General features: G+C 71.7%; 38 protein-coding genes and 1 tRNA gene (1 of these 39 running past the window's edge). 19 read left to right on the forward strand and 20 right to left on the reverse strand.

All coding sequences use genetic code 11. The features are described 5' to 3' along the window. The 4 genes from ACFW6B_RS30525 to ACFW6B_RS30540 all read right to left on the reverse strand — a co-directional run. On the reverse strand, positions 1-1,908 hold the 5' portion of the coding sequence (locus ACFW6B_RS30525) for a cation-translocating P-type ATPase (RefSeq protein ID WP_386601069.1). It extends 810 nt beyond the left edge of the window; 1,908 of the gene's 2,718 nt are visible here — the first part of the coding sequence; it begins with the start codon at positions 1,906-1,908; the stop codon falls past the left edge of the window. A 63-nt stretch (positions 1,909-1,971) separates the two neighbouring features. After that, a complete protein-coding gene (locus ACFW6B_RS30530) occupies positions 1,972-3,009 on the reverse strand; it encodes a polyphosphate kinase 2 family protein (protein WP_386600998.1) in 1,038 nt (345 codons plus the stop codon). Between the two features lie 41 nt (positions 3,010-3,050). Then, positions 3,051-3,560, reverse strand: a complete 510-nt coding sequence (locus tag ACFW6B_RS30535; RefSeq protein ID WP_386601000.1) for a three-helix bundle dimerization domain-containing protein — start codon at positions 3,558-3,560, stop codon at positions 3,051-3,053. A 544-nt stretch (positions 3,561-4,104) separates the two neighbouring features. Next, positions 4,105-4,557: a phospholipase gene (locus tag ACFW6B_RS30540; protein WP_386601002.1), complete on the reverse strand. Its 453-nt coding sequence runs from the start codon at positions 4,555-4,557 to the stop codon at positions 4,105-4,107. Positions 4,558-5,106: 549 nt separating this feature from the next. Here ACFW6B_RS30540 and ACFW6B_RS30545 point away from each other — a divergent pair. From ACFW6B_RS30545 to ACFW6B_RS30560, 4 genes are all read left to right on the forward strand, one after another. Continuing rightward, positions 5,107-5,706 (forward strand): cysteine hydrolase family protein, encoded by a 600-nt coding sequence (locus tag ACFW6B_RS30545; protein ID WP_386601004.1) that lies wholly within the window; start codon positions 5,107-5,109, stop codon positions 5,704-5,706. 10 nt (positions 5,707-5,716) lie between these two features. Then, positions 5,717-6,628: a GlxA family transcriptional regulator gene (locus ACFW6B_RS30550; protein WP_386601006.1), complete on the forward strand. Its 912-nt coding sequence runs from the start codon at positions 5,717-5,719 to the stop codon at positions 6,626-6,628. A gap of 229 nt (positions 6,629-6,857) precedes the next feature. Beyond that, positions 6,858-9,245 carry an ATP-binding cassette domain-containing protein gene (locus ACFW6B_RS30555; protein WP_386601008.1) on the forward strand — a complete coding sequence of 796 codons (2,388 nt, stop codon included), beginning with the start codon at positions 6,858-6,860 and terminating at the stop codon, positions 9,243-9,245. A gap of 358 nt (positions 9,246-9,603) precedes the next feature. Further along, complete coding sequence (locus ACFW6B_RS30560) at positions 9,604-9,930, forward strand: carboxymuconolactone decarboxylase (protein WP_386601010.1); 327 nt, start codon at positions 9,604-9,606, stop codon at positions 9,928-9,930. A gap of 30 nt (positions 9,931-9,960) precedes the next feature. On the opposite strand, the gene ACFW6B_RS30565 is transcribed toward ACFW6B_RS30560, so the two are convergent. The 9 genes from ACFW6B_RS30565 to ACFW6B_RS30605 form a co-directional block, all read right to left on the reverse strand. Then, the gene (locus tag ACFW6B_RS30565) at positions 9,961-10,440 is read right to left on the reverse strand and encodes a potassium channel family protein (protein ID WP_386601011.1); all 480 of its coding nucleotides are present in this window, start codon (positions 10,438-10,440) and stop codon (positions 9,961-9,963) included. A 280-nt stretch (positions 10,441-10,720) separates the two neighbouring features. Continuing rightward, positions 10,721-12,121 (reverse strand): zinc ribbon domain-containing protein, encoded by a 1,401-nt coding sequence (locus ACFW6B_RS30570; protein ID WP_386601013.1) that lies wholly within the window; start codon positions 12,119-12,121, stop codon positions 10,721-10,723. Between the two features lie 567 nt (positions 12,122-12,688). Continuing rightward, positions 12,689-13,114, reverse strand: a complete 426-nt coding sequence (locus ACFW6B_RS30575) for an organic hydroperoxide resistance protein (RefSeq protein ID WP_386601015.1) — start codon at positions 13,112-13,114, stop codon at positions 12,689-12,691. A gap of 93 nt (positions 13,115-13,207) precedes the next feature. Then, positions 13,208-14,668, reverse strand: coding sequence for a DHA2 family efflux MFS transporter permease subunit (locus tag ACFW6B_RS30580; protein ID WP_386601017.1), 1,461 nt, complete (start codon positions 14,666-14,668; stop codon positions 13,208-13,210). Positions 14,669-14,765: 97 nt separating this feature from the next. Next, a complete protein-coding gene (locus ACFW6B_RS30585) occupies positions 14,766-15,929 on the reverse strand; it encodes a ferritin-like domain-containing protein (RefSeq protein WP_386601019.1) in 1,164 nt (387 codons plus the stop codon). Between the two features lie 42 nt (positions 15,930-15,971). Then, positions 15,972-16,925, reverse strand: a complete 954-nt coding sequence (locus ACFW6B_RS30590; protein ID WP_386601021.1) for a diacylglycerol/lipid kinase family protein — start codon at positions 16,923-16,925, stop codon at positions 15,972-15,974. A 48-nt stretch (positions 16,926-16,973) separates the two neighbouring features. Continuing rightward, positions 16,974-17,068, reverse strand: a tRNA-OTHER gene (locus tag ACFW6B_RS30595). Positions 17,069-17,182: 114 nt separating this feature from the next. Further along, positions 17,183-17,878, reverse strand: coding sequence for an SGNH/GDSL hydrolase family protein (locus tag ACFW6B_RS30600; protein WP_386601023.1), 696 nt, complete (start codon positions 17,876-17,878; stop codon positions 17,183-17,185). Beyond that, a complete protein-coding gene (locus tag ACFW6B_RS30605; protein WP_386601025.1) occupies positions 17,875-18,789 on the reverse strand; it encodes a class I SAM-dependent methyltransferase in 915 nt (304 codons plus the stop codon). The genes ACFW6B_RS30600 and ACFW6B_RS30605 overlap by 4 nt, the downstream gene beginning before the upstream one ends. Positions 18,790-19,046: 257 nt before the next feature. Between ACFW6B_RS30605 and ACFW6B_RS30610 the strand changes: the two genes are divergently transcribed. Next, positions 19,047-20,531 carry an MmgE/PrpD family protein gene (locus tag ACFW6B_RS30610; RefSeq protein WP_386601027.1) on the forward strand — a complete coding sequence of 495 codons (1,485 nt, stop codon included), beginning with the start codon at positions 19,047-19,049 and terminating at the stop codon, positions 20,529-20,531. Positions 20,532-20,971: 440 nt separating this feature from the next. On the opposite strand, the gene ACFW6B_RS30615 is transcribed toward ACFW6B_RS30610, so the two are convergent. Next, a complete protein-coding gene (locus tag ACFW6B_RS30615) occupies positions 20,972-21,487 on the reverse strand; it encodes an RNA polymerase sigma factor (RefSeq protein WP_386601029.1) in 516 nt (171 codons plus the stop codon). Positions 21,488-21,695: 208 nt separating this feature from the next. Between ACFW6B_RS30615 and ACFW6B_RS30620 the strand changes: the two genes are divergently transcribed. Further along, positions 21,696-22,301 (forward strand): TetR/AcrR family transcriptional regulator, encoded by a 606-nt coding sequence (locus ACFW6B_RS30620; RefSeq protein WP_386601031.1) that lies wholly within the window; start codon positions 21,696-21,698, stop codon positions 22,299-22,301. A gap of 68 nt (positions 22,302-22,369) precedes the next feature. Here the strand turns inward: ACFW6B_RS30620 and ACFW6B_RS30625 are convergent, their stop codons facing one another. Next, complete coding sequence (locus ACFW6B_RS30625) at positions 22,370-23,080, reverse strand: SGNH/GDSL hydrolase family protein (RefSeq protein WP_386601033.1); 711 nt, start codon at positions 23,078-23,080, stop codon at positions 22,370-22,372. Between the two features lie 125 nt (positions 23,081-23,205). Beyond that, positions 23,206-24,237 (reverse strand): bifunctional lysylphosphatidylglycerol flippase/synthetase MprF, encoded by a 1,032-nt coding sequence (locus tag ACFW6B_RS30630; protein ID WP_386601035.1) that lies wholly within the window; start codon positions 24,235-24,237, stop codon positions 23,206-23,208. 247 nt (positions 24,238-24,484) lie between these two features. On the opposite strand from ACFW6B_RS30630, the gene ACFW6B_RS30635 reads away from it, so the two are divergent. From ACFW6B_RS30635 to ACFW6B_RS30680, 10 genes are read left to right on the forward strand one after another with little or no spacing between them, the layout of a single operon-like run. Then, positions 24,485-26,077 carry an aldehyde dehydrogenase family protein gene (locus ACFW6B_RS30635; RefSeq protein ID WP_386601037.1) on the forward strand — a complete coding sequence of 531 codons (1,593 nt, stop codon included), beginning with the start codon at positions 24,485-24,487 and terminating at the stop codon, positions 26,075-26,077. A gap of 32 nt (positions 26,078-26,109) precedes the next feature. Continuing rightward, the gene (locus tag ACFW6B_RS30640) at positions 26,110-27,237 is read left to right on the forward strand and encodes an acyl-CoA dehydrogenase (protein ID WP_386601039.1); all 1,128 of its coding nucleotides are present in this window, start codon (positions 26,110-26,112) and stop codon (positions 27,235-27,237) included. Positions 27,238-27,245: 8 nt separating this feature from the next. Continuing rightward, positions 27,246-28,574 carry an aspartate aminotransferase family protein gene (locus ACFW6B_RS30645; RefSeq protein ID WP_386601041.1) on the forward strand — a complete coding sequence of 443 codons (1,329 nt, stop codon included), beginning with the start codon at positions 27,246-27,248 and terminating at the stop codon, positions 28,572-28,574. Further along, positions 28,567-29,076, forward strand: coding sequence for a type II toxin-antitoxin system RatA family toxin (locus tag ACFW6B_RS30650; RefSeq protein WP_386601042.1), 510 nt, complete (start codon positions 28,567-28,569; stop codon positions 29,074-29,076). Before ACFW6B_RS30645 ends, ACFW6B_RS30650 begins: the two co-directional genes overlap by 8 nt. Continuing rightward, positions 29,076-29,567 carry a hypothetical protein gene (locus ACFW6B_RS30655; RefSeq protein WP_386601044.1) on the forward strand — a complete coding sequence of 164 codons (492 nt, stop codon included), beginning with the start codon at positions 29,076-29,078 and terminating at the stop codon, positions 29,565-29,567. Before ACFW6B_RS30650 ends, ACFW6B_RS30655 begins: the two co-directional genes overlap by 1 nt. Continuing rightward, on the forward strand, positions 29,564-30,121 hold the full coding sequence (locus tag ACFW6B_RS30660; protein ID WP_386601047.1) for a flavin reductase family protein: 558 nt from the start codon (positions 29,564-29,566) through the stop codon (positions 30,119-30,121). The genes ACFW6B_RS30655 and ACFW6B_RS30660 overlap by 4 nt, the downstream gene beginning before the upstream one ends. Further along, the gene (locus ACFW6B_RS30665) at positions 30,118-31,077 is read left to right on the forward strand and encodes a VlmB-like protein (RefSeq protein WP_386601049.1); all 960 of its coding nucleotides are present in this window, start codon (positions 30,118-30,120) and stop codon (positions 31,075-31,077) included. Before ACFW6B_RS30660 ends, ACFW6B_RS30665 begins: the two co-directional genes overlap by 4 nt. Beyond that, positions 31,074-32,078, forward strand: a complete 1,005-nt coding sequence (locus ACFW6B_RS30670; RefSeq protein ID WP_386601051.1) for a beta-ketoacyl-ACP synthase III — start codon at positions 31,074-31,076, stop codon at positions 32,076-32,078. The genes ACFW6B_RS30665 and ACFW6B_RS30670 overlap by 4 nt, the downstream gene beginning before the upstream one ends. Before the next feature lie 38 nt (positions 32,079-32,116). Beyond that, complete coding sequence (locus ACFW6B_RS30675; protein ID WP_386601052.1) at positions 32,117-32,371, forward strand: acyl carrier protein; 255 nt, start codon at positions 32,117-32,119, stop codon at positions 32,369-32,371. After that, positions 32,371-33,609 (forward strand): beta-ketoacyl-[acyl-carrier-protein] synthase family protein, encoded by a 1,239-nt coding sequence (locus ACFW6B_RS30680; RefSeq protein ID WP_386601054.1) that lies wholly within the window; start codon positions 32,371-32,373, stop codon positions 33,607-33,609. Before ACFW6B_RS30675 ends, ACFW6B_RS30680 begins: the two co-directional genes overlap by 1 nt. Before the next feature lie 42 nt (positions 33,610-33,651). On the opposite strand, the gene ACFW6B_RS30685 is transcribed toward ACFW6B_RS30680, so the two are convergent. From ACFW6B_RS30685 to ACFW6B_RS30700, 4 genes are all read right to left on the reverse strand, one after another. Continuing rightward, entirely contained in the window at positions 33,652-34,404 is a 753-nt protein-coding gene (locus ACFW6B_RS30685; protein ID WP_382780383.1) for a BTAD domain-containing putative transcriptional regulator, read from the reverse strand. 96 nt (positions 34,405-34,500) lie between these two features. After that, the gene (locus ACFW6B_RS30690) at positions 34,501-36,192 is read right to left on the reverse strand and encodes a nitrite/sulfite reductase (RefSeq protein ID WP_386601056.1); all 1,692 of its coding nucleotides are present in this window, start codon (positions 36,190-36,192) and stop codon (positions 34,501-34,503) included. A 73-nt stretch (positions 36,193-36,265) separates the two neighbouring features. Then, entirely contained in the window at positions 36,266-37,510 is a 1,245-nt protein-coding gene (locus ACFW6B_RS30695) for a hypothetical protein (RefSeq protein WP_386601059.1), read from the reverse strand. Next, the gene (locus ACFW6B_RS30700) at positions 37,507-39,186 is read right to left on the reverse strand and encodes a hypothetical protein (RefSeq protein ID WP_386601061.1); all 1,680 of its coding nucleotides are present in this window, start codon (positions 39,184-39,186) and stop codon (positions 37,507-37,509) included. Before ACFW6B_RS30700 ends, ACFW6B_RS30695 begins: the two co-directional genes overlap by 4 nt. 426 nt (positions 39,187-39,612) lie before the next feature. Between ACFW6B_RS30700 and ACFW6B_RS30705 the strand changes: the two genes are divergently transcribed. The 3 genes from ACFW6B_RS30705 to ACFW6B_RS30715 form a co-directional block, all read left to right on the forward strand. Next, positions 39,613-39,798 carry a hypothetical protein gene (locus ACFW6B_RS30705; RefSeq protein ID WP_386601062.1) on the forward strand — a complete coding sequence of 62 codons (186 nt, stop codon included), beginning with the start codon at positions 39,613-39,615 and terminating at the stop codon, positions 39,796-39,798. Continuing rightward, entirely contained in the window at positions 39,785-40,492 is a 708-nt protein-coding gene (locus tag ACFW6B_RS30710) for a phosphoadenylyl-sulfate reductase (protein WP_386601064.1), read from the forward strand. The genes ACFW6B_RS30705 and ACFW6B_RS30710 overlap by 14 nt, the downstream gene beginning before the upstream one ends. Before the next feature lie 124 nt (positions 40,493-40,616). Then, on the forward strand, positions 40,617-40,828 hold a 212-nt coding region (locus ACFW6B_RS30715; RefSeq protein WP_386601067.1), incomplete at its 3' end, for a phosphoadenosine phosphosulfate reductase family protein.

Genomic DNA, 40,828 nt, shown 5'->3' on the forward strand with positions numbered 1-40,828 from the left:
GACGGCGCCCTTCTTCTTGAGCGTGTCCGCGAGCATCACCTTGTGCTCGGGGGCGACCCGGCCGACCACGCCGATGCCGTCGATGCGGGCGAGCCGCTCGCTCTCCGGCAGCGCGGCGAAGTCGGCGCCGAGGACGGCCTCGCCCGGGATCCCGAGCTGCCGGGCGATGGCGGCGCCCGTGGTGACGTCGTCGCCGGTCACCATGCGGACCCTGATGTGCGCCGCCTGGGCGCTGGCCACGGCCTGCCTGGACTCCTCGCGCGGCGGGTCGACCATCCCGACCAGGCTCGTCATCCGCAGCCCGTTGACGTAACCGAGCAGGTCGCCGGCCGGGTCGAAGTCGGCCGGGTCCAGGTCCCGGGTGGCCGCCGCCATCACCCGGCGTCCCTCCCCGCCCATGCGCTCGCCCTGCTCGTCGGCGCGCCGCCGGAGCTCCTCGTCCCACGGGATCGTCGCGTCGCCCGACAGCGCGGTCGTCGCGCGGGCCTGCACCGCCGGGGCCGCGCCCTTGACGAAGCAGCGCACCACGGGACGGCCGGTGTCGTCGACCGTGGAGTTGAAGGTGGCCATCAGCTTGTAACCGGGGTCGAAGGGCAGGGTGGCGAGCCGGGGCAGCCGCTCCCGGGTGGCCTCGATGTCCAGCCCCGCCTTGTGGGCCAGCACCAGGAACGCGCCCTCGGTGGGATCGCCCACGACCTCGCCGTCCACCAGCTTGCCGTCGTTCGCCACGAGGTACGGGAGGATCGCCTCCTCGATGCTCGCCGAGGAGCCCGCCGCGTGGTGGATCCTCCCCTCGAGGCCGTAGCCCGTGCCGGAGACGGTGTAGCGGTCGGCGGGCGTCACCACCTCCACCGCCGTCATCTGGTTCATGGTCAGGGTGCCGGTCTTGTCCGAGTTGATCGCCGACGTGAACGCCAGGGTCTCGACGGACGGCAGCTCCTTCACGATCGCGTTGCGCTTCGCCAGATTGAGGCTGCCCACGGACAGGATCGCCTGGGTCACGGTGGGCAGGGCCTCGGGAATGGCGGCGATGGCCAGCGAGACCGCGCTGACGAACAGGGCGTCCCACGCCTGGTCGCGGCTGCGGCCCAGCGCGAACATCACGATCATGGTCAGGCCCGCGGCGGCGGTGATCCACAGCGTCAGCGTGTCGAGTTCCTTGGTGAGGGGCGCCTCCTCCTTCTCGGTCGCCGACAGCATCTCCGAGATCTTCCCCAGCTCGGTGCCCTCGCCCGTGCCGGTGACGACCACGAGACCGCTGCCGTGGGTGACCGGGGTGTGCATGAACGCCATGTTCGACTGGTCGCCCGGTCCCAGCACGACCTTCGGCAGGGTCACGGCGTCCTTCGAGGCGGGGACGCTCTCCCCGGTGAGCGCCGACTCGTCGATCTGCAGCGCGTGGGCCTCGATGATCCGGCCGTCCGCCGGAACCTGGTCCCCGGCTGAGATGTGCAGGACATCGCCGACGACCACCTGCTCCGCCGGGATCTCCGACTCGTTCCCGTCACGCCTGACCCGGGCCGTCGCCGTGAGCATGGACTGGAGCGCGTTCATCGCGCTCTCGGCCTTTCCCTCCTGCCGCAGTCCCACGACGGCGTTCAGCAGGGTCAGCAGGACGAGCAGGATCGCGGTGCTCCACTCGGCGATCGCCAGCGAGACGACGGCCGCCACCACGAGGACGATCTGCATGTAGCTGCGGTACTGCTCGGCGAACCGCCGCCACGCCGGCTTCGGCTTCTCCTCCGGCAGCGCGTTGGGCCCGTTCGCGGCCAGCAGTTCGGCGACCCGGGCCGAGGTGAGTCCGGAGGCGGGGTCGACACCGAAGGCCGACGCCACGTCCTCGGGATCACGCGCGTACCAGAGCTCCGGAGCGGCGCGCTCCGGAGCCTTCGGCCCGCTCGACTGCATCGCCATCTCAGCTCTCCGATCTGGATCCGGTCTGCCGTCCGTGTCCCGGGGGACCTCAGTGGGCTACTTCCGCTTGCGCTTCCCGGCGCGCGAGGCCGAGCCGGGTGCCTGACGCCCCTTCGCCTTCCGGCCGTCGTGCCGCCGTCCCCCGCCCGCTTCGGGAATCGGATGACGGGCCGCGTACGGATCGGCCGGCGCCCCCTCGGGAGCGTCGGCCTCCAGTTCCCGCCTCGCGGCCCGGAGATCCTTGCGCGCCTCCTTGCCGACCACGGGGTAGGCCGGATCGATGTCCATGAGCGTGTGGACCAGGACCGCCGCCGTGGCGATGCGGGCGAACCACTTCCGGTCCGCCGGGACGACGTACCAGGGCGCCCACGGCGTACTGGTGTGGGTGAGCATCTCGGAGAACGCGTGCTGGTACTCGTCCCACCGGCGGCGCTCCCGGACGTCGGCGGCGGAGAACTTCCAGTTCCGCTCCGGCAGGTCGAGCCGCTTCATGAACCGGGTGCGCTGCTCCTCCTTGGACAGGTTCAGGAAGACCTTCACGACCTTGAACCCGTTGTCCGTCAGATAGCGCTCCCAGTCGTTGACCGCCCGGTAGCGGCGGTCCCAGATGTCCGGGCCGCGCACGTCCGCGGGCAGCCGCTGCCGGTCGAGGACCTCAGGGTGCACCCGGACGACGAGCACCTCCTCGTAGTGCGAGCGGTTGAAGATCGCGATGTCGCCGCGTGCGGGCAGCCGGGCGGCGTAGCGCCACAGGTAGTCGTGGTCGAGTTCCTCGGCGGAGGGCTGCTTGAAGCTGCTGACCTTCACGCCCTGCGGGTTCACCCCGCTCATGACGTGCCGGATCGTGCCGTCCTTGCCCCCGGCGTCGAGCGCCTGGAGACACAGCAGTACGCCGTACGTGTCCTGGGCCGCCAGCCGTTCCTGGTACTCGGCCAGCAGCGACACGCCCGTGCGCAGCACCTCGACCGCCTGCTTCTTCTTCAGCCCGGCCTTGTACCGGGGGTCGAAGTCCTCGCCCAGGTCCACCCGTGACCCCGGTTCGACCCGCAGCGGCTCGATGAACCTCGCGACGCGTTCGGCCCTGTCATCCGTCATGACGGCCCGCCTCTTCTCCTGTCACGGTGAGCACCGCGCGGTCACGGACCCTCACCGGCACCGCCCAGATCGGCCACGGGCGTGGGCGCGGGCCGCAGCCTGGCGGACGCCCACCGGCCCGGCAGGGGAGAGCGCCGGGGGCTCTCGGCGGACCGCTCCGCGGGCCCCGCCGTCTTCGGGCCCCCGCCACCCGCGTCACCGAAGGCCGTGAGTTCGGGGGCGGTCGCCTCGGTCAGACCGGCGAGCAGCGCGCGGACCCGGCGCTCGACCAGGATGGGGACGTACGTCCTGACCTTCGCCTGCCGGAAGGGGCCGCGGGCTCTCGCGACCACCTGGTCCACGACGGACGGGTCGACCGAGGGGTACGCGGCCTTCAGTCGCGCGGTCATGTGGCGCAGGGCGGTTTCCTCGTCGTGGCGGACACCCCCGGGAGCAGCCGGGTCCGCCGCCGCGGCGGCGCCGGTGGGCGGAGTGATACCGGCGGGCGCACGACCGGCCCCCCGTGACGCGCTGCCCTCGTCGGCCGTCGCCTCCGGCTCGTCCCTCTTCATCGTTCGACCACCCGTGCGCTCGCAGTCCCCGAGCCCAAGGGCAGACCGCAAGGCCAACGGTCGCGATCCGGCTGCCCCGAGACGGCTCGACGGCCGGTTACGAGGCCGTCCCACTCATTCTGGGTCCGCCCGGTCGAAACCGCCTCACGGGAGATCCGTCCTCACCGGGCGCCGGCGGTGGGTGGTCGTCGCTCGCATGCGCGACGGCCCCCGCCACCCGGCCCGCGCCGCGCCGTCATGAGGCTTCCTCCCTCCCCGAGGGGCCGGTGGGCACCACGGGAACGAGGGGTCCGGTGGGCACCATGAGGACGAGGAGTCCGGTGGACGCCACGGGAGGAGGGCATGACGGATGACGGCGGGGCGGGTGGCGGGGGTACTTCGGGAACCGGGCGGGCGCCGACCACCCTGACGGTCCGGAGAACCGGCGGTCCGTCAGCAAGGCTCAGGTGGAAGGCAATCGGCTCGGTCCGCATCCGGGTGCGGGCGGACACATGTCATCGACTGCTCGCACGCGCGCGGTGTTTTCCCGTATGTCGGCCGGGCGTCAGCCGAGGGCCTTGACCGCCTGGTAGTAGGTCCAGGCCGTGCTGTTGCAACTGGTCTTCGTGGCGCCGCTGTACGCGGCGCAGACCCGCTTGAGGTCTTCGTAGAAGGCGCTGTCGAGACGGGACTTGTTGGCATCGAAGGCGCCGGCGGCCTTGTAGTTGCGATAGCCGAAGTCGTGGCGGGCACATGAGGTGGCGAAGGGGAAGCCGAACGGGTTGTCCGGCGACGTGGAACAGTAATCGGTGGACCAGTCGAAGGCGTACGCCGACCAGGCCGACTGGTTGGCGCGTGCGGCTACCCAGGCGTTGTAGCTCGACGCGCTGGTCTGGGTCCAGCTGGACAAGACTTGAGGCTTGTCCGCCGGGGCGGCGCTAGCGGCTGTAGCGGTCGCCGTGACGGCCACGAGGGCCATGGCCGAGGCAGCGAGGCCGGTGGCGAGTTTTCGGTGCATCCCAACACCTCCATGAGGCTGCGACCCGCCCATCGGGCTGCAGGTTCATGACACGAATGATCTGCATCGAGGCCCTTCTTGACTAGTGCTTGGACCCCAACAATCAATTAACTTGAGGGAGTTGGGGGTACATGTTTCATGCCTGCGACCGCCATGGCCGACTATGGCTGGATGTGTTACTTCGGGTCATGGCTGTCCCGGTCGGATCCCATTGGCCCCGCCCCCCGTCCGCTCCGGTCTCGACGGTGCGCCCTCGGCCCATGTCCTCGGCCCATGCCCTCGTGTGTTCATGTCTGTCCCCGCGTGCATGCCTGTCTCCATGTGCATGGGTGCGGCATGTATATGGGTGCGGTGTGCATGTGTGGCACATGCACGTGTGGCGCATGCATGTGTGGCATACGCATGTGTGTGGTGTGCACGTGTGTGGCATGTGCGTGGGTGCGGCGCCCCGTGTACATGTGTCCGGCACTCCGGGCGTGACCGGATCGGTCCGCACCCGGACCCGATGAGGTCTGTCCCCGTCTCCCGTGCGCCGGTCAGAGTGGGGACATGACCCGAGCACTGATCGTCATCGACGTCCAGGAATCCTTCCGCGCCCACCCCCTGTGGGAGACCATCTCCAACCCGAAGATCACCCACCAGGTGGACCGGCTCGTCCGGCTCGCCCGCAGGGCCGGCGACACGGTGGTGTGGGTGCTGCACTCCGATCCCGGCAGCGGCGGGGTCTTCGACCCCGCCCTCGGCCACGTCCGGCTGATGGACGAGCTCCGGCGCGAGGACGGCGAGCCGCTGGTCCACAAGACCTCGCACAACGCCTTCACCACCACCAACCTGCAGCAACTCCTCACGGAACGCGGTGTCCGCGAGCTCACGGTCTGCGGCATCCGGACCGAGCAGTGCGTGGAGACCACCACCCGCCTCGCCAGTGACCTCGGCTACCGGGTCACCTTCGTCACCGACGCCACCGCCACCAACCCCGTCCCGCACCGGGACGCCCCCGCCGGGCAGAGCACGGCGGAACTGCTGGCGGACCCCCGCACCCTCGGCGCCGACGAGATCATCAGGCGCACCGAGTACGCCCTGGCCGGACGCTTCGCCACCATCGCCACGGTCGACGAGCTGGAGGCGGCCGCCGCGTCTCGGGCATGATGACCGGATCGTGAGCCACATCGTCTTCTTCCTGGTGCCCGGAGTCCATCTGCTGGATCTGGCCGGCCCCGCGCAGGTCTTCTCCACCGCCGCCGGCTTCGGGCACCCGTACACCCTCGGCTACGTCGCAGAGCAGCCGGAGACCGTCACCGCCCAGGGGCTGCCGATGGTGACCGGGCTCGACTGGCCCGAGCTCGGCCCCGAGGACCTGATCGTCGTGCCGGGCTGGCGCGCGTCCACCCTCGGCGACGGCCCCGTCATCGGCGAGGCGACCCTGCGGGTCCTCCGGGAGCACCACGCGCGGGGCGGCACCGTCGCCAGTGTCTGCGCGGGCGCCGACGCGCTCGGCCGGGCCGGACTGCTCGACGGGCGCCGGTGCACCACCCACCACGACGTCCAGGACGAACTCGCCCGCCGCCACCCCCGGGCGTCCGTGGTCCGCGACGTCCTGTACACGGAGGACGACCGGGTCGTCACGTCGGCGGGCATCGCCAGCGGGATCGACCTCGCCCTGCACCTGGTCGCCACCCGGCACGGCCCGGCGGTGGGCGCGCAGGTGGCCCGGGACATGGTGGTCTACGCCCGGCGCAACGGCCACGAGCCCCAGGCCAGCGCGATGCTGCGGCACCGGTCCCACCTGGACGACACCGTGCACCGCGCCCAGGACCTGCTGGACGCCCGCTTCGACCGGCCCGTGCCCCTGCCGGAACTGGCCGCGGCCGTGGGCGTCAGCGAACGCACCCTCACCCGGCTCTTCAGCCGCGCGACCCAGGGCCTCACACCGCTGCGTTATCAGCAGGCCCTGCGGCTGGAGCGCGCCGAGCACCTCATCAGCCACGGCGTCACCGTGGACGCTGCGGCCCGCGCCGTGGGCTTCGAGGACGCCCGCATGCTGCGCCGCCTGCGGGCCCGCGCGACCTGAACCGCGCCGGCCCAGGATCTTTGGACCGCCGCGCCGGACCGCCGATGCCTGGACGGCCGATGACCCGACGGCCGGTGATCCGGACCGGTCAGGATTCGAGAAGCCCCGGTGGCGGTGCCTCCTCTAGCGTGGCGAAAGGACGCCGTCGTCCCGCGCGAAGCTGGTTGGATCGAGGCAGGCGATGCCGGCGGGGCCGCGGAGGCGGCCCCGCCCGACAGATGGAGACACGATGAGCAAGGACACGAGGACGGACCCGGGGCCGTTCGCGCCGCACAGCGCCGACAGCCACGATCTGATCCGCGTGCTCGGCGCGCGCGAGAACAACCTCAAGGACGTCAGCATCGAGATCCCGAAGCGCCGGCTGACGGTGTTCACCGGTGTGTCCGGCTCAGGCAAGAGCTCCCTGGTGTTCGACACGATCGCCGCCGAGTCGCAGCGGCTGATCAACGAGACCTACAGCAGCTTCGTGCAGGGTTTCATGCCCACGCTCGCGCGGCCCGAGGTCGACGTCCTCGAAGGTCTCACCACGGCGATCATCGTCGACCAGCAGCGGATGGGCGCCGACCCGCGGTCCACGGTCGGTACCGCCACCGACACCAACGCGATGCTGCGCATCCTGTTCAGCAGGCTCGGCGAGCCGCACATCGGCCCGCCCAGCGCGTACGCGTTCAACGTCCCCTCGGTCAGCGCGAGCGGCGCCATCACCGTGGAGCGCGGGGACAAGAAGACGGTGAAGGCGACCTTCAACCGCACCGGCGGCATGTGCCCGCGCTGCGAGGGCCGGGGCACGGTGTCCGACATCGACCTCACCCAGCTCTACGACGACTCCAAGTCGCTCGACGACGGCGCGATCACCATCCCCGGCTACGGCGCGGACGGATGGAACATGCGGCTCTACAAGGAGTCGGGCTTCGTCGACCCGGCCAAGCCGATCAGTAAGTACACGAAGAAGGAGCTCCACGACTTCCTCCACCACGAGCCGACCCGCATGAAGATCGCGGGCATCAACATGACGTACGAAGGGCTCGTCCCGCGGATCCAGAAGTCGATGCTCTCCAAGGACAAGGAGGCGATGCAGCCGCACATCCGGGCGTTCGTGGACCGGGCCGTGGCCTTCACCGCCTGTCCCGAGTGCGAGGGCACCCGGCTCAGCGAGGGGGCCCGTGCGTCGAAGATCGGGCGGATCAGCATCGCCGACGCCTGCTCGATGCAGATCAGCGACCTCGCCGAATGGGTCCGCGGCCTCGACGAGCCCTCGGTCGCCCCCCTGCTCTCCGCGCTCCGGCAGACCCTCGACTCGTTCGTCGAGATCGGCCTCGGCTACCTCGCCCTGGACCGCCCCGCGGGCACGCTGTCCGGCGGCGAGGCACAGCGCGTCAAGATGATCCGCCACCTCGGCTCCTCGCTCACCGACGTCACCTACGTCTTCGACGAGCCCACGGCCGGTCTGCACCCCCATGACATCCGGCGGATGAACGACCTCCTGCTGAGGCTGCGGGACAAGGGGAACACCGTGCTCGTCGTGGAGCACAAGCCGGAGACGATCGTGATCGCCGACCACGTCGTCGACCTCGGCCCCGGCGCCGGCACGGGCGGCGGCACCGTCTGCTTCGAGGGCACGGTCGAGGAACTGCGGAAGGGCGGCACCGTCACCGGCCGCCACTTCGACGACCGGGCCAAGGTCAAGGAGACACCGCGCGAGCCCACCGGGGCGCTGGAGATCCGCGGCGCGTCGGCGAACAACCTGCGTGACGTGGACGTCGACATCCCGCTCGGGGTGCTCGTCGTCGTCACCGGTGTCGCGGGCTCCGGCAAGAGCTCGCTGGTGCACGGGTCGATCCCGGCCGAGGAGGGCGTGGTCTCGGTCGACCAGGCCCCGATCCGCGGCTCGCGGCGCAGCAACCCGGCGACGTACACCGGTCTGCTGGACCCGATCCGCAAGGCCTTCGCGAAGGCCAACGACGTGAAGCCGGCGCTGTTCAGCGCCAACTCCGAGGGCGCCTGCCCCGCCTGCAACGGCGCCGGGGTCATCTACACCGACCTGGCCATGATGGCCGGTGTGGCCACCACCTGCGAGGACTGCGAGGGCAAGCGGTTCGACGCCTCGGTCCTGGAGTACCACCTCGGCGGCCGCGACATCAGCGAGGTCCTCGCGATGTCGGTGGACGAGGCCGTGGAGTTCTTCGGCGCCGGCGAGGCGCACACGCCCGCCGCGCAGCGCATCCTCGCGCGGCTCGCCGACGTCGGCCTCGGCTACCTCACCCTCGGACAGCCGCTCACCACGCTCTCCGGCGGCGAGCGGCAGCGGCTCAAGCTCGCCACGCACATGGCCGACAAGGGCGGCGTGTACGTCCTCGACGAGCCGACCACCGGTCTGCACCTGGCCGACGTGGAGCAGCTGCTCGGACTGCTCGACCGGCTCGTCGACTCCGGCAAGTCGGTCATCGTCGTCGAGCACCACCAGGCGGTCATGGCACACGCCGACTGGATCATCGACCTCGGCCCCGGGGCCGGCCACGACGGCGGCCGGCTCGTGTTCGAGGGCACCCCGGCCGACCTCGTCGCCGCCCGCTCCACCCTCACCGGCGAACACCTGGCGGAGTACGTGGGCGCCTGACCGGGACCCTGCCGACGCGAGGGGCGGGCACCGGCCGCGGCCGGTGCCCCCCCCCCGCCCCGGGCGGCCGGTGCGGACGGAGGCCGGGACCCGCCTCTGTGTCTCCCGCCGCGGTCGCCACGCAGGGGCTGTGCCGAGGCGTGCCGGATCCGAACAGCATCTGGCCGACGCGGCGTGGCGCTTCGTCCGGCCGGGGTTCGGTGGCGGGGACGGGCGCCGGCCCGGTGCCGCGGGCGCCGACGGTCCGGGCGGCTCCGCGCGCGTCCCGCCCGATTCGCACCTACGGTTGACGCACAGCGTGGCGCCCGCGGAGACGACGTCCCCGGCGCGCCGTCACCGCATCAGGAGGCCGGCCACCATGACCACAGCATCCGACACCCCTGTCCTCGACACCATCGCCGCCATGACCGTCGACTCGGTCGAGCGGTGCGAACTGCCCACGGACCAGCTTCTCCTCACGCGTATCGCGGCGCTCGCGGCCTCGGACGCACCTCCCATCTCCTACCTCGCGCACATCGACCCCGCCATCAAGGCCGATCTGACCATGGCTCAGGTGCAGGACGTCCTCGTGGCCATCGCGCCCATCGTGGGTACGGCCCGTGTCATGACGGCGGCCGGCAACATCGCCAGGGCGTTCGGCATGGCGATCGCGGTGGCCGAGGCGGAGATCGAAGCCGAAGGATAGGCGCGCGGGCGCCCGGGACGCGGCCCCGCGTCACCCCTCGGGCCGGGGGCGTTCGTCCGCCCCCGGATCCGGCGGGTTCTGCTGGAGTCTGCCCCGCTGCACCGCCGACACGAGGAGCCGGGCGGCCACACCGATCAGCAGGACGTTCACCGCCATCTGCCCCGTGACCAGCACGCGGGCCGTCTCGGAGCGTGGAGCGATGTCCCCGAAGCCGACGGTGCTGAAGACCGTCACCGTGAAGTACAGGGCGTCGGTCCGCGACAGCGTCTCGCTGAAGCTGCCCGCCGCGCTGCGCTCCATCACGTAGTACGTCGTCGCGAACAGGAGCATGTACAGCGGGGCGCTGGTCGCCAGTGCCTCCATGGCGCGCAGTTCGGGCCGCCGGTCCCGGGTGATCTCGCGGATCTGCCAGGCCAGGAGCAGCGCCACCGCCGCGATGCCGCCGACGAGGGTGAGCACTGTGGCCGGGGTGAAGGCCCTGTCGAGCGGGAGCAGGTAGTAGAGGGTCACGAGGACGGCCGAGGTCAGAAGTGACCGCAGGCTGGCGCGGACCGCCGGCCGACGACTCGTTCTCCTCGAATTCCTGTCCACCGCTCCGCCCCGATACCCGCTGCCGTGACCGTGCGGCCCCGTCGGCCCGCGGATCCAACCTTCCCGGTGCCACGGGTGCCCGGCGGCAGGCGCACCACGTGGTCACCGGGATGGCGGTGTCCTCTCCGACCGGGACGCACCGCGCCGCTCCGCCCGCGCGGTGCGGGCGGAGCGGCGCGGCCCGAGCGGGGCTCGATCGCTAGATGTGTTTTTCGTCGACCGGTGCCAGGCCGTACCGCGAGGCGATGGGGTTCCACAGCTCGGCGAACCGATGCTTCGCCTTGTCCGCCGCCTTGTTGTGGGGACCGGCCTCGTCGCTCTCGCCCTGCGTGCTGCCGGGCGTGCATCCGTAGACCGGGTTGTTGGTCATGAAGTCGACGATGCCCGACGCCCAGAGGGAGTAGGCCCGGTCGGCCTCCGCGGATTCCGTCCAGGCGAGGGCCAGGGCGTCCAGTGCCTCGGCCAGGTCGCCGGTCGCCTGCGACTTGAGCGGGTCGATCTTCCGTACGAAGCTCTCGCGCGCATCCGCCACAGCCTCCAGGTCGTCACGCGCGTCCCGGACGGGATCCACGTCCTGCGCGCAGTTCCTGGCATCCGTGACGGCCTTCTGCACCCGCGTGCGCAGCGAGTCGTTGTCGTCGAGCAGGTCCTGCACCTGTCTGACGATGTCCGCCGGCGAGCTGACCGGCGCGGAGGAGGAGACTCCGGTGTCGGAGGGGGTGGAGGGGGTGGAGGGGGTGGAGGGGACGGAGGAGGCGCCGGGTGCGACCGGGGCCGGTGCCGCGGGCGGGGCGGGCGTGCCGGTGCCCGGGACGACGGCGTCCTCGGTGGCCCGGGTCGTGTGCGGCTGGGAAGCCGGGCGCTGGGAGGTCAGCCACACTCCGGCCGCCGTGACGCCCCCGGCGAGGACCGCGGTCGCCACGAGGGTCACCGTGATGACACCCCAGCCGATCCGGCGACGCTCCGGCTGGGGCGCGGAGTAGTGGACGACCTGGTGCGCGTAGCCGGGGTACGCCATGTTGCCGGTCGGCAGCGCGGCGAAGGCGGCGGCGTGGTTCCCGGCGCCCGCCGGTGCGGCCTGGGGCTGCCCGCCGGGGTGCGCCGCGGTGGGTGTCTTGAGGAGACCGGCGGCGGGGGTGCGCGCCGGGGGTGCCGGGGGCGGGGTGGGAGCGGCGTCCTCGACGACCTCTTCGGGGGCTTCTTCCGCGGCCTCTTCCGTGGTTTCTTCAGAGGTGGCTTCTTCGGGGGCTTCCTCCGCGGCGTCCTCCACAGCCTGTTCCGAGGGTTCTTCCGCGGCTTGTTCCGGGACTGCTTCCGATGTCTCTTCCACGGGCTGCTGCTGTGCGTCGTGTTGAGTGGCCGGCGGCACGTCGACCGGCAGGTCGACCGCAGTGGGTGTCGGCTCGGCAGCCGGCTCGGCGGAGGCCCGCGTGCCGACTTCGGCGAGCGCGACGTCCGACGTCTGTGGCGACACCGGCGGGGCGACGACAGGAACGGGGTCGGGGGCGGATGCCGGAGCGGCCAGGGGCCGGCCGCACGACGTGCAGAAGCGGTTCTTGTCGGTCACGGCGCCGCCGCAGTGCGGGCAGAAGGCAGGCATGGATTCCCTCGACGAAGCGGATGAACAGATGTGAAGGTGATGAAAAGCCGGATGCGGCCTCCTGGTGGGGAGGCGAAGGGAAAAGAAAGCCCGTCAGGGACCTGGAACCGGTGCGGCCGGGACACGATCGGCGGCGGCGAACGGCCGGCGTTCCGAGGGCAGAGGTCAGCGCACTGTCGGAGCGGGCCGCCGGACAGGCGGGGGCGTCACGAGCGGCGCGGCCGGCGCTAAACGTGTCGCGCCGGAAAGACAGGTCGTCAAAAGTTCTCTCAAGCCGTCCGCATGTGAAGATCACGTGATGAAGATGTGATCATGAATATCAGGGCGTGACGTCGTGATCAAGGGATTCCCGGCGGCTGGTTGCAGACGGCACGAGTCGCCTGAGGCGTCCATGTCGGATCGGTGTGCTGGGGGAGCGGTGGCGGCGCTCACAACTCGGCTTTCTCGCAAGTGACTTCACGTGAAGCTCCGTCGTGCGCGCTGCGTACGGAGGTGTCGAGGACCGGGACGGACGAAGGCCCCGCCGCCGGCTGTCGTGCCGGTGGCGGGGCCTTCGTCTCGCGGAGGTCAGGCCGTCGTGATCGTGACCTCGATGTCGCCTCGGGTCACCTTGGAGTAGGGGCAGATCTCGTGCGCCTTCTCCACCAGGGTCCTGGCGGTGGCCTCGTCGACCGAGGGGATGTGCGCGGTGAGTTCGGCGACGATGCCGAACCCGGCGTCGTTGCGGCCGATGCCGACGCGTGCCGTCACGCTGGAACCCGTGATGTCGATCTTCTGCATCTGGGCGATGATCCCGATCGAGGCGTGGAAGCACGCGCTGTAACACGCGGCGAAGAGCTGCTCGGGGTTGGTGCCGGCGCCCGTGCCGCCCAGTTCCTTGGGCTGGCTGACGACGATGTCGAGCTTGCCGTCCTCGGTGGAGACGCGGCCCTCCCGGCCGCCCTCGGCGGTGGCGGCTGCGGTGTAGAGAGCTTCACTGGGCTTGATGGGCATTTCTTGCGTACCTTCCGTCGGTTTTGTATGTGCCTGAATCGGATGGACGGCGACCCGGGCGGCGGCGCGAGGTGCCCGCCGCCCGCCCGGGGGTCAGTGGGTGCCCGGCTTCGTCCCGGCCGGCGGCGTGGCACCGGACGCGGCGCCCTGGGCGGCCTGCGCCTGGGCCGCAGCGGGCGGCGCCTTGATGACGAGCCCGAGGCCCGCCAGCCCGGACAGGACCGTGACGATGGAACAGAAGAGCAGGACGTGCCCGTAGTCGGCCGCGTCGGTGCTTGCCCGGCCGAGGAGCGTGGCCAGCGTCGCGATGCCGAAGGCGCCGCCGACCTGACGGGCCGTCTGGTTGAGCCCGGTCGCCGCCGCGAAGCGCAGCGGGGAGACCGAGAGCGCGGCGGCGGTCGACGTTCCCGTGGTGATCGCGCCCATGCCCGCGCCCGCCAGGATGCCGGTGGGCAGCCAGTAGCCGAGGAAGTCGGGCTCGTCGGGCAGGGTGAAGGCGAGGAAGAAACCGGTGCCCGCGAGGACGACCGCGCCGGCCACCACGACGGCCCGCGGGCCGTACTTGGCCTGGATCCTGCCCGAGTACAGGGCCACCAGCGTCGCGGCGAAGGCGCCGGGGGTCACCGCCAGACCCGCCTTCAGTTCCGACCAGTGCCAGACCGAGGTGACGTACAGGACGCCGACCAGGAGCCAGGCGAACAGGCAGGCGCCGTAGAAGAACACGGACAGGTTCGCCAGGGCGAAGGTCCGGCTGCGCCAGAGGTCGGTCTCCACGGCGGGGGCCTCGTGGGTCCGCGAGCGCAGCAGGGTGACCGCCATGGCGATGACGCCTCCGGCCAGGCAGCCCACCGTCGCCGTGTCTCCCCAGCCCCAGTCCCCGCCCTTGGAGATGCCGAGGCTGAGCAGACCGATGCCGAGCCCGAGCAGGACGGTCCCGATCAGGTCGGGCACCTTGCTGCCCTCCGGGCGGGCGGTCCGGGGAATGATGCGCGCGCGGAGCAGGAGCAGCAGGCCGAACGGCACGTTGATCAGGAACAGTGACCGCCAGCCGAGCCAGTCCACCAGGACTCCGCCGATCGAGGGGCCCACCGCGGCGGCGAACGCGGAGGCCGCGCTCCACTTGCCGATCGCCGCCCGGCGCTCCTCGGGCGGCGTGTCCATCAGGACGACGGCGAGCGACGCCGGGATCATCGCGGCCGCTCCGGCGCCCTGGAACGCCCGGGCGGTCAGCAGGACGGGGAGATTCGGGGCCAGCGCGCACATGAGGGACATCGCGGTGAAGACGGCGATCCCCGCGGTGAACAGGGAACGCCGGCCGATCACGTCCGCGAGCCGGCCCGCGGGCGCCAGCAGGGCGGCGAACACCGTGGCGTAGACGGTGATCACCCAGGACAGGTCCGCGAGGGCGGAACCCTCGAAGTCCTCGTGCAGGTCCGGGATGGCCAGATTGACGATCGTCACGTCGAGGACGGCCAGGAAGGTCGCACTCGACGCGAGGAGCAGCAGGGGTAAGTACCCCCGCTTGGCCGCCGCTTCAGCGGGCCCAGCGCTCATCGCTTAACACCTCCAACATACCGATGGTTGGAATGTATCTGCGCGATGCTCAGCCGTCAATCGGGTTGTCACCGAGCGCAGCCGACCCGTCGCACCCCTACGCGGGCCCCGGGTCGCCGCCGGACCGCCGCGCACCGCCGGTGGTCGACGAGTCGTCGGCTCCCGCCGCGACGGCCGCGTCCACCTCGGCGACACGGTCCGCCAGCTCGCGGTCCTCGCGTTCGCGCTGTTCACGGCGCTCCCGGTCGAGGAGGTCGGCCTGCGCCTCGTCCGAGGCCATCAGGGCGAGCAGGTCGCTCTTGGCCATGTCGAGGACGCCCATGTCCGCGTAGGCCTTCTTGACGGCCGGCCCCCACAGCCCGATGTCCTTCACACAGGGGACGATCCGGGTGAACAGACGGGAGCGGAACGCCCGCATGCGGGGGCCCTTGTCCATGTACTCCATGCACTCGGCCATGTCGAAGCCGAGGTTCTCCCAGACCTCCTGCATCCGGAAGCGGTCCCGCATGAGGTAGCAGCCCTCGACGACGAACTCCTCGCGCTCCGCCCGCTCCTTGGAGGTCAGCTCCGCGTAGTAGTCCCGCAGGGCGAGCCGCCCGAAGGCGACGTGCCGGGCCTCGTCCTGCATGACGTAAGCGAGGATCTGCTTCGGCAGCGGCTTGTTCGTCTTGTCCCGGAGAATTCCGAAGGCGGCGAGCGCCAGGCCCTCGATCAGCACCTGCATTCCGAGGTACGGCATGTCCCAGCGCGAATCCGAGAGCGCGTCACCGAGCAGGCTCTTCAAATGCGAGTTGATCGGGTATTCCATGCCGATCTTCTCCTTCAGGAAACGGGAGAAGATCTCGGCGTGCCGCGCCTCGTCCATCACCTGGGTCGAGGCGTAGAACTTCGCATCGAGATCGGGGACCGATTCGACGATCCGCGCCGAGCAGATCATCGCCCCCTGTTCGCCGTGCAGGAACTGGCTGAATTCCCAGGACGCCATGTGCCGGCGCATTTCGCGCCGTTCGCGTTCGTCGAGTTTCGCGTACTGCCGGGAGCCGTACAGGGCGAGCGTGTTCTCCGGGGTGCCGAGCGCGTCGTACGGGTCGACCTCGGTCTCCCACGCGATGCGCGCCGTGCTGTCCCACTGCTTGTCCTTGCCCTTCTGGTACAGGCTCAGCAGCCTGTCGCGGCCCTCGTCGTACTTCCAGGTGAAGTGGGTGTCGCCTGCCGTGGGCAGCACCCACCGGTCGTCGGCGGTGCGCTCGGCGCCGTGCATGGGGGTCTCCTCCGTATCCGGGGACCGCCGCGTCCTCCGGGTTCACGCCCGGTGCGGCGGTGCGAGAAACGGCAGGACGCCGGCCAGGAGGCCCACTGTGCAGCGGGACCGCTCCCCGGCGGCCGTCTCGCCGTCGTACTCCAGGGACAGGGGCGCGCCGTCGGTGCGCTCCACGACGAAGTGCCGGCCCCGGGTGTAGATCACCCCGGGGCGTTCGACGTGCCGTCCCTCACGGGTCAGGTTCAGCAGTTCGACCAGGTCGCAGGTGCCGTCGAAGACGCACAGGTCGAGCAGTCCGTCGTCGAGGACGGAGTGCGGCATCAGCCTGAACTGCCCGGCGCGGTACCGGCCGCCGCCGATGTTGGTGAGCTGGACGGTGCCCTCGTGCACCACCTCGCCGTCCACCGTGATCCGCGTGGGGTACGGCCTGTGGCCCGCCACGACATCGGCCACGGCCTGCCGGTAGCGGTCGCGGCCGGCCAGGCCGGTGAGGCGGTTCGCGGTCGCGAGGACCTCGGCGACGACGCCGGTGCCCGTGCCGAGCAGGGCGTAGGTGTCGCTCTCCCGTATGTGCGCCACGTCGACGTGCCGCACCCGGCGGACCGGCCCCGACAGCGCCTCGGGCAGCGTCCGCTGCCAGGGCCGGTCGGACCAGAGCTCGCGGTAGAAGGAGTTGGCGGTGCCGGCCGGCACGCAGAACAGCGCGGGCAGGGCCGTCCCGGGGCGTTCCAGGGAGGCGCGGACGAGCCCGGAGGCCACCTCGCGGGTGGTGCCGTCGCCGCCGGCCACGATCACCAGGTCGGCTCCGTCGGCGACGGCCTTCACGGCGGTCTCCTCGGCGTGACCGCGGTAGCGGGTGCCGACCGCCGTGAGGTTCCCGACCAGCTCCGCGCACCGCCGGGTCAGGGCGGCGGCGTCGACGAGGTCGGCGCGTCCCGCCCCGGCGACCGGGTTGGTGACCAGTACACCGGAGTCCGCCCACCGGCCTGGCTGCATTCCTGCTCTCCTCGGATCTCGACGGGCAGACGACCGACCTGACACGCGTGGCGGAGAGAGCAGGATTCGAACCTGCGAGGGCGGTGAAGCCCCGATCCGGGATGCTTCCCGGACCCCCGTTGGGCCGCTACGGGAATCTCTCCTCGTACACCGAAGCGCTTGCCCGAAGGCTCGCGGTCCGGTGCACGTCTCCAAGGTGGCAGGGCGTTCTGAGATCTCTCTGACACGGCCCTCTCAGTGGCCGTGCCGCGCCGTCCTCAGTGGCGGTGCCGCGCCGCCAGATGCGCGCCGAGCTGCTCGAACACCGCTGACGCCAGCACCGCGTGACCGCGCATCGAGGCGTGCAGCATGTCCGCGCTGAAGACACTGCGGGAGCCACTGGTGGGGTGGGCCCACATATCGATGACCAGTGCGCCGTGCCGGTCCGCCACCTTGCGCACCTGGTCGTTGAAGATCTCGATGCGGCCGCCCAGCCCTCCGCCGCCGAGCTGCTCGGGGAAGACCTTGGTGATGTCCTGGATGGTGAAGACGAAGACGTCGGCGCCGGCCTCGCGCAACGGCCGGACCATCGCGTCGAGTTCGGCCTCCACCGCGGCCGCCGAGAAGTCGCGGGCGAGCATGTCGTTGCCGCCGCACACCACGGAGGCGAGGTCGGGACGGAAGCCCAGTGCCTCCTCGAGCTGCCCCGCGCGCACCTCGGCCGCCTTGAGATGGCGTACGCCCAGGTTCAGGTACTCCACGCCGGGGTCGCCCCGCCGCAGCGCCTCCAGGACCCGCTCGGCCCAGGGCAGGTCCGTGTAGCCGGGCGAGGACTCGCCGAACCCTTCGGCGAGGCTGTCCCCGATGACCGCGAAGCGGGTCCAGGGGGCGTCCTTCAGCAGCCGGTCGGCGTCCTCGGGGGGCAGGACGTGCGGGTCGGTCGCCTCGGTGACGGGTCCTTCGGTCGTGGTCATGCCGGGTCTCCGTTCTCCTGCGCGGCGCGTTCGGCCGCGATCAGGCCCATGAAGTCGTCGTCCTTGCAGTAGGGGTCGGCGCCGCCGTAGCGCCGTACGAGCTCGGGGACCCGTACCTCCTCGGTGGGCCAGAAGCCCGCCTCGCGCACGGCACCGGACGCCGTCTCCGGGGTCAGGCCGGTGACGTACGGCTCGCCCTGCGCGCCCACCTTGCGGGCCATCGACAGGGCGCCCTCGTGACGGGTGGTGCCGTCGACGACGCTCTCGTCCATGTAGTCGAGGACGAGGAGGCTCCCCGGCGCGCACAGGTCCGTGAGGTGGCGCAGGGTGCGCTCGAAGGCGTCGCGGCGCAGGAAGAACGTCACGCCCAGCCAGCCCACCACGCAGGGGCTGTCCGACTGGAAACCGGCGTCGGCGAGGGCCTTCGCGAGCGAGTCGCCCGCCTCGAAGTCGACGGGCACGTACGTGGCCGACGGGGCCTCGACCGCGGCCTCCACCAGCGTCTCCAGCTTGGCGCGCTGGGTGGCCGGGTGGTCGACCTCGAAGTAGCGCAGCCGGTCGTAGCCGGGCATGCGCAGCGCGGTGGTGTCGTAGCCCGCGCCGAGCAGCACCACCTGGCGGACGCCGGTGGCGACCGCGCGTACGAGCTGGTCCTCGAAGAACCGCTGGCGCAGCAGGATCTCGGCGATGAAGCCGCCGTGCGCGGAGTCCAGGGCGGTCAGCCGGGCGAGCGCCTCCTCGGACGTCCGGGGCAGCGGGGGCTCGGTGACGAACAGCGACGCGAAGCGGTCGTCGAGCAGCCGGCGCGCGGGTTCGACGACCGCGTCGGCGGCGCGGGCGCGCGCCGTGAGGTAGGCGGTGTCGCTGGGCAGACCCGATTGCATCCGGGTGGGCTGATGCGGTGTCAGCACGATGGTTCCTTTCCGGGAATTCGGCCCGTGGAGGGCGCGGCGAGAAGCCGGGGAGCGAGGACGGTTCGTGCTCCGACTGTCTTACGCGCCCCCTTCGGAAAGCCCCTGAGAAAGGGCCCGTTCCGTTTTCCGGGGCCGGGGATTCCCGTCGTTTGCGAGGGTTCTCGGCCCTCGCGGCGTAACCAGGAAGAAGCAGGGCGGCGTACGAGGACCGCCACAGGTGCCGATTCATGGAACGGCCGCCGTGAAGGAGACCGATGACGCTCACCGAGGAACTCGCGGAATGGGCCCACGCCCTGCGGTTCGAGGACATACCGCCGGATGTCGTGGACATAGCGAAGTTGCAGATACTGTCCCAGTGCGCGGCCATGCGCATCGGCGCGACGCATCCGCTCGGCCGGAAACTGACCGAGGCGTTCGGCCCGCCGTTGCAGCCCGATCCCCGGCGGGCGGCCTTCGTGCTCGCCGGGCTCGGATCGTGGCTGCACTTCGACGACACCGCGTTCGCCGGCCACCTGTCCAACTCGACCGTGGCCGTGCCCATGGCGTACGCGCAGAGTCAGGGGCTGGACGGGCGCGCGCTGCTGACGTCGGTGATCGTGGCCAACGAGTGCGCCGCGCGCGTCACCGCCTCGGCCACGCTGGGGCCCTTCCGCGGCCAGAGCGCCACCTTCACCCATGTCGTCGGAGCCGTCGCGGGGCGGCTGCGCGGTGAGAACGCGTCCGCGGGGCACTGGGCCGACGCGCTCGGCCTCGGCCTCGGGCTGCCGCCGCGCACCGTGCCGATCGGGTTCCTCGGCGGCGACGCCAAGGTCTTCAGCGCCTCGACACCCGTGTCCGTCGGACTGGACGCGTGCGACGCCGCCGCGGCGGGCTTCGAGGGCAGCAGGGAGATCCTGGAGCACCCGGAGGGGTTCCTGTCCCGCTTCGCGTCCGTACCGCTGCCCGGGGCGGTGACCGCCGGGCTCGGGCGCCGCTGGCACACCCACACCACGTCGTTCAAGGTGCACCCCGGCGGTCCCGGCATGGACGCGGCGGTCGACTGCGGACTCGAACTCCACCGGGAACTCGGGCCGGTACGGGCGCGGGACGTCACCGGGATCACCGTGGACACCTCGCTGTACACGGTGCTGGTGGACGCCCAGGCGGGGGCGCACCTGCGGGGCGCCGGCTCGCCGGTGAGCGCGCTCGTGTTCGCCCTGCCGTACCTGCTGGCGACCGTCCTGCTCACCGGTGGTCTGACCACGGAGGACTTCGCCGAGCCCGGCGTCGCGGACGAGGAGCGGTGGGATCTCGCCGGACTGGTGAGCACGCGCCTCGACGACGCGATGACCCACGACCTGTTCCACAGCGAGGTCCCCTTCGGGGAGGCGCTCCGGCAGGCCGGTCCCCGGGCCGCCGAGTGGCTGCGGCCCTTCGGCGCGCGGCTGAAGGGCGACGGGCAGTGGCTCGTGGACCTGGTGGGCGAACTGGAGCCGCCGAGCGAGGACTTCCGCTCCGCGCGGAAGGTGACCGGGGCCAGGGTGACCGTCGACCTCCGTGACGGCCGCTCGGTGAGCCGGCGGGTGGACGTCCCCGTGGGAGCGGTGGGCGGCCCGCCGGCGGCGTCCCTGGTGCGCGAGAAGTTCCTCGGCGCCGGAGGGGGCGCGGACACGGCGGACGCGCTGGCCGCCCTGGAGTCGGCCTCGGCCGGGGAGGTCACGAAGCTGCTGAACGCGGCGCTGGAGCGGACTACCGCATGAGCGGGACGACCGGCCGGGGCCGTCCGGGCGTCGGCCCCGGGCGGAGTGCGGGCGCCGTCGGCCGGGGCGGGTCGGAGTCGGGTTTCCCGGTTCACGGCCGGGTGTCAGGGTGTCGGCCCGGTCGGGGGAGGCCGGAGCGCGGCTTTCCGGTTCATGGCCGGGTGTCAGGGTGTCGGCCCGGTCGGGGGTGGCCGGAGCGCGGCTTTCCGGTTCACGGCCGGGTGCCAGGGCGCCTGCGGCCGAGGGGCCGCGCACGGCTGCCGTCGAGGTGCCGGCCGGCCCGTGGCGGGTCGTCCTCGTCCCTGTCTCCCGGTCTGTGCCCACTGTTCCGCCGTCCCGCCTGTCGTGGTCCGGTCCGCCGTCGCGCGCCCGCGCGCCGACGGCGGCGCCCCGGTCGTGGCCGGGCGGCAGGCCCGCTCCGGCTCGTCACCGCCGTCTCCTCAGCCCGTCAGCGCCTCCTCGTACCAGCGGCGCAGCCGGGCCCGGGCCTTGGTGAAGGCGCTCTCGGCGGCCTTGAGGGAGATGCCGCGCCGGCTGGCGAACTCCCGGGTGCTGATCCCGTTGAGACGGGCCACGATCACCTGGTGCTCCCGCCCGGCGAGCCGGTCGACCTGCTCCAGCGCCCAGGCCTCCTCCTGGGCGGCGCAGATCAGTTCCTCCGGGCTCGCCATGACCTCAGCCCAGGGGCCGCGCAGCAGCCGGCGGGCACGTTCGTCGCGACGGTGGATGTCCGTGCAGAGCCGCAGGGTCACCGTGGTGAGGAAGGGGCCGACCCGGCTCTCGTCCAGGTCGCGGAAGGTCGCCGCGCGGATCAGGGCCTCCTGCGCGCAGTCCTCGGCCTCCTGGTCCCCGGACAGGCGGGACCTCGCGAGCCGGTGGATGCGCTCCCGGTGCGGGATCAGCAGTTCCCACCGGTCCGCGGAGACCTGTGCGCAGGGAAGTGCGGGGCTGTGCATGGCTGATGACCTCCTTGCCGGACACGGCTGAAGGGGCGGGGACATGCGGCGGGCCTGGACTCGGGGTTGGCGCCCTGCGGCCGTGATGTTACATTCCAACCGATGGTATGTCTATGAGATCCAGGTTCGGTGAACCATTGGTACGAGAGGGAAGCGCTAAGATCGAACGAGGGATGTCTTCGGGGGGTCAGGAGGGCGGGTCGGATCCATGGGCAGTCAGCAGCGAGTGCGCCGATCGCAGGAAGAGCGTTCGCGGACGACGACCAACGAACTCCTCGCGGCCGCCCGCAAGCTCTTCGCCAGAGACGGGTACACGGCCACCTCGCTCGACGCGATCTGCGAGGAGATCGGGGCGAGCAAGGGCGCGCTCTACCACCACTTCAAGAACAAGCGGGACCTGTTCCGCGCCGTCTACGAAGCGGAGGAGAACCGGCTGTCGAGCGCCATCGCGCAGACGTTCACCCTCCACGAGGACCCCTGGGACGGCCTGTACGAGGGCATGCGCGAGTTCCTGGTCATGTCGATGGAGCCGAGCACGCAGCGGATCACCCTCGTCGACGCGCCGGGAGCGCTCGGCTGGGCGGAGATGCGCGCGATCCGCTCGGACTGCCGGCGCATGATCGCCTACGGTCTCGGCCAGCTCCTCGGCAGGGACCGTTCCCGCGCCGACGTGACCGCCGTCGCCTCGATGGTGCACGGCGCCGCCTGCGAGAGCGCGATCGCACTGGCCCACGCCTACGGCGACGCCGACGAACTGCTCGAGGCCACGCTGCGCCAGTTCCGCCTGCTCTTCTCCTCCTTCGCCACGGCCTGAAGGCCCCGTCGCCCGCCGGACCGGGCGACGGGTGGTCCCCCGCCGGTGCCGGGCTGCCCGCCGAGGACTCACCGGCCCCCGTCCCCGTCCCCGGCGCCGGTGAGGTGGGCGCCGAGCCCGCGGATCACCGAGGCCGCGGCGATGGCGTGGCCCCGCGTGGTGGGGACGCTGCCGTCGACTCCGTACACGTCCCGGTCCGCGGCCGCCGGGTGCTCCGCGAGGTTCACGTAGATCGCGCCGTGCCTGAGGGCCACCGCCTGCTTGCGCTCGGCCAGTTCGCGCAGCCGGAGCCTTCGGCGTTCGCTCTCCTCGCCCGGCCGGGCGCCGAAGCGGGTGATGTCGAACCAGTTCACCAGCAGCACGTCACCCCCGCTGTCGCGCAGCGGTGCGACGACCCGGTCGAACTCCGCCTCCACGCCGTCGGCGTCGAACGGCTCGCGCACCAGCTCGCCGCCGCAGCACGTCAACGCCGTCAGATCGGGCTTGAACTCCAGGACGCGGCCGAGCTGCCGCGACCGTATCTCCGCCGCGAGTCGGCCCTTCCTCCCGAGGTTGAGATACGCGAGACCGGGCCGGCCCCGGCGCAGGGAGGCCGCCACCCGGTCCGCCCAGCCGTCGCGGCCGTAGCCCTCGGCGGGCTCGCCCCGACCGTCGGCCACCTCGTCGCCGATCACCAGGAAGCGCCGCCAGGGCGCCCCCGTCAAGAACGCGTCCGCCTGCGCGGCGCTCAGACAGTACCGGTCGTTCTCCTCGCGCCGCAGCGCCGTCTCCGCGCACATCTCTTCCCCCGTGTGTCGCACTCCGTGGTTCGGCGAGTGCACACCGTACTCCCGGAATTCCGGCGTCCGTCCGGCGTTTTCGCGCCGTACGTACCGCCGTACGGCCTTCGTGACGCTGCTTTGCCTCACACCGATCTGGTGACCCGCAGGACCTGCCAGACGGCCCCGAGGCTGGCGCCGCGCTCGAAGGCCAGATATTCGGGAAGCACCACCTGAGGGCCCCACTTCTCCTTGTACGCGAGCTGGGTGGAGGCCGGGTAGACCGCGTGGCCCCGCTCGGCGAGCAGCCGCATGAACCGTCCCGTCAGCCTGCTCGCCCCGGCCGGCTCGTGCCGCGGGTCGAGGCCGGTGAACGGGGTGAAGCCGAAGTGCAGCCAGTCGGCACCCTCCTCGACGAAGGTCTCCGCGGCGTGCAGGTTGACGGCCTCCATCACCCCCGGCGGGGCGTCCGGCAGCCGTCTGCTGAGATCGTGCAGCCAGCCCGGCCTGCTGCCGTGGACGGGACTGTACGAGATGTACGAGACCGGCCCGGAGTCCAGCGCGCCGACGAAGAGCCGGCGGTGCTTCTGCGCGGGGCCGCCGAGCTGGCCCACCAGGAACTCGATCTCCTTGACGTGCCGCCCCTTGGAACGCAGCCACGCCTTGTCGATCCGCTCGATGTCCCGCACGCACGTCTCCCAGTCCGTCTCGGCGACGGTCAGACCGCTGCGCCGTGCGCGCGAGATCTTGTTGCGCAGCTTCACGAACCTCGATCCGCGCAGACCGAACGCGGAGAGGTCGAGGGCGTACGACGAGCCGACCTGGTTGACGGTGAAACCCTCCTCCCGGAACAGCTCGACGTCCTCGCGCTGCAACTGGATCCCCACGATCGTGCAGCGTTGCTCACGCGCGAAGGCACGGAAGGCGCGCAGGAGGGAGCCCCGTCGTTCCGGGGCGGCGAACACCCCGCCGAACTGGACGAGATGGCGTCCGGAACGCCGGTAGACGACGAAACCGTCGCCGCCGTCGTCACGGAAGTACCGGTTTCCCCCGTTGAGCGCGAGGAACGCGCTCGGATTGTCGGCGTGCTTCTCCACGGCCGACAGCACCTGGGAGAGAACCTCGCCGCTCGCGTCCGCCGTGGACGTCTCCGTCCGCCGTGTCCGTGATCGATTCACCGCACCGCCCTCCAGAGATCTACAGGAACGCCCGGAACTCTTCCAGCGGGGGCGTGAAGCCGGCTGAAACAACCGTCTCAGGACCGTCTCAGCGCTTTCTCAGGGGTCTTGGCGAAGGTTGCCGACGAATCGAAGTCGCTCTACAGAATGCGGGGGACCTGGGGTGACCAGCGTTCAGTTGTCCGCTCCGGCCGGCCGGCGGCGCGGCGGGATTTCCGCGCGCCGGTTGCGTACGTACCGGTCCTATGTGAACGGGGAATGCCTGGACGGCGGCGAGTGGGTCTACGTCGTCGGCGCCGACGCGCTGCTCGACGACGCGTTCGCGAGCCTGAGCCTCAAACGGAAGCTGGAACGCGGACTTGCGGAGCCCGCCGAACTGCCGGGCAGCATCGTCGCCAAGGTGGCCAAGGCGGACCGCGACACCGTCGAGGCGGCCGTGGACGCCGCCGCGAAGGCCGCGCCCCGGTGGGCGGCGTTCCCGCTCGACGTGCGGCTCACCCGGCTCGGCCGCCAGATCCACCGGCGCATCGTGGAGCACGCCCAGGAGATCGTCGACGTACTGGTGGAGGAGGGGCACCCGCTGCCGCTGGCCCGCTGGCAGGTGTCGGGCATGCTCGACTGCTTCGGGCCGCAGTCCCTGGGCTTCTACCGGTCGCAGATGCTCCAGGAGTTCCGGCAGGGCGACCGTCAACTGGCCGTGCGCAGGCTCCCGGACGGCGTGGTGTGCCTCAACCCGCCGCAGAACGCGCCGCTTTCCAGCGTGCTGCTGGGCGCCACCGCGATCATGGCGGGCAACTCCCTCGTGGTGCGCGCGCCGCGCAGCGCCCCCCTCGGCGCGATGTACGTCCTGCACGAGATCGTGGTCCCGGCACTGGAGGAGGTCGGCGCCCCGCCCGGCACGCTGAACGTGGTGTGCGGCGACCCGGCGCCCATGCTCGCGGCCTGGCTGCGCAGCCCGAAGGTCGACGACATCATGTACTTCGGGAGCAGCGAGAACGGCATCACCTTCGAGGAGAAGTGCGTCGCCGCCGGCAAGAAGCCCATCCTGGAACTGGCCGGGAACGACGCCGTGGTGGTGTGGAAGGACGCCGATCTCGAACTGGCGGCGGAGGCGATCACGGAGAGCTTCTTCGGTTCGGGACAGCTCTGCATGATCCCGAACCAGGTGCTGGTGCACCCCGATGTCGCCGACCGGCTCATCGCGGACATCGTCCGTCTGGCCGGCCACATCCGCCCCGGACACGCCTGGGAGGAGGACGTCCTCCTCACCCCCGTCCTGCGGAACGAGAAGTTCTTCTCCTGCCTGCGGGACGCGGTCGACAACGGGGCGGAGATCGCCTGCGGCGGGCACGCCATGCAGATCGACGAGACCCGCGACACCGCCGGCATCTTCCTGGAGCCCACGGTGGTGGTGGTCCGCGGTCTGAAGGACGCACGCGAGATCGACGCCGTACGCGACGAGACGTTCTTCCCGCTGATCCCGGTCGTGGTCGCCGACCCCGCCCCGGACGCCGAACTCATGGACGGCTTCATCGACTTCGTCAACACCAACGCCTACGGCCTGCGGAACTCCGTATGGGCCACGGACCGGGCGGTCATCGACGAGTTCGTCACCCGCATCACCGTCGGCGGAATCCTGAAGGTGAACGACTCGCACGTCGGATTCCTCCCCTATCTGCCGACGCACGGCGGTACGGGTCTGACCGGAGGCGTCTTCGGCGAGGCCAACTACCCGATCCTGCGCACCTCGCACGTCCAGGGGCTCAGCGTCAGCAGCGGATCGCGTCCCCGTGACGCGGTCTTCGGCGCCTGGCGCGCCATGGACCGGCGAGAGCCCTGACACCCCCGTCCGCGCACTACGAGAGAGCTGCCATGCGCCCATTGGATGCCGCGCGCGAGACGTGCGAGAAATTCATGCCCGGACTGCTCGCCGAACTGGGCGGGTTCCCGCTGACCGAACTGGAGTCCCCGGACTCTCCCGCCATCGCCCTGTTCCGTGGCCGCGGAGGGCCCCGGCTGGTCATCCCCAAGACCTACGCCGGCTCCGGCGCGGGTCCCCGTGAAGCGCTGCGGGTCACCCGCGCCCTGGGCGCGGCCGCGCCGTCGCTGGCGGTCGCCACGACCATGCACCACTTCTCCGTGGCCACCCTGTTCACCCTGGCCGAGAGCCTGCAGGCCAGTGGCGCGGAGTGGGCCCTGCTGGAAGGCATCGCGGAACAGAACCTGCTGGTCGCCTCCGGCTTCGCGGAGGGCCGCACCGGACAGGGCATCCTGACCCCCTCGATGCGGGCCACGGCCGTCGAGGGCGGCTACCGGATCAACGGCGCGAAGAAGCCGTGCAGCCTGTCGCACTCGATGGACCTGCTCACCGCGAGCGTGGCCGTGCCCGGTGACGAGAACTCGGCCGTCCTGCTGGTGCCCAAGGGCGTCGAGGGCCTGAGCGTCCACCCCTTCTGGGGGAACCCGGTCCTCGCGGGCGCGGAGAGCGACGAACTGCGGCTGAAGGACGTGTTCATCAGCGAGCAGCAGCTCATGCGGACCGAGGACGCCGAGCCGGGGGCCATGGACAGCCTCCAGACGGTCGGGTTCATCTGGTTCGAACTGCTCATCTCCGCCTCGTACCTCGGGATGGCGAGCGCCCTCGTCGAACGCGCCGTGGAGCGCGGCCGGGGCACCGACTCCGAACGGGCGCGGCTGCTGTGCCGGCTGGAGAGCGCGGCCCTGCTGCTGGAGGGCATGGCGCGGATGATCGAGCAGGACGAGACCGGCGACGAGGCGCTCGCGAAGTCCCTCATGGCGCGGTACGCGGCGCAGGACGCCCTGGCGGAGACGGTTCACCAGGCCGTCGAACTGCTCGGCGGGATGGCGTTCGTCGGTTCGCCGGACGTCGCCTATCTCGCGGCGGCCTCGCACGGGCTGTCCTTCCACCCGCCGTCCAGGTCGAGCATCGCCGGGCCGCTCCTGGAGCACCTGGCCGGCAAGCCGCTGCGGATCGCGTGAGGCCCGCGATGACCCTCACCCCGGCCTCCGCCGACACCACCGGTACGGCCCCCGCCACCGCCCGCCCGCCGCTGACCCGGGAAGAGCTCGGCCGGCTCTACCGGCGCCGCCTCAACAAGGGCCGTGCCGTCCTCGGAGAGATGTTCGGCGGCCACGTCGAGACCGAGTCGCTCGGCGCCTGGGTGTTCACCGCCGAGGGCCGCGGGTTCCTCAACTGCGGCGGCTACGGCGTGCTGTTGACGGGCGCCAGGCACCCCACGGTGGTCCGGCACGTCACCGAGCAGCTGAACCGGCACCCCGTCGCGACCCGGGTGTTCCTCGAACCGCAGGCCGCGCTGGCCGCCGAGGCACTGGTGGCGGTCGCCCCGCCCGGCCTCGAGCGGGTGCACTTCGCGGGCTCGGGCGCCGAGGCCGTCGAGTGCGCGATCAAGATGGCCCGCACCCAGGGGAAGCGGCACCTCGTCTCCACCGTGGGCGGCTACCACGGCAAGACCATGGGCGCCCTCAGCCTCACCGGCCGCGACGTCTTCCGCGACCCCTTCCGCCCGCTGCTGCCGGACGTCGAGCACGTCCCGTACGGCGACGCCACGGCCCTGGAACAGACGCTGCTCCGCCGGCCGGGCGAGTGCTGCGTGGTGGTCGAACCCGTCCAGGGCGAGGCCGGCGTGATCCTCCCGCCGGACGGCTACCTCACCCGGGTACAGGAACTGTGCCGCCGCCACGGGGCGTTCTTCGTGCTCGACGAGGTGCAGACCGGTCTCGGCAGGCTCGGCTCCTGGTGGGGCGCCGACCGGGAGGGGATCACCCCCGACGCGCTGCTCGTCGGCAAGGGACTCAGCGGCGGGATCGTCCCGGTCTCGGCGGTGGTCGCCACCCCGGCGGCCTTCGCGGTCTTCGACCGGGACCCCTATCTGCACACCTCCACCTTCTCGGGGGCACCGCTGGCGATGGCGGCGGCCCGGGGCGCGCTCGCCGCGCTCCACGAGGACGGCCTCGTCGAACGGGCCCGCGTCCTCGGCGACGAACTGCTCGCGGGGCTCGGGGAGATCGCCCGCGGCCACTACGGCGGGGGACTGCGCGAGGTGCGCGGCCGGGGCCTGCTGCTGGGCTTCGAGTTCGTCCGGCCCGGCGCGGCCGGAGACCTCCTGATCGAGCTGGCGGAACAGGGCGTCGTCGCCAACCACTCCCTCAACTCGGACCACGTCCTGCGGCTCACCCCGCCGGCCGTGCTGTCCCGCTCCGACACGGACTTCCTGTACGAGGCCTTCGACCGCGCGTGCGGCAGGCAGGCCTCCGCGTACGCGCTCTCATCGGAAGGTGGCATCGGCCATGCGTAGTGCCCATGTGACGCTCGGCGTACCGGGGGTGACTCCCCGGGCCGCCTTCGCCCGGGTCAAGGACTTCGCGGCGTACCCGGATCTCGTCGACGTCGTACGGTCGGTGACGGTCCGTCGGATCGACGACGCGCACGAGTCCAGCGACTGGGAGGTGTACTTCCGCAACGGCGTCCTGCGCTGGACGGAGACCGACCGGTTCGACACGGCGGACCTGACCATCGAATTCGCCCAGAGCGAGGGCGACTTCGCGGAGTTCTCCGGAACCTGGGCGATCACCGCCGACGGCGACGGCTGCCGGATCGCCTTCGACACCGCGTTCGACTTCGGGATCCCCTCGCTCGCCGGGATCCTCGACCCCGTCGCGGAACGGGTGTTCAAGGAGACCATCGCCCGCGTGGTGCGGGGACTGTTCCCGAACGCCGAGGTGATCGGCGACGAGGCCGTCGCCAAGGCGCTGGCCGCCGTCCTCGAAGCGGCCGCACCCGCGGGAGGAACACGCTGATGGACGCCAAGAACCTCTTCGAGACGCCGACGACCTCGAAGCTGCACCGCGCCGAATACGCCCTGGGCCTCGTGGTGAGCGCCGTGCTGTTCTTCACCCACCTGGGAGACGTCTCCTGGCCGGCCTTCGTCGGCCTGTTCCTCTACATCGACCTGATCGGCTACATCCCCGGCGCGATCGCCCACCACCGCAGTACGTCCAAGGACATCCCCAAGGTCTACTACGTGCTCTACAACGTCATGCACAGCCTCGTCACCCAGGGCACGGTGGCCCTCGTGTGGATCTGGGCGTTCGGAGCCGAGTGGGCGCTGCTCGCCCTGCCGATCCACCTCTTCGGCGACCGGGCGCTGTTCGGGAACTTCCTCAAAAGCTTCCGTCTGCCCTTCGAACCGGCCGAGGACCCCGCCTGGCTCCGCTTCCGCGCCGAGTTCGAGGGGCGGGGCGGACGGCCGGCACCGGTGGCCGCGCACCTGGATGCGAGGACCTCATGAGGGAGGCCCTCACCACCGAGCGCCCCGGCGGCGGCCCGTCCGGCACACAGCAGACGCGGTCCACCGTCCGTCGGCTGGCGACCGGCGTCTCGGTGCTGACCTGCGGCGGCCCCGAGACCGTCGAAGGAGTCACGGTGAGCACGGTGGCGCTCGCCTCGATGGAACCGCCGATCATCTCCGTGGCCCTTCGCGAGGACAGCCGCGGACTGCGCACCCTCCTGGCGCACGACCGCTTCGTCGTCAACGGGCTCGCCGCCGGACAGGCCTTCCTCGCCGGCCACTTCGCCTCGAAGAAGCGCGAGCGCGGCCTGGGCCAGCTCCCCGCCGAGACCTGGGCGGGCCTCAGCTCGCACGGGGTGCCCCGGCTCAAGGACGCCGTCTCCTGGCTGGAGTGCCACATCGTCCGCAGCACCGCCGTCGGCGACCACCGGGTCGTCTTCGCCGGCGTGTCACGCGGCTCCCAGGGCGCCGGGACCCCCCTGGTCAACTTCGCCGACGAACTGCGGCCCGGCCGCACCGCCCTTCGACCGCTGCCCGTGGAAAGGGATCGATGACCGTGTCCACCACACCCTCGGAAGCCGACTGGGAGCACGCCCCCTCGCTCGTCGACGGCGCCATGAACCTGGAACTGACCGCCGACTCCTGCGACCTGCGCTACTGGCTGCGCTCCGTGCCCCAGGGCACCCTGCGCGGTCACACCCTCGGCCACGCCGACGACGTACGCCCGCTGCCCGTGGTGACCGGACCCGGCCCGCTGAACAGCGCGCTCAGCCAGGAACTGGCCTTCCGCTCCATCGCGGAGGAGAAGGCCACCCGCGCCATCGCCCACATGGTGGCCCTCGCCCCCGACAACGCCTCGCTGGAGTTCTACTCGACACAGCTGCTCGACGAGGCACGGCACGCCATGGTCTTCCGCCGCCACCTGCTGTCGCTCGGCATCGCCGAGGACGACCTGTGGACGGCGATCGACCGGCTGGCCGCCGCCGACAGCGAGCGCATCCTCGTACCCCTGGAGGAGTTCGGCCTGCGCGCCCTGCGCGACCGCCGTGACTTCATCGGCGGCGTCGTCATCCTCACCGTGCTCGTCGAAGGCGTGCTCGCCCCCTCCGCGGAACTCAGCGAACGCAAGTGGCGGGTGTTCGACCCAGCCGCCGCCGACATCGAGCGCGGCGCCGGCATCGACGAGATCCGCCACCTCACCGTCGGCAGCTCCATCGCCCGCGAACACCTGCTGCGCCACCCCGAGGACAAGCCGCGGATCCTGGAACTGATCCAGGAGGGCTACGCCCTGTGGGAGAAACTGCCCTCGCAGGACCTCGTGATGCGCCGCGAGGAACTGTTCCAGCAGGGCCTGGAGCGGCACGGCGATCTCGTCGGCGACTACGAGGTCTGGCCCGGCCGCCGACTGGCCGACACCACGGCCGAGGAACGGGCCGGGACCGCGCACGAGTGGGCCGACAGGATGCAGCGCGCCCGCCTGGCGTACATGGGCCTCGAGGAAGCCCTGTGACCGCTCGGGCCGCGGTCGTGTGCGGGCTCGGGTCCTGGCTGCCGCCCAGGGCGGTCACCAACGACGAACTCGCCCTGGAACTCGACACCTCGGACGCCTGGATCCGGGCCCGCACCGGCATCGGCGCCCGGCACGTCCTCGACGACGGCCTCGCCACCTCGGACCTCGCCGTCGAGGCGGGGGCACGCGCCCTGAAGTCCGCGTCGGACATCGCGGTGGACGCGGTCGTGCTGGCCACGGCGACGCCCGACCACCCCCTGCCGGCGACCGCCCCACGCGTCGCGGCACGGCTCGGGCTCGGCCCCGTACCGGCGTTCGACGTCGCCGCCGTCTGCACGGGCTTCCTCTACGGACTGGCCACCGCCGCGGGGTTCATCGCCGCCGGGTCGGCGGACTCCGTCCTGGTCGTCGGCGCGGACGCGTTCTCCCGCATCCTCGACCCGGCGGACCGCTCCACCCGGGCCATCTTCGGCGACGGCGCCGGAGCGGTCGTCCTGCGGGCGGGCCGGCCGGACGAGCCCGGCGCGCTCGGCCCGGTCCGGCTCGGCTCCGACGGATCGGCGGACGACCTCATCCAGGTGCCCTCCGGCGGCTCCCGCGCCCCACTGCGGCCGGACTCCGCCGGGCGGGGCGACCCCTACTTCCGGATGGCCGGCCAGGCCGTGTTCCGGCACGCCGTGGAATCCATGGCCGACTCCTCCGGGCAGGCCCTGCGCGGCGCGGGCTGGTCGGTGACGGACGTCGACCTGCTCGTCGCCCACCAGGCCAACGTACGGATCGTGCACGCCCTGGCCGACTGGATGGGCCTGGACCGGGAACGGTGCGCGATCCATCTCGACCGCGTCGGCAACACCTCCGCAGCCTCCGTGCCGCTGGCCCTGGCCGACGCCGTCACCGGCGGCACGCTGCGCCCCGGCCACCGGGTGCTGATGACCGCCTTCGGCGGCGGGCTGACCTGGGGCGCCTGCACGCTCCGCTGGCCGGCCGTCGAGGCGTACTGACCCGCACCACCCGTACGACAACCAAGGAGAGACACCCCATGAGTGACACCAGCGATCGTCTGGTCGCCCTGCTGGTACGGGTCTGCGGCCTGGAGGCCGACGAGATCTCGCCCGACGTGACCTTCCGCAAGCTCGAAGTGGACTCGCTCGCCCTGGTCGAACTCGGCCTGGCCGCCCAGCAGGAGTTCGGCGTCCCGGTCAAGGACGACGACCTGGAACTGGACGCCACGGTGGACGACGCGACGGCGATGCTGGAGCGGAAGCTGGCCGAGGCGTCGGGAGTGGCGGGCTGATGCCGGACGCCAGGCCGCCGTTCTCCGCCGCGGTCACCGGGATCGGCATGGTGACCGCGGCGGGCATCGGCACCGACGCCTCCTGGACGCGCATCCTGAGGGGCGGGACGACGGAAGCGAGCGAGGTGCCCGCGCTCACCGGCACCCGCGCCGGCTTCGGCTGCCACGTGCCCGCCTTCGACCCCGCGAAAGCGCTCGGCCGGCGCAAGGCGCTGCGCCTCGACCGCAGCAGCCAGCTCGCGCTGGCCGCCGCGGCCGAGGCCCTGGCCGACTCGGGCCTGGACACCGCCACCTGGGACGGCGCCCGGGTCGGCGTCGTCATCGGCAGCGGCATCGGGGGAGCGGCCACCTGGGAGAAGCAGCACCACGTGCTGCTCGACCAGGGCTTCGACCAGGTCTCCCCGATGCTGATCCCGATGCTCGCGGTGAACATGACGGCCGGATACATCGCCATGGAGTACGGGGCCAGGGGCCCCAACCTCGTGACCGCCACCGCCTGCGCCTCGGGCACCACCGCCATCGGCACGGCACGCGAACTGCTGCGCGCGGGCACCTGCGACGTCGTCGTCACCGGCGGCACCGAGGCCTGCCTGATCCCCTCGATCGTCTCCGGGTTCAGCCAGATGGGCGCCCTCTCCGCCCGCGGCGACGCGCCGGCGAACGCCTCACGCCCCTTCGACGTGGACCGGGACGGCTTCGTACCCGCCGAGGGAGCGACCGTGCTCGTCCTGGAACGCCCCGAGGACGCCCGGGCACGCGGCGGCTCCGTGCACGCCGTGATCAGCGGCTACGGCGCCAGTGCCGACGCCCACCACGCGACCGCTCCCGATCCCGACGGCCGCGGGGCCGAACTCGCGCTCCGCACGGCCCTGGCGGACGCGGGAGTCGGCGCCGACGAGATCGCCCACGTCAACGCCCACGGCACGTCCACCCCCCTCAACGACGTGACCGAGGCCCGGACGCTGCGCCGCGTGCTCGGCGACCGCCCGGCGGTCACGTCCGTGAAGGGCGTGGTCGGCCACTCCCTGGGGGCGGCCGGCGCCATCGAGGCCGCCGTCACCGCGCTCGCCCTCGAACACCGGCTCGTCCCGCCCACCGCCAACCTGCGGAGCCTGGATCCGCAGGTCGAGATCGACGTCGTGGCCGAGGAACCCCGTGACCTGACGGGCGAGCTGGCGGTGAGCACCTCGTTCGGGTTCGGCGGCCAGAACGCGGTACTGGTCCTCGGACGGGCCTGAGGCCGGGGCGCCGCCACGCTCGACGGTCCGCGCGAAGGACGGTCAGGTCTGGGACAGGATCTCGCGGAAGACCCGCCTGAGCTGGGGCGAGGGTTCGATGCCCAGCTCCCGCACGAGGCGCTGACGGGTACGGCTGTACACGTTGATCGCCTCGCCCTGACGGCCCGAGCGGCACAGCGCGGCCATGAGCTGCCGGCAGAAGTGCTCGCGCAGGGGATAGCGCATGTGAAGGCGCTCGGCCTCGGGGATGACCGCCTGGTGGAGACCGAGGTCGAGCTGTGCGTCGATCTTCCGCTCGTGCGCGATCAGCCGGCTCTCCTCCAGATGGGTGTAGGCCATGCGGCAGATCATCCCCTGACCGGTGTCGAACAGCGCGGGTCCCCGCCACAGGGCGAGCGCGCTGTTCAGGGTCCGGATGACCGCTCCGGGGTCCTCCTCCAGCAGCGGTGCCGCGGACTCCACGAGGGCGGTGAAGCGCAGGGCGTCGATGTGGTCGGCGGGGAGCTGCAACCGGTAACCGGCGGGCGTGGTCTGCACGACCCCGCGCAGGTGCTCCCGGCCGATCCGGGTCACGAGAATGCGCCGCAGCCGCGCGATGTGCCCCTGCAACGAGTTCACCGCGTCCCTGGGCGGCCTCTCCGCCCACAGTTCGTCGATCAGTTCGTCCCGGGAGACGACCTTTCCGCCGGCCAGGGCGAGCGCCGCGACGATGGTGCGCAGCTTCTCGCCCGGTATTCGGAAGCGGATCTCGTCCTCGTCGATGATTTCCAGCGGTCCCAGCAGTTCGATCCGCACGGCTCGTCCTTTCTCTGTACGAGAGTTGGGATGGTTCGGGTGCGGCCCACGGCTTTTCGGTGTCCGCCCCGGCAGGCCGCCGGGGCGGACACCGGTTCATCGCAGTTCGTCCTCCGCGGCGCGGGCCGCCCATTCGGCGAACGTCTCGGCCGCGTCCTTCCGGCCCGCCAGATAGGCGCGGGTCACGCGCTCGACGTAGTCGGGCAGTTCGGCCGCCGTGGTCCTCAGACCGCGCAGCTTCCTGCCGAAGCGGCCGTCCTCTCCCTCCCGCAGGGCGAGGCCCCCGCCGAGGTGCACCTGGAACCCCTCGGCCTGGGTGCCGTCCGCGCCGGTCACGAGCTGCCCCTTGAGCCCGATGTCGGCGACCTGGGTCCGCGCGCAGGCGTTGGGACAGCCGTTGACGTTGACCTTGATGTCCAATGCCTCACCGGCGAGCCGCCGTTCGAGCTCGTCGACCAGGGTGGCCGCGCGCTCCTTCGTCTCGACGATCGCCAGCTTGCAGTACTCGATGCCGGTGCAGGCCATGGTGTCGCGCCGCCACGAGGACGGTTCGGCCTCCAGACCGATGCCGCGCAGCGCGCCGACGAGCGGGGCGGGATCGGCCACGTCGAGCACCACGACCTTCTGGTACGGGGTGAGCCGGACCCGTGTCGAGCCGTGGGCCTCGGCGAGGTCCGCGAGACGGGCCAGCGCGTCGCCGGAGAGCCGTCCGGCCACCGGGGCGGCGCCCACGAAGTACCGTCCGTCGCGCTGCCGGTGGACCCCGATGTGGTCGAGCGGCGCGGCCGGCAGCACCGGGGCCGGACCGTCGACGAGCGGACGCTTCAGGTACTCGTCCTCCAGCACCTCGCGGAACCGCTCCACACCCCAGTCGGCCACCAGGTACTTCAGCCGGGCGCGGCCGCGCAGCCGGCGGTACCCGTAGTCCCTGAACAGCCGGGTCACGGCCACCCAGACCTCGGGCACGTCATCGAGCGCCACCCAGGCGCCCAGCCGTTCGGCGAGCCGCGGGGAGGTGGACAGGCCGCCGCCCACCCAGGGGTCGAACCCCGGGCCGTGATCGGGGTGGACGCTGCCGAGGAACGCCAGATCGTTGATCTCGTACGGGATGTCGGGCAGCCAGCTCACCGCGGTCTTGTACTTGCGCGGCAGGTTGGACAGCGTGGGGTCGCCGATCCAGCGGGCGGTGATCTCCTCGATCGCCGGTGTGGCGTCGAGGAGTTCGTCAGCCGAGACCCCCGCGACCGGGCTGCCGACGACGACGCGCGGGCAGTCGCCGCACGCCTCGGTGGTCGACAGCCCCACCTCTTCGAGCCGGCGCCAGATCTCGGGGACGTCCTCGATCCGCACCCAGTGGAACTGGATGTTCTGCCGGTCGGTGACGTCCGCGGTGCCCCGGGCCCAGCGCAGCGAGACGTCCGCGACCGCGCGGATCTGGTCCAGGTCGAGGCGCCCGCCGTCGATGCGGACGCGGAGCATGAAGTACTCGTCCTCCAGCTCCTCGGGGGCGAGGACGGCCGTGCGTCCCCCGTCGATGCCGGGGCGGCGCTGGGTGTACAGCCCCCACCAGCGCAGCCGGGAGCGCAGGTCGTCGGGGTCGATGGAGGCGAAGCCGTGATGCGCGTAGACCCGCTCGACGCGCTCCCGTACCCGCAGTGGGTCCTCGTCCTTCTTGATCTCCTCGTTCCTGTTGAGGGGCTCGCGCCGTCCGTGGACCCACTGGCCCTCGTCGCGCGGGCCCCCGCGCCCCACCCGCGGTGCGGGCGAGGCGGGCGCCGTGTCCGTCATGGTGTGCTGCCCTTCTCCGGCCTCTTGTCACCGGCCTCGGGCCGGCCGCGGGTCGCGGGCCGGCCTCGGATCGTCATGGACTCGGCTGCTTCAGCGGCCCCGAGACGGCGGTGATCATTCCGCTGGTGAGCCAGTCCGCGCCCCCGTGCTCGTGCGCGGGCATGCCCGGGATGTACACCTCGGCCGCCGCGTACATCAGGGCCGGGGCGAAGTCGCCGCCCGACTGCCGCTGCCAGGCCTCGTACCCGGCGGCGCTGGGCACCTCGCCGGGGAACCGCCTCGACAGCGCCGACAGATAGCGCTCGGCGGCCGGGCCCCGAGGGTCGTAGCGCAGCGGGATGATCTGGCCCGCGCTCGGACCGAGCACCGGTGGCGAGAGCAGCCAGGGCGCCAGGTAGGTTCCCCCGGCCTTGACCCGGCCCGTCCCGACCTCCTCGACCTGGGCCTCGGCCGCCGCCCAGCCCGTGACCACGATCAGCGGGGGCGCGCCCTCGCCGGGTGCCACCACGGTCATCTTCTCGCGGGCCGCGGCCTCGCGGACCACGGTCGCGGCGGCCCGGTCGCGGGGCGAGTCGTCCGCGCGCAGGGCGACGGTCCGTGCCCCGCGCTTCGCCAGGAAACGCACGGTGGACCGCAGCATGCCGGCGTCCGCGGCGGTGAGACGGTCGGCGGGGCAGGAGGACCAGGGCCGCTCGCTGCCCGCGAGCAGGGCGCCCAGGGCGGCGGACGCGCACTCGGGGCCGTCCGCGCCGCGCAGCGTGGCGGACACGGCGGCCGGCTCGCCGCCGGTGTCGACGTCCAGCGAGGCCGGGGTGCCGTTCACGGAGAGGTACAGCCGCTGGTCGCCGGAGTCCAGGGTGACGCCCACCCAGGTCCGCTCGGAACCGCTGTACCGCCGGCCGGAGGTGAGCCGGGCGGGGTCGGTGCCGGCCGCCGCGTCGTCCGCCGCGATGCCCACCAGGTTGAACCCGGGACGGTTCGGCACGACGAGGACCGGTACGCGCTGGGCCCCCGCCTCGGCGGTACGCAGCACGGGCACACCCGGTGTGCCGGCCTCCGGCCGTCCCGAGCCGTGCGACACCGTCATGCCCGCCAGCACCGAGGTGATCACGACGGCGGCGGAGGAGACGAGCACGGCACGCCGCCGGCGCAGCCGCCCGTACCGCAGTTGCAGCATGATCAGGCCGATGCCGCACGCCAGGACGAGCGCGCCCAGCAGGATGCCGTACAACGGCCCGAACCCCTCGGCGGCCTGGGCCAGTTGCCCGCGGCGGCCGACGGCCGCCGCGGACAACTGGACCGAGAAGGCGCTGCTCACCGCAGTACGCCGTCGCTCACGACGAACAGCACGCCGTGGGGTCGGGCGTCACCGGTGTCGCCGTGCGGCCACGACGTCCGGTTGAAGCCGACGCACGGGTCCCCGGTGACCTCGTCACGGAACCGCTTGTCGAGGGAGATGCCGGCCTTCCCGCCCAGGTCGAACATGCACACCCGGTGGTCGCCGTCGCCGCCGAAGGCGCCGGCCAGGAAGTAGTTGGCGGTGGCGACCCGCTTGACCTGCGTGGCCTCGCGGTAGTTGCCGTCCTTCCCCCGGGTGAAGTTGTCCATCGCGCCCCAGTGCGGACCACCGTCGGTGGCGTCACGGATCGGGACGGTGCCGACCAGGCCGGGACAGTCGCTCTCCGTGCCGCCCTTGTAGACCTCGTCGAGGTTGTCTATGGAGCACCGCGGGTCGTCGCCCGACGCGAGCAGCTTCCGGATGTCCAGCACGTAGACCATGCCGGTCGTCCGGTCCAGCGGCTTCCCGTACGGCTTCGACGCGCCCATCACCGTGTGGAACAGGTAGCGGTCGTCCGGACTGACCGCCAGCCAGCTCGAGTTGTCGCCGCCGCCGGTCACCGAGCCGTCGGGGGCGAAGGTCTGGTACGGCGTCGTGTCGTCCAGGACCTCCTTCCACTTCGGCCTGGAGGACGTGATGTCCGGCGTGTAGTAGACCGCGCCGCCGGTCATCGAGGAGACGAACGCGCCTTTGTGACCGCGCTTGTTGGGCAGCGCCGTCTCCATGAGCACCCGGGACTCGCCGAAGATCGGGTCCGACTCCTGGGCGGCCCTGGGCCCGTCCGCCACCTTGGACACGGACTTCAGCTCCGGGTCGGCCCGGTCGGTGATGTCCCAGACGCGGACCGTCTGCCGGGCGAGGTCCTCACGCAGTTCGACCTCGGGATTCACGAAGTTGCGTGCCTCCACGAAGTCGCTGGCGACCATGATGTTCATGTCCTCGCGGACGGCGATGCCGTGCGGGTTGGCGCAGCTCGCCTCCGTCAGCACCGGTACGTTGCCGCACTGGACCGGGTCCTCGCCGCCCTTGACGGCCGCGGGGATCTCGGAAATGGTCTGCCCGTCCTTGCCGAAGTAGACGATCTCGCCGGGCGAGCCGGCCGCGCCGTTGCCCTCACGCACCTCACCGTTGGTGTACGTGCACGGACCCGTGACATTGGGTCCGCCCATGTACGTGCCGTACGCGGTGCCGTCGCGCAGCACCTGGTAGGCGTCCGGCAGAGTGCCGCACGGGGTGTCCGTGGGGACGTTCACGCCGACGAGCTTCACGGCCGGAAGGGCCTTCGTGTCGAACACGAACGTCGTGTCGGTGAGGATGCCGCCCGCGAACAGCCGGGCGCCCTTGTGCCACAGGTACTGCATGTGATGCGGCTCGTTGCCCTTGCCCGGCCCCATCGTCACCGTGTTGACGACCTTCCCGTAGTGCGGTGAGCCGGGGGTCGCGTCGATGACGGTGAGGAAGTCGGGCGTCGTGTGGTCCACCGGTCCCGCCCAGGCGAGCAGCCACTCGCGCCCGTGTCCGCCCGCCTGGGGGAGCAGGTGGTTGGTGGCGGTGTAGGTGGTTCCGTTGGACGCCGTGAACTCGGAGGTCCACGCCTTGGCGGACTCCGGTGATGCCTGACCGGCTCCGCTGAGCAGGGCGGTGGTCAGTCCCAAGGTCAGAAGGACCACGGACGAACGCCGTGGGAACCCTGTTCTTCGGAGCCTGGATAGTCTCATCGTGCAAATGCCCCTCTTCTGGAACGTGCGGTTCGGGTTCCCCCGGTCGCAGGCATGCGCAATGGCCCCGGACCGAAGGGTTCCGGCCAAGAGATTTCTCCGGATCGTCGAGTTTCGCTGCCCGTGATCCCGCAGCGGCCCGCGAAATCCATCCGCGACTATCTCAAACACCGCTGACCGGGCGCTGACACGGCGCTTGCGAGGCCGGATCCCGGAGCATGTCAGCGCCGTGTCAGTGGGCCGTCCGCGGCCATTGCTAGGGTGACCGGCACTGCCGAACTCCGGAAAAGGGAATTTCTCTCCGCGTTGTTTACCGCCGCCCGGAGAAACCTTTGTCGAAATGCTTCCGGACAGGAGAAATCAATGAGTGAACGCCAGTTGCTCCACCCCTGCCCGTACTGTGAGTACAAGGGGCTCTTCCGGGTCGGCGAAGGGCCTGACACCTGGAAATGCGGCGCTTGCGAGCGCGCGTTCAGTTTCTCGTTCCTCCAACTGCTCGGTCTCGTGGCGCTGGGCGTCGGCCAGGGAGCCGCACATGAAGGGCGCTGACACGGACCGGTCCGCCGAGCTCCGGCTGCTCGCCGAGCAGGCGGGGCGTGAGCTGGAGGACGCGTCGGCGCTGGAGATCCTGCGCTGGGCGGCGGACACCTTCGGCGAGGAGTTCTGCGTGACGTCCTCGATGGAGGACGCGGTGGTCGCTCATCTGGCTTCGCGGGTGCGGCCCGGCGTGGACGTGGTGTTCCTCGACACCGGCTACCACTTCCCGGAGACGATCGGCACGCGGGACGCGGTCGAGGCCGTGATGGACGTCAACGTCATCACCCTGACCCCGCGTCAGAGCGTCGCCGAGCAGGACGCCGAGTACGGGCCGAAGCTGCACGACCGCGACCCCGACCTGTGCTGCGGGCTCCGCAAGGTCCAGCCGCTGGAACAGGGCCTGACGGACTATCGGGCGTGGGCGACCGGACTGCGCCGCGACGAGTCCCCGACCCGGGCGAACACCCCGGTCGTCGGCTGGGACGAGAAGCGCCGCAAGGTGAAGGTCTCCCCGATCGCCCGCTGGACGCAGGACGACGTGGACGCCTACGTCGCCGAACACGGCGTCCTGACCAACCCGTTGCTGATGGACGGTTACGCCTCCGTCGGCTGCGCCCCCTGCACCCGCCGGGTGCTGGAGGGCGAGGACGCGCGCGCCGGCCGCTGGGCGGGCCGCGCGAAGACCGAGTGCGGACTGCACGGATGACGACGACCACGACGAACACCGCGCCCGGCGCGGGTCCCACGATTCCTCAGGAGCAGCGGGTGACGGACGGAGCCATGGTCCGGCTCACGGAACGGGGGCCGGCGTGAGCGCGCCCACCGCTGAAATGACCTTGTCCCTGTCCCACTTGGACGTGCTGGAGTCGGAGGCCGTCCACATCTTCCGTGAGGTGGCGGGTGAGTTCGAGCGGCCGGTGGTCCTCTTCTCCGGTGGCAAGGACTCCATCGTCATGCTGCACCTGGCGCTGAAGGCGTTCGCCCCGGCGGCGGTCCCCTTCACGCTGCTGCACGTGGACACCGGGCACAACTTCCCCGAGGT

This window comes from Streptomyces sp. NPDC058751, assembly GCF_042746485.1.
Lineage (GTDB): Bacteria > Actinomycetota > Actinomycetes > Streptomycetales > Streptomycetaceae > Streptomyces.

Bases quoted from the DNA above. Each gene is read 5' to 3' on its own strand.
- ACFW6B_RS30590 (WP_386601021.1), bottom strand. From the start codon at position 16,925: ATGCAGCCAGGCCGGTGGGCGGACTCCGGTGTACTGGTCACCAACCCG.
- ACFW6B_RS30690 (WP_386601056.1), bottom strand. From the start codon at position 36,192: ATGACGGACACGGCGCCCGCCTCGCCCGCACCGCGGGTGGGGCGCGGG.
- ACFW6B_RS30530 (WP_386600998.1), bottom strand. From the start codon at position 3,009: ATGACGGATGACAGGGCCGAACGCGTCGCGAGGTTCATCGAGCCGCTG.
- ACFW6B_RS30580 (WP_386601017.1), bottom strand. From the start codon at position 14,668: ATGAGCGCTGGGCCCGCTGAAGCGGCGGCCAAGCGGGGGTACTTACCC.
- ACFW6B_RS30545 (WP_386601004.1), top strand. From the start codon at position 5,107: ATGACCCGAGCACTGATCGTCATCGACGTCCAGGAATCCTTCCGCGCC.
- ACFW6B_RS30585 (WP_386601019.1), bottom strand. From the start codon at position 15,929: ATGCACGGCGCCGAGCGCACCGCCGACGACCGGTGGGTGCTGCCCACG.
- ACFW6B_RS30575 (WP_386601015.1), bottom strand. From the start codon at position 13,114: ATGCCCATCAAGCCCAGTGAAGCTCTCTACACCGCAGCCGCCACCGCC.
- ACFW6B_RS30650 (WP_386601042.1), top strand. From the start codon at position 28,567: ATGCGTAGTGCCCATGTGACGCTCGGCGTACCGGGGGTGACTCCCCGG.
- ACFW6B_RS30535 (WP_386601000.1), bottom strand. From the start codon at position 3,560: ATGAAGAGGGACGAGCCGGAGGCGACGGCCGACGAGGGCAGCGCGTCA.
- ACFW6B_RS30710 (WP_386601064.1), top strand. From the start codon at position 39,785: ATGAAGGGCGCTGACACGGACCGGTCCGCCGAGCTCCGGCTGCTCGCC.
- ACFW6B_RS30625 (WP_386601033.1), bottom strand. From the start codon at position 23,080: ATGTGCGCGGAGACGGCGCTGCGGCGCGAGGAGAACGACCGGTACTGT.
- ACFW6B_RS30615 (WP_386601029.1), bottom strand. From the start codon at position 21,487: ATGCACAGCCCCGCACTTCCCTGCGCACAGGTCTCCGCGGACCGGTGG.
- ACFW6B_RS30560 (WP_386601010.1), top strand. From the start codon at position 9,604: ATGACCACAGCATCCGACACCCCTGTCCTCGACACCATCGCCGCCATG.
- ACFW6B_RS30540 (WP_386601002.1), bottom strand. From the start codon at position 4,557: ATGCACCGAAAACTCGCCACCGGCCTCGCTGCCTCGGCCATGGCCCTC.
- ACFW6B_RS30570 (WP_386601013.1), bottom strand. From the start codon at position 12,121: ATGCCTGCCTTCTGCCCGCACTGCGGCGGCGCCGTGACCGACAAGAAC.
- ACFW6B_RS30705 (WP_386601062.1), top strand. From the start codon at position 39,613: ATGAGTGAACGCCAGTTGCTCCACCCCTGCCCGTACTGTGAGTACAAG.
- ACFW6B_RS30655 (WP_386601044.1), top strand. From the start codon at position 29,076: ATGGACGCCAAGAACCTCTTCGAGACGCCGACGACCTCGAAGCTGCAC.
- ACFW6B_RS30680 (WP_386601054.1), top strand. From the start codon at position 32,371: ATGCCGGACGCCAGGCCGCCGTTCTCCGCCGCGGTCACCGGGATCGGC.
- ACFW6B_RS30555 (WP_386601008.1), top strand. From the start codon at position 6,858: ATGAGCAAGGACACGAGGACGGACCCGGGGCCGTTCGCGCCGCACAGC.
- ACFW6B_RS30660 (WP_386601047.1), top strand. From the start codon at position 29,564: ATGAGGGAGGCCCTCACCACCGAGCGCCCCGGCGGCGGCCCGTCCGGC.
- ACFW6B_RS30600 (WP_386601023.1), bottom strand. From the start codon at position 17,878: ATGACCACGACCGAAGGACCCGTCACCGAGGCGACCGACCCGCACGTC.
- ACFW6B_RS30620 (WP_386601031.1), top strand. From the start codon at position 21,696: ATGGGCAGTCAGCAGCGAGTGCGCCGATCGCAGGAAGAGCGTTCGCGG.
- ACFW6B_RS30675 (WP_386601052.1), top strand. From the start codon at position 32,117: ATGAGTGACACCAGCGATCGTCTGGTCGCCCTGCTGGTACGGGTCTGC.
- ACFW6B_RS30665 (WP_386601049.1), top strand. From the start codon at position 30,118: ATGACCGTGTCCACCACACCCTCGGAAGCCGACTGGGAGCACGCCCCC.
- ACFW6B_RS30645 (WP_386601041.1), top strand. From the start codon at position 27,246: ATGACCCTCACCCCGGCCTCCGCCGACACCACCGGTACGGCCCCCGCC.
- ACFW6B_RS30610 (WP_386601027.1), top strand. From the start codon at position 19,047: ATGACGCTCACCGAGGAACTCGCGGAATGGGCCCACGCCCTGCGGTTC.
- ACFW6B_RS30640 (WP_386601039.1), top strand. From the start codon at position 26,110: ATGCGCCCATTGGATGCCGCGCGCGAGACGTGCGAGAAATTCATGCCC.